At 58.8% G+C, this 56,765-nt stretch carries 52 protein-coding genes and 1 tRNA gene (2 of these 53 only partly in view); 28 read left to right on the top strand and 25 right to left on the bottom strand.

The window, feature by feature from the left end; genetic code table 11:
- Window positions 1–597, bottom strand: the 5' portion of a protein-coding gene (xth, locus tag ACTJK5_RS14060; protein WP_113180485.1) for an exodeoxyribonuclease III. 198 nt of this gene lie to the left of the window's left edge; 597 of the gene's 795 nt are visible here — the first part of the coding sequence; the start codon lies at window positions 595–597; its stop codon lies beyond the left edge, outside the window.
- Window positions 598–681: 84 nt separating this feature from the next.
- Window positions 682–1,011, bottom strand: coding sequence for an iron-sulfur cluster insertion protein ErpA (gene erpA / locus ACTJK5_RS14055; RefSeq protein WP_062424255.1), 330 nt, complete (start codon window positions 1,009–1,011; stop codon window positions 682–684).
- 175 nt (window positions 1,012–1,186) lie between these two features.
- Between erpA and ACTJK5_RS14050 the strand changes: the two genes are divergently transcribed.
- The 12 genes from ACTJK5_RS14050 to ACTJK5_RS13995 all read left to right on the top strand — a co-directional run bounded on the left by ACTJK5_RS14050 (window position 1,187) and on the right by ACTJK5_RS13995 (window position 15,165).
- Window positions 1,187–2,404 (top strand): deoxyguanosinetriphosphate triphosphohydrolase, encoded by a 1,218-nt coding sequence (locus ACTJK5_RS14050; RefSeq protein WP_440612727.1) that lies wholly within the window; start codon window positions 1,187–1,189, stop codon window positions 2,402–2,404.
- A 62-nt stretch (window positions 2,405–2,466) separates the two neighbouring features.
- Window positions 2,467–4,224: an arginine--tRNA ligase gene (gene argS, locus ACTJK5_RS14045; RefSeq protein ID WP_440612726.1), complete on the top strand. Its 1,758-nt coding sequence runs from the start codon at window positions 2,467–2,469 to the stop codon at window positions 4,222–4,224.
- Window positions 4,225–4,292: 68 nt separating this feature from the next.
- The gene (locus tag ACTJK5_RS14040) at window positions 4,293–7,388 is read left to right on the top strand and encodes an SPOR domain-containing protein (protein WP_440612725.1); all 3,096 of its coding nucleotides are present in this window, start codon (window positions 4,293–4,295) and stop codon (window positions 7,386–7,388) included.
- A 99-nt stretch (window positions 7,389–7,487) separates the two neighbouring features.
- A complete protein-coding gene (gene nagZ, locus ACTJK5_RS14035; RefSeq protein ID WP_440612724.1) occupies window positions 7,488–8,504 on the top strand; it encodes a beta-N-acetylhexosaminidase in 1,017 nt (338 codons plus the stop codon).
- Window positions 8,505–8,551: 47 nt separating this feature from the next.
- Entirely contained in the window at window positions 8,552–9,397 is an 846-nt protein-coding gene (locus ACTJK5_RS14030; protein ID WP_062424259.1) for a segregation and condensation protein A, read from the top strand.
- 7 nt (window positions 9,398–9,404) lie between these two features.
- A complete protein-coding gene (scpB, locus tag ACTJK5_RS14025) occupies window positions 9,405–10,118 on the top strand; it encodes an SMC-Scp complex subunit ScpB (protein WP_440612808.1) in 714 nt (237 codons plus the stop codon).
- A gap of 158 nt (window positions 10,119–10,276) precedes the next feature.
- Entirely contained in the window at window positions 10,277–10,489 is a 213-nt protein-coding gene (locus ACTJK5_RS14020; protein WP_062424260.1) for a twin-arginine translocase TatA/TatE family subunit, read from the top strand.
- Window positions 10,490–10,578: 89 nt separating this feature from the next.
- Entirely contained in the window at window positions 10,579–11,412 is an 834-nt protein-coding gene (gene tatB / locus ACTJK5_RS14015) for a Sec-independent protein translocase protein TatB (RefSeq protein ID WP_440612723.1), read from the top strand.
- Window positions 11,409–12,221 (top strand): twin-arginine translocase subunit TatC, encoded by an 813-nt coding sequence (gene tatC, locus ACTJK5_RS14010; protein ID WP_062424262.1) that lies wholly within the window; start codon window positions 11,409–11,411, stop codon window positions 12,219–12,221. The genes tatB and tatC overlap by 4 nt, the downstream gene beginning before the upstream one ends.
- A gap of 95 nt (window positions 12,222–12,316) precedes the next feature.
- Window positions 12,317–13,600 (top strand): serine--tRNA ligase, encoded by a 1,284-nt coding sequence (gene serS / locus ACTJK5_RS14005; protein ID WP_440612722.1) that lies wholly within the window; start codon window positions 12,317–12,319, stop codon window positions 13,598–13,600.
- 138 nt (window positions 13,601–13,738) lie between these two features.
- Window positions 13,739–14,515 (top strand): 5'/3'-nucleotidase SurE, encoded by a 777-nt coding sequence (surE, locus tag ACTJK5_RS14000; protein WP_440612721.1) that lies wholly within the window; start codon window positions 13,739–13,741, stop codon window positions 14,513–14,515.
- Window positions 14,512–15,165 carry a protein-L-isoaspartate(D-aspartate) O-methyltransferase gene (locus ACTJK5_RS13995; protein WP_062424265.1) on the top strand — a complete coding sequence of 218 codons (654 nt, stop codon included), beginning with the start codon at window positions 14,512–14,514 and terminating at the stop codon, window positions 15,163–15,165. The genes surE and ACTJK5_RS13995 overlap by 4 nt, the downstream gene beginning before the upstream one ends.
- Window positions 15,166–15,239: 74 nt before the next feature.
- On the opposite strand, the gene ACTJK5_RS13990 is transcribed toward ACTJK5_RS13995, so the two are convergent.
- The 7 genes from ACTJK5_RS13990 to ACTJK5_RS13960 form a co-directional block, all read right to left on the bottom strand.
- Window positions 15,240–16,892 (bottom strand): OFA family MFS transporter, encoded by a 1,653-nt coding sequence (locus ACTJK5_RS13990; protein WP_113272791.1) that lies wholly within the window; start codon window positions 16,890–16,892, stop codon window positions 15,240–15,242.
- Window positions 16,893–17,071: 179 nt separating this feature from the next.
- Window positions 17,072–17,416 carry a formate dehydrogenase subunit delta gene (locus tag ACTJK5_RS13985; protein ID WP_113326388.1) on the bottom strand — a complete coding sequence of 115 codons (345 nt, stop codon included), beginning with the start codon at window positions 17,414–17,416 and terminating at the stop codon, window positions 17,072–17,074.
- On the bottom strand, window positions 17,406–18,230 hold the full coding sequence (fdhD, locus tag ACTJK5_RS13980; protein ID WP_440612720.1) for a formate dehydrogenase accessory sulfurtransferase FdhD: 825 nt from the start codon (window positions 18,228–18,230) through the stop codon (window positions 17,406–17,408). The genes ACTJK5_RS13985 and fdhD overlap by 11 nt, the downstream gene beginning before the upstream one ends.
- 9 nt (window positions 18,231–18,239) lie before the next feature.
- The gene (fdhF, locus tag ACTJK5_RS13975) at window positions 18,240–21,122 is read right to left on the bottom strand and encodes a formate dehydrogenase subunit alpha (protein WP_440612719.1); all 2,883 of its coding nucleotides are present in this window, start codon (window positions 21,120–21,122) and stop codon (window positions 18,240–18,242) included.
- Between the two features lie 4 nt (window positions 21,123–21,126).
- Window positions 21,127–22,683, bottom strand: coding sequence for a formate dehydrogenase beta subunit (locus ACTJK5_RS13970; protein WP_440612718.1), 1,557 nt, complete (start codon window positions 22,681–22,683; stop codon window positions 21,127–21,129).
- The gene (locus ACTJK5_RS13965; protein WP_440612717.1) at window positions 22,680–23,159 is read right to left on the bottom strand and encodes a formate dehydrogenase subunit gamma; all 480 of its coding nucleotides are present in this window, start codon (window positions 23,157–23,159) and stop codon (window positions 22,680–22,682) included. The genes ACTJK5_RS13970 and ACTJK5_RS13965 overlap by 4 nt, the downstream gene beginning before the upstream one ends.
- Window positions 23,160–23,293: 134 nt before the next feature.
- Window positions 23,294–24,229 (bottom strand): LysR family transcriptional regulator, encoded by a 936-nt coding sequence (locus tag ACTJK5_RS13960; RefSeq protein WP_440612716.1) that lies wholly within the window; start codon window positions 24,227–24,229, stop codon window positions 23,294–23,296.
- A gap of 303 nt (window positions 24,230–24,532) precedes the next feature.
- Between ACTJK5_RS13960 and ACTJK5_RS13955 the strand changes: the two genes are divergently transcribed.
- The gene (locus ACTJK5_RS13955) at window positions 24,533–26,134 is read left to right on the top strand and encodes a peptidoglycan DD-metalloendopeptidase family protein (RefSeq protein ID WP_440612715.1); all 1,602 of its coding nucleotides are present in this window, start codon (window positions 24,533–24,535) and stop codon (window positions 26,132–26,134) included.
- Window positions 26,135–26,185: 51 nt separating this feature from the next.
- Here ACTJK5_RS13955 and mobB read toward each other — a convergent pair whose 3' ends face one another.
- The 7 genes from mobB to ACTJK5_RS13920 form a co-directional block, all read right to left on the bottom strand.
- Entirely contained in the window at window positions 26,186–26,707 is a 522-nt protein-coding gene (mobB, locus tag ACTJK5_RS13950) for a molybdopterin-guanine dinucleotide biosynthesis protein B (protein WP_113326393.1), read from the bottom strand.
- Entirely contained in the window at window positions 26,704–27,336 is a 633-nt protein-coding gene (mobA, locus tag ACTJK5_RS13945; protein WP_440612714.1) for a molybdenum cofactor guanylyltransferase MobA, read from the bottom strand. Before mobA ends, mobB begins: the two co-directional genes overlap by 4 nt.
- Window positions 27,333–28,559 (bottom strand): multidrug effflux MFS transporter, encoded by a 1,227-nt coding sequence (locus ACTJK5_RS13940; RefSeq protein ID WP_440612713.1) that lies wholly within the window; start codon window positions 28,557–28,559, stop codon window positions 27,333–27,335. Before ACTJK5_RS13940 ends, mobA begins: the two co-directional genes overlap by 4 nt.
- Entirely contained in the window at window positions 28,556–29,458 is a 903-nt protein-coding gene (locus ACTJK5_RS13935; RefSeq protein ID WP_062424276.1) for a DMT family transporter, read from the bottom strand. The genes ACTJK5_RS13940 and ACTJK5_RS13935 overlap by 4 nt, the downstream gene beginning before the upstream one ends.
- 148 nt (window positions 29,459–29,606) lie before the next feature.
- Window positions 29,607–30,656: a GTP 3',8-cyclase MoaA gene (gene moaA, locus ACTJK5_RS13930; RefSeq protein WP_440612712.1), complete on the bottom strand. Its 1,050-nt coding sequence runs from the start codon at window positions 30,654–30,656 to the stop codon at window positions 29,607–29,609.
- Window positions 30,657–30,930: 274 nt separating this feature from the next.
- Entirely contained in the window at window positions 30,931–31,920 is a 990-nt protein-coding gene (locus ACTJK5_RS13925) for a carbon-nitrogen hydrolase family protein (RefSeq protein ID WP_440612711.1), read from the bottom strand.
- Window positions 31,921–32,097: 177 nt separating this feature from the next.
- Window positions 32,098–32,778: an alpha/beta fold hydrolase gene (locus ACTJK5_RS13920; protein ID WP_440612710.1), complete on the bottom strand. Its 681-nt coding sequence runs from the start codon at window positions 32,776–32,778 to the stop codon at window positions 32,098–32,100.
- Between the two features lie 244 nt (window positions 32,779–33,022).
- Here ACTJK5_RS13920 and ACTJK5_RS13915 point away from each other — a divergent pair, with 244 nt between their 5' ends.
- The 3 genes from ACTJK5_RS13915 to ACTJK5_RS13905 are packed head-to-tail and all read left to right on the top strand — an operon-like array spanning window position 33,023 to window position 35,904.
- Window positions 33,023–33,403: a gamma-butyrobetaine hydroxylase-like domain-containing protein gene (locus tag ACTJK5_RS13915; RefSeq protein ID WP_111847146.1), complete on the top strand. Its 381-nt coding sequence runs from the start codon at window positions 33,023–33,025 to the stop codon at window positions 33,401–33,403.
- A gap of 35 nt (window positions 33,404–33,438) precedes the next feature.
- Window positions 33,439–35,256 carry a monovalent cation:proton antiporter-2 (CPA2) family protein gene (locus tag ACTJK5_RS13910; protein WP_440612709.1) on the top strand — a complete coding sequence of 606 codons (1,818 nt, stop codon included), beginning with the start codon at window positions 33,439–33,441 and terminating at the stop codon, window positions 35,254–35,256.
- A 39-nt stretch (window positions 35,257–35,295) separates the two neighbouring features.
- On the top strand, window positions 35,296–35,904 hold the full coding sequence (locus ACTJK5_RS13905; protein WP_062599965.1) for a pyridoxamine 5'-phosphate oxidase family protein: 609 nt from the start codon (window positions 35,296–35,298) through the stop codon (window positions 35,902–35,904).
- 47 nt (window positions 35,905–35,951) lie between these two features.
- Here the strand turns inward: ACTJK5_RS13905 and ACTJK5_RS13900 are convergent, their stop codons facing one another.
- Complete coding sequence (locus ACTJK5_RS13900) at window positions 35,952–37,022, bottom strand: GGDEF domain-containing protein (RefSeq protein WP_062424611.1); 1,071 nt, start codon at window positions 37,020–37,022, stop codon at window positions 35,952–35,954.
- Window positions 37,023–37,285: 263 nt separating this feature from the next.
- Window positions 37,286–38,677, bottom strand: coding sequence for a class II fumarate hydratase (gene fumC, locus ACTJK5_RS13895; RefSeq protein WP_062599964.1), 1,392 nt, complete (start codon window positions 38,675–38,677; stop codon window positions 37,286–37,288).
- Window positions 38,678–39,098: 421 nt separating this feature from the next.
- Here fumC and ACTJK5_RS13890 point away from each other — a divergent pair, with 421 nt between their 5' ends.
- The 5 genes from ACTJK5_RS13890 to ACTJK5_RS13870 all read left to right on the top strand — a co-directional run bounded on the left by ACTJK5_RS13890 (window position 39,099) and on the right by ACTJK5_RS13870 (window position 44,643).
- A complete protein-coding gene (locus ACTJK5_RS13890) occupies window positions 39,099–40,985 on the top strand; it encodes a L,D-transpeptidase family protein (RefSeq protein ID WP_440612708.1) in 1,887 nt (628 codons plus the stop codon).
- Window positions 40,986–41,045: 60 nt separating this feature from the next.
- On the top strand, window positions 41,046–41,975 hold the full coding sequence (locus ACTJK5_RS13885; protein ID WP_062424282.1) for a glutaminase: 930 nt from the start codon (window positions 41,046–41,048) through the stop codon (window positions 41,973–41,975).
- A gap of 68 nt (window positions 41,976–42,043) precedes the next feature.
- On the top strand, window positions 42,044–42,922 hold the full coding sequence (gene ttcA / locus ACTJK5_RS13880) for a tRNA 2-thiocytidine(32) synthetase TtcA (protein ID WP_440612707.1): 879 nt from the start codon (window positions 42,044–42,046) through the stop codon (window positions 42,920–42,922).
- 44 nt (window positions 42,923–42,966) lie between these two features.
- Window positions 42,967–43,794, top strand: coding sequence for an inositol monophosphatase family protein (locus ACTJK5_RS13875; RefSeq protein WP_113225853.1), 828 nt, complete (start codon window positions 42,967–42,969; stop codon window positions 43,792–43,794).
- A 24-nt stretch (window positions 43,795–43,818) separates the two neighbouring features.
- Entirely contained in the window at window positions 43,819–44,643 is an 825-nt protein-coding gene (locus ACTJK5_RS13870) for an inositol monophosphatase family protein (protein ID WP_112357961.1), read from the top strand.
- A 76-nt stretch (window positions 44,644–44,719) separates the two neighbouring features.
- Here ACTJK5_RS13870 and ACTJK5_RS13865 read toward each other — a convergent pair whose 3' ends face one another.
- Both ACTJK5_RS13865 and grxD read right to left on the bottom strand, forming a co-directional pair.
- Window positions 44,720–45,928, bottom strand: coding sequence for a multidrug effflux MFS transporter (locus tag ACTJK5_RS13865; protein WP_113265257.1), 1,209 nt, complete (start codon window positions 45,926–45,928; stop codon window positions 44,720–44,722).
- Window positions 45,929–46,065: 137 nt separating this feature from the next.
- Complete coding sequence (gene grxD, locus ACTJK5_RS13860; protein WP_062424286.1) at window positions 46,066–46,401, bottom strand: Grx4 family monothiol glutaredoxin; 336 nt, start codon at window positions 46,399–46,401, stop codon at window positions 46,066–46,068.
- A gap of 187 nt (window positions 46,402–46,588) precedes the next feature.
- Here grxD and ACTJK5_RS13855 point away from each other — a divergent pair, with 187 nt between their 5' ends.
- The gene (locus ACTJK5_RS13855) at window positions 46,589–47,305 is read left to right on the top strand and encodes a polysaccharide deacetylase family protein (protein ID WP_440612706.1); all 717 of its coding nucleotides are present in this window, start codon (window positions 46,589–46,591) and stop codon (window positions 47,303–47,305) included.
- Window positions 47,306–47,317: 12 nt separating this feature from the next.
- On the opposite strand, the gene ACTJK5_RS13850 is transcribed toward ACTJK5_RS13855, so the two are convergent.
- Window positions 47,318–47,581 carry a hypothetical protein gene (locus ACTJK5_RS13850; RefSeq protein WP_153310511.1) on the bottom strand — a complete coding sequence of 88 codons (264 nt, stop codon included), beginning with the start codon at window positions 47,579–47,581 and terminating at the stop codon, window positions 47,318–47,320.
- A gap of 153 nt (window positions 47,582–47,734) precedes the next feature.
- On the opposite strand from ACTJK5_RS13850, the gene ACTJK5_RS13845 reads away from it, so the two are divergent.
- Window positions 47,735–48,889, top strand: a complete 1,155-nt coding sequence (locus ACTJK5_RS13845; protein ID WP_440612807.1) for a hypothetical protein — start codon at window positions 47,735–47,737, stop codon at window positions 48,887–48,889.
- Between the two features lie 70 nt (window positions 48,890–48,959).
- Here ACTJK5_RS13845 and ACTJK5_RS13840 read toward each other — a convergent pair whose 3' ends face one another.
- The 3 genes from ACTJK5_RS13840 to ACTJK5_RS13830 form a co-directional block, all read right to left on the bottom strand.
- The gene (locus ACTJK5_RS13840) at window positions 48,960–49,193 is read right to left on the bottom strand and encodes a BolA family protein (RefSeq protein WP_003516012.1); all 234 of its coding nucleotides are present in this window, start codon (window positions 49,191–49,193) and stop codon (window positions 48,960–48,962) included.
- 19 nt (window positions 49,194–49,212) lie between these two features.
- A complete protein-coding gene (purL, locus tag ACTJK5_RS13835; protein WP_440612705.1) occupies window positions 49,213–51,447 on the bottom strand; it encodes a phosphoribosylformylglycinamidine synthase subunit PurL in 2,235 nt (744 codons plus the stop codon).
- Window positions 51,448–51,561: 114 nt separating this feature from the next.
- The gene (locus ACTJK5_RS13830) at window positions 51,562–52,974 is read right to left on the bottom strand and encodes a PLP-dependent aminotransferase family protein (RefSeq protein ID WP_440612704.1); all 1,413 of its coding nucleotides are present in this window, start codon (window positions 52,972–52,974) and stop codon (window positions 51,562–51,564) included.
- A gap of 94 nt (window positions 52,975–53,068) precedes the next feature.
- On the opposite strand from ACTJK5_RS13830, the gene ACTJK5_RS13825 reads away from it, so the two are divergent.
- The 5 genes from ACTJK5_RS13825 (at window position 53,069) to ACTJK5_RS13805 (ending at window position 55,460) form a co-directional block, all read left to right on the top strand.
- The gene (locus ACTJK5_RS13825) at window positions 53,069–53,362 is read left to right on the top strand and encodes a DUF1127 domain-containing protein (protein ID WP_112519653.1); all 294 of its coding nucleotides are present in this window, start codon (window positions 53,069–53,071) and stop codon (window positions 53,360–53,362) included.
- 225 nt (window positions 53,363–53,587) lie between these two features.
- A tRNA-Glu gene (locus ACTJK5_RS13820) sits at window positions 53,588–53,662 on the top strand.
- An 89-nt stretch (window positions 53,663–53,751) separates the two neighbouring features.
- A complete protein-coding gene (locus ACTJK5_RS13815) occupies window positions 53,752–54,333 on the top strand; it encodes a hypothetical protein (protein ID WP_440612703.1) in 582 nt (193 codons plus the stop codon).
- Window positions 54,334–54,398: 65 nt separating this feature from the next.
- A complete protein-coding gene (locus ACTJK5_RS13810; RefSeq protein WP_313558640.1) occupies window positions 54,399–54,842 on the top strand; it encodes a VOC family protein in 444 nt (147 codons plus the stop codon).
- 75 nt (window positions 54,843–54,917) lie between these two features.
- Window positions 54,918–55,460 (top strand): lipocalin family protein, encoded by a 543-nt coding sequence (locus ACTJK5_RS13805; RefSeq protein ID WP_416334219.1) that lies wholly within the window; start codon window positions 54,918–54,920, stop codon window positions 55,458–55,460.
- 85 nt (window positions 55,461–55,545) lie between these two features.
- On the opposite strand, the gene tyrS is transcribed toward ACTJK5_RS13805, so the two are convergent.
- Window positions 55,546–56,765 carry the 3' portion of a tyrosine--tRNA ligase gene (gene tyrS / locus ACTJK5_RS13800; protein WP_113225862.1) on the bottom strand. The gene runs 34 nt beyond the window's last position, so 1,220 of the gene's 1,254 nt are visible here — the last part of the coding sequence; its start codon lies beyond the right edge, outside the window — the gene reads right to left on this strand; it ends in the stop codon at window positions 55,546–55,548.

Raw genomic sequence — 56,765 nt, 5'->3', positions numbered from 1 at the left:
CTCGTCGGAGGTGGCGCGGGTGGCATCGGTGAGGCCGAGATTTTCGAACCTTCTGAAAGCCGCGCGTGTCTGCGGCAGGAACAGGGCGTCGCCGGCCCACACCCTTGGGTCATGGCAGTCGAAAGGCTCAGGAATGACGTTGTAGTCGCCGGCCAGAATCAACGGCTCTTCCAGTCGCATCCGCTCTTCGGCAAAGCGGCGCAGCCTCTCCATCCAGGCCAGCTTGTAAGGATACTTCACCGGATCATCCGGCGGGTTGCCGTTCGGCAGATAGAGCGAGCAGACGCGGATGACACCGCCCTGCACGGAAAACACACCTTCGATGAAGCGGGCCTGTTCATCAGCGTCATCACCCGGCAGGCCGCGATTGACCTCATCGGGGCGCATTTTGGAGAGAAGCGCGACCCCATTGAAGCCTTTCTGGCCGTGGGTTTCCACATGGTAGCCCAGCGCTTCGATCTCGAGGCGCGGGAAGTTTTCATCGACGGATTTGATTTCCTGAAGGCAGGCGATATCCGGGCTCGAATCCTTCAGCCATTCGCAAAGGTTTTCGATGCGCGCCTTGACGCCGTTGATGTTCCAGGTGGCAATCTTCATCGCAGGTTCCATTCCGTTTGGACCCTGTTTTACCCGATGAGGCAGCGAAAGCCACCGGTTTTCACTCTTTCAACAGGAAGCGCTCTAGATCGAAAAGCTGGTCCCGCAACCGCAGCTGGCAACCGCGTTGGGGTTCTTGATCTGGAAAGACTGGCCGAGCAGGTTATCGACAAAATCGATTTCGGAACCGGCCATGTAGACGATCGACATGCTGTCAATCAGCACCTTTGCCTCGCCGCGCGATATGACGATATCGTCGTCGGTCGGTGCGCCGTCGAGGTCGAACTTATAGGAAAAGCCGGAACAGCCGCCGCCTTCGACGGATACGCGGAGCGCCTGCTTGCCTGCCTCGGCGGAGACGATCTGGGCGATTCGTTTCGCAGCGGATTCAGAGAGTGTAACGTCTGTGGTCATGTCATTTCTCCAACCGGGGTCAAGAACCGGAGAGCAAAGTTCTGTGTAAGACCGATTATAAACCAGTCAAATTCACAGTCTATAGCGTTACCACCAGCAAACGCGCTTTGCGGCAACCTCCGCGATAGGTATGAAGGGCAGTGTAAAAGGTCAATGGGCCGATGGCAGGACAGAGATGATTATCGATCAGCGTGCGTTGGGTTTTGGTAGCGGAGAGAGAGCGGTCTATGCCGCCGATCCATGGACGACGCGCGGGCGTCTGTTTCCCGAGACCTCCAGCCTGACGCGCTCCGAGTTCCAGCGCGATCGAGACCGCATCGTTCACACGACGGCCTTTCGGCGCCTTAAGCACAAGACGCAGGTGTTCATCAGCCCGGATGGTGATCATTACCGCACGCGTTTGACCCACACGATCGAGGTCGCACAGATCGCCCGCGCCCTTGCCCGTGCCCTGAAGCTGGATGAAGATCTGGCGGAAGGCGTGGCGCTGGTGCATGACTTTGGCCACACGCCCTTCGGTCACACCGGTGAAGATGCGCTGGATGCGGTGTTGAAACCCTATGGCGGCTTCGATCACAACGCCCAGTCACTGCGCATCGTCACCAAGCTCGAGCGGCGCTACGCCGAATATGACGGCATCAACCTGACCTGGGAAACACTTGAAGGTCTGGTCAAGCATAATGGCCCGCTGTTGAATGCGGCGGGTGAGGGAACGCATGGTCCGGTACCACTGCCGATCCTCGAATATTGCCAGCTGCAGGATCTGGAGATCGGTACCTTCGCCAGCCTGGAGGCGCAAGTCGCCGCCATTGCCGATGACATTGCCTATAATACTCATGACATCGACGATGGTCTGCGTGCAGGTTATCTGACCTTCGACATGTTGGAGGAAGTTCCGTTTCTCTCAAGCCTGATGGCCGAAGTTCGGGCAAAATACCCGTCGCTCGACGACGATCGCTTCGCGCATGAGATCATGCGCCGTCAGATCACAAGGATGGTTGAAGATGTGATCGGCGTCGCGCAACAAAATCTTGGCCTCCTAAAGCCGAAAAGTGCGTCCGACATTCGCGCCGCCGACCGCACCATCGCGACCTTTTCGCCGCCGATGGCTGAGACCGACAAGCAGATCAAGAAGCTGCTCTTCGGACATATCTATCGCCACCCGGACATCATGCGCATACGCGCAGGCGCGACACAGATCGTCACCGATCTTTTCCATCGCTACATGGAAACGCCAGCGGAGATGCAAAGCCACTACTGGGTGGACAGCATTCCCGGCATGACCGAGGCTGCCAGAGCCCGCCATGTGGGCGATTATCTGGCCGGTATGACAGACAGTTATGCCCTGAGAACACACCAGCGGCTGTTTGACCATACACCCGATTTGCGATAGGCAGCGCGCAATTGCGAAGCCAATACTAAATGACTGAAAGCCCTTCGCGCAGGTAGATGACCATGAACCTTTTTGCCGATTTTGACGCACGAATCAAAAAAGCTCTCGAGACGATCGATCTCGTCAAAGCCCATCGCGATGCTGTCGATTTTGGCCGTGTCACCGTGGAATCGCCACGCGATCCAAGCCATGGCGACGTCGCGACCAACGCGGCCATGGTGCTGGCAAAGCCACTCGGCACCAATCCGCGCGCGCTGGCCGAGCTGATCGTTCCGGCCCTTGAGCAGGATGCCGATGTCGATAGCGTCAATGTTGCCGGTCCCGGTTTCATCAACATTCGCGTATCGGTCGGCTACTGGCAGCGGCTCCTGGCCGGCATGATTTCGCAAGGTCAGGATTTTGGCCGGTCCACGGTAGGAACGGGTAAGAAGATCAACGTCGAATATGTGTCCGCCAATCCGACAGGGCCTATGCATGTCGGTCACTGCCGCGGCGCTGTCGTCGGCGATACGCTGGCGAACGTGCTCTCCTTTGCCGGCTATGACGTGACCAAGGAATACTACATCAACGATGCTGGCTCGCAGATCGATGTGCTGGCGAAGTCGGTGTTCCTGCGTTACCGCGAAGCACTCGGTGAAGATGTAGGCACGATTCCGCCCGGTCTTTACCCCGGCGACTATCTCGTTCCCGTCGGAAAGGCACTGGCGGATGAGTACGGCATCAAGCTTCGGACCATGCCGGAAGAACAGTGGCTGCCGATCGTCAAGGACAAGGCAATCGATGCGATGATGGCGATGATCCGTGAGGATCTCGCGGCATTGAACGTCAAGCACGATGTGTTCTATTCCGAGCGGACTCTTCATGCTGGTAATGCCGGCCCGATTCTTTCTGCCATCAACGACCTGACCTTCAAGGGTCATGTCTATAAGGGCACGCTGCCGCCGCCGAAGGGCGAGGTTTCGGAAGATTGGGAAGACCGCGAACAGACGCTCTTCCGCTCGACGGAGGTGGGTGACGATATGGATCGCCCGCTGATGAAGTCGGACGGCACCTATACCTACTTTGCAGCCGACGTCGCCTACTTCAAGGACAAGTACGATCGTGGCTTCTCCGAGATGATTTATGTGCTCGGTGCCGATCATGGCGGTTACGTCAAGCGTCTGGAGGCGGTTGCGCGCGCCGTTTCCGAAGGCAAGTCGAAGCTCACCGTGCTGCTCTGCCAGCTCGTCAAACTTTTCCGTGATGGCGAGCCGGTCAAGATGTCGAAACGCTCTGGCGCTTTCGTCACATTGCGGGACGTCGTCGACGAAGTCGGACGCGATCCGGTGCGATTCATGATGCTCTACCGGAAGAATTCGGAGCCACTGGACTTCGATTTTGCCAAGGTGACCGAGCAATCTAAAGACAATCCGGTATTTTATGTGCAATATGCTCATGCTCGTTGCAAGTCGGTTTTCCGGCAGGCGAACGAGGCGTTTCCGGGGCTGGATCTGGACGTTTCCGCTCTGTCTTCCGGATCGGTTTTGATTAACGATGTCAATGAGTTGCAGTTGATCGCAAAGCTGGCGGAATATCCGCGTCTGATCGAGTCTGCGGCACAGAATCATGAGCCGCATCGCTTGGCATTTTACCTCTACGATCTGGCCAGTTCCTTCCATGGACACTGGAACAAAGGTAAAGATCAGCCGGAATTACGTTTTGTTAACGATAAAAACCGAGAATTGAGCGTTGCCAGACTAGGGCTGGTGAGTGCTGTCGCAAATGTGCTGAAGTCTGGATTGACGCTTTTGGGAGCGGATGCGCCTGACGAGATGCGATGACATCCCTCACCATTATTTGCTCACAATACGCTGGCAAGTGCTGTGATGCGTAGATGGTGGAACACGTAATGGTCGAAAAAAATGTCGCGTATAACCGAGACTCTCGGTCGCAGGAATTCGCTGACAACGATCCCCTGGCTCAATTGGCGCAACTTGTTGCGCAAGAGGATCGTCCTCCCCATGTCGCTCCCCTGGCTGCGCAGAACGCTGCGCCGCCTGCCACGCGCCGGGAGCCGGAATTCAACCTCGAGGATGAGCTGCTTCGCGAGTTCGCCGTCTATGACGCGCCGCGCCACGAGCCCATCGCGCTGGATCCCGCCAACGATGTGCGCGCGCCTGTTCCGGTCAACGAGTTCATGCAGCGGGTTGAATCGGTGTTCTCCCGCCGCGAGCCTGAGCTCGAGCCGGTTGCGCCACAAGTCCCTGCGGGCCATGAAGACTATCTGGTCGCGGAGCACGCTGCACCAGCACCCCGTTCCGATCTGAGAGACGATTTCAGCGATGACCCCGACTCGGTCGCTTCTGTGTTTGATGTCAATCATCGCGACCAAGCACCAGAACCCCGTGAACCGGACTATGCCGCTGCACCCGAGGCCGTCGTAGAAGCTCCGGTCCATGCTGCTCTTTCACCTGAGCCGCGCGCTTACGAACAGCCGGTCCAGATGCAGCAGCCGGTCGCTGCGCCGCAGCCAGCCACCCAGCACCAGCCAGCCCCTGTCCAGGAGCCGGATTGGGAGCGCATGGCGGAGACATCCGGAGAGACGGCGATCGATCTCGCCAGCGAACTGGAAATGTCGGTCGCCGATGACGCGCCCTCTCTCCAGCCGACCGCGCCATCGCTGCGCAAGTCCTCGCTCGATTTCTCCAGCCTGCGGTTGCCGCTTGCCAATTTCGGCACGACCCGGGCGACGCCTGTGGCTCCGAAGGCTCAGCCGCGGCCTGCTCCAGCGGCGATCCCAGCCGTTGAACCACGCGCGCCTGTCGCCGATGAATTGACCGCCGACGTGCTCGCTGGTCAGAAGATGTCCGCCATGGACGAGCTGATCTATGACGTTGCACGCTACGGGATCAGCAACAAGAGCGTCGATGCTGCTGCGCCTGTTGCCAGAATGGAGCCGGTCGTCACGGCTGCCCCGATCTTGCCAGCCGTCGAGCCGGTGATCAAAGCCCAGGCCGTCAAGCCAGTGCCTGCACCCGTCCGCGCAGAGCCTGTTTTCGGAACGCCTGCTGCGGCACCAAAGCCAGTCGCACCGCAACCGGTTGTCTCGGCACCTGCCGCGTCTGCGCCGGTCGCTGTCGCTCCAGCCCCGCGTGTCTCTGCACCGGTCGCGCCAGCGCCTCGCGCTGAAGCACCGGCGCCCGTCGCAGCCCCTTCTGCTGCCGATGACTTCGACGCTTTCAACGACTCTGATTTCGAGCTTGCGCTTGAGGATATCGATTTTGACATCGATTTGTCCGAGATCGCCAATATCGAAGTGGCACCTGCACCCGTAGCCCAGGCTGCGCCTGCCCCAAAGCCGGCGCCAGTCATGCAGCCGAAGCCAGCAGCAGCACCGATTGTTGCCGCTGCACCTGTCGCTTCCCGCTCGCAGCCTCAGCCGGTCGTTGAGCGTACGCGCTACGAGGAACGTCGTCCTGCAGCTCAGCAGCCAGTTGCGCCTGTCGCGTCGCTGGAAAGCCTGCCTTTCGATCCTAGCCAGATCGGTGAAACCGAGGACGCTCCTGAAACCATCACCGAGTTGGACGTTCCGGAACTGCCCGTTGGCGTTTTCGAGCCGAAGCCGGTTGCGCGCCGTCAGGAAGAAGATCTCGATCTCGACACCGAGCTTGCCTCGCTCTTTGCCTCGCCTGCTTCCGGTGGTCTTGATCGTCACAAGAATGCAGCGCCGCGTCAGGCACAGCTTCAGCCGACGCAGGAAGAGGTAGACGAGTTCGAGCGTGCGCTGGAGCAGGACTTCCGCCGCAGCATGCAGGAGGCGGCAAAAGGCCGCCTCGGTTCGCAGACACGCGAAGATGCCGCTCCAGAGCAGCAGGTTCGTTATGCCGAGGATGAGCGCGAAGGCGGTGCCCGTCGTTGGTTCGTCCCAATGGCAGCGGCTGTTGGTCTCCTTCTCATCGGTGGCGGCACCTATGCGCTGATCGGTGGCGGTTCCTCCCACATGGGTTCGAACGGCGCGCCGGTGATTATCTCCGCCGACAGCGAGCCAACGAAAGTCGTGCCGGAAAATCCGGGTGGTCGCGTTGTACCGAACCAGGACAAGGCGGTTTATGACCGCGTTGCCGGTGCGGCACCGTCCGACCCCAAGCAGCCATCGCTGATTTCGACCAATGAAGAGCCTGTGGATGTCGTGCAGCGCACGCTCATTCCTGAGCAGCTTCCGATGGAAGACGAAGCCGACCAGATGCAGGACGGTACGTCCACACCGGTTGGCGAAACGGAAGATCCGCGTCTGCTCTCCCGTGGCGAGAACACCCAGACCGCAGAACACAACGGTCAGTCCGGCGTGAATGTTTCGCCCCGCAAGGTGCGCACCATGATCGTCAAGCCGGACGGTACGCTTGTTGCACAGGAAGTGCCGGCACCTGCGGCTGAGACACCACAGCAGGATAAGGTCGAAGAACTGGCGGCTCCGGCAACCACGGAAAAGGCACCATCGGTACTCGCCACCTCTCGTGTTCCCGTGACGCCCGAGCAGCCTGCCCAGGCAGCGCAGACCTCGGCTCGTCCGGCACCTGCCGCGGCTCAGCCGGCCCAGACCCAAACGGCTGCACCGCTTCCAGCGGCCCGTCCGTCCAGCCAGCCTGCAAACGTGGTTGCCACCGTGACCAATCAGGGTAACGTCCGCCCGGCGGCACCGGCCCAGCCTGCTCAGCAGACGGCGTCCGCTACGCCTGCAGCGGCAACCAGCACGCCGTCTTCGGGTGGCTATTACATCCAGATCGCATCTCTGCCGAGCCAGGCAGAAGCGCAGAAGTCCTATCAGAACATGTCGGCGAAGTTCGGCTCTGTCATCGGTGGACGTGGTGTAGACATCAAGGCTGCCGAAATTGCCGGCAAGGGCACGTTCTACCGTGTTCGCATCCCCGCTGGTGACAAAAACGAAGCGGCGGCATTGTGCGAACGCTTCCGCTCTGCTGGCGGCAGCTGCCTCGTCGCCCGCTGATCGCGAAAAGTAATTTGAAAAGCCGGGATGGTCACGCCGTCCCGGCTTTTTTCGTAACAGATATCCATTGCACGTGCCCTCATCGACAGGACCCATACCATGACTGAATCGAAAGCTATGATCCTTGGCTGCAGCGGCTTGACGCTGACACAGGAGGAGATCGCCCTCTACAAGGCGGAGCAGCCTTGGGGTTTCATTCTCTTCGGTCGCAACATCGGTGACACGCAGCAGATTACCGATCTGGTGGCTTCCATGCGTGAGGCGGTCGGTCGCCCGGACGCGCCGGTTCTGATCGATCAGGAAGGTGGGAGGGTCCAACGCATCCGCCCACCGATCCTCCAGTCCTACCCGAACGCCCAGGCGTTGGGAGCGATCTATCTGCGCGACCGTGAGCAGGGTCTGCGGGCCGCCTGGCTGATGTCGCGCCTGCACGCCTTCGATCTCATGCGCTTTGGCATCAATGTGGATTGCCTGCCCGTTCTCGATGTTCCGGTGGAAGGTGCGAGCAATGTCATCGGCAACCGCGCTTACGGCTTCGATCCGAAGATGGTCTCGGAAATGGGGCAGGCGGCTGCTGACGGTCTGAAGGCCGGCGGGATGCTGCCGGTGATGAAGCACATTCCAGGCCATGGACGCGGAATGGTGGATTCGCATCATGAACTACCGGTGGTGGACGTGCCGCTGGATGATCTCGATGCGCATGACTTCGTCCCGTTCCGTGCCTTGAACAAGGAACTGATGGGCATGAGCGCGCATCTGGTTTTCAATGCCATCGATCCCGAGCGCCCCGCCACGACGTCCCGCAAGGTGATCGAGGAGATCATTCGCGGACGCATCGGTTTTGACGGACTGCTGATGTCGGATGATAGTTCGATGAATGCATTGAAGGGGACGCTTGGCGAGCGCGCTGCCAATATTGTTGCGGGCGGTTGCGATATAGTCTTGCATTGCAACGGCGTGATGAGTGAAATGCTCCAGGTCGTGAAGGAAGTTCCCCCTCTCACCGGCCGGTCACTGGAACGCGCCAAGGCCGTCGAAGCGGGTTTCCCCGCTGCAGACGATGCCGATGAGGCAAGCTTGAGAGACGAATTCAACGCCATGCTGGCGGTTGCCTGATCCGCTGAGCGGGCAGAGCGCCAGCGAAAGGCCCGACAGACGAGACAATGGCAGCAGAGAAATCGCGCGGCGGCACGCCGATGGACAAGCTCTGGCAGGATGTGACGCCAGAGCGTGCGACAGGCGAGGCGGCATTGATGATCGATGTGGCGGGCTTTGAGGGCCCGCTCGATCTGTTGCTGCACCTGGCTCGCGTTCAGAAGGTCGATCTCTCCCGCATTTCCGTTTTGGCGCTGGCGGAGCAATATCTACAATTCGTCGAAACCGCGCGCCGGGTCCGCATCGAACTTGCCGCCGACTATCTGGTCATGGCGGCTTGGCTCGCCTTTCTCAAATCCAAGCTGCTGATCCCGCAACAGAGCAAGGATGAGGGCCCGACCGGCGAGGAAATGGCGGCGACGTTGGCCTTCCGCCTCAAGCGTCTGGAAGCCATGCGCGACGCCGCCGAAAGGCTGGTGAACCGCAATCAACTCGGCCGCGATATCTTCGCCCGTGGTGCGCCGGAGCACATTCCCCATCGCAGTCGTTCCGCATTCGAGGCGAGCCTTTACGACCTGCTGAGCGCCTATGCGACGCTTCGCCAGCGCCAGGCGATCACGCAGGTAACGATCGAGAAACGCCAGGTCTGGTCGCTGGTGGAAGCGCGCGAGTTGCTGACCTCTATGCTCGGTGAAATCGGTGAATGGACGGAACTCGACCGGTATCTCCTGCAATATGTTCCCGATCCCTCAATGCGCGCCACCGCCATTGCCAGTGCCTTTGCAGCGTCGCTGGAACTTGTGCGGGAAGGATCGCTGGAGATCCGCCAGGATGGAGCGTTTCAACCGATCTTCATGCGTAAAGGCTCTGGTAGAGCGCGGGAACGTTCTGAAAGGGCCGATGATGTCGAATGATGTGGATATGAACGGCGGCGTTTCTGGCGAAGGTGCAGAGATAGGCGGCGGCACGGTTGCGGAGCGTCTTGAAAGAGAGGCGGAGCGCATCGCTGAAGCCTTGGTCTTCGCCTCAGCGCAGCCCGTGTCGGAAGCCTTCATCGCTGAGCGCATCCCGCGCGGTGTCGATGTGCCGCCTTTGATGAACCGGCTGAAGCAGGTCTACGCAACACGCGGCGTCAATCTTGTGCAGGTCGGCGGTAACTGGGCCTTCCGCACGGCGGGCGATCTTTCCTTCGTCATCCATGTCGATGAAAAGGAACCGAAGAAGCTTTCGCGTGCCGCACTCGAGGTACTGGCGATCATCGCCTATCATCAGCCTGTGACGCGCGCCGAGATCGAGGATATACGCGGTGTTCAGACCTCGCGCGGCACGCTGGATGTGCTGATGGAGGCTGGATGGGTGCGCTTTCGAGGGCGCCGCCGCACCCCTGGGCGTCCGGTGACCATGGGAACGACGGTGGAGTTTCTGGATCACTTCGGCCTTGAGGAGTTGCGCGACTTGCCGGGCCTCGATGAACTGAAGGGAGCGGGGCTGCTGTCCGGCCGCATTCCGCCGAATTTCGGCATTCCCGTGCCGTCGATGAGTAACGAATTGACCGAGGACGAGGACCCGATCACGCAGCTCGATCTCGAAGAACTGGGGCTGCTTGCCCCCCGCGGTGGCGACGTAGACGATTGATTTTGTTGCGGGTGCGCAGCGATCACGTAGATGTGTCGATATGCTGCTGCATCACAGCATTTCTCGCTGCCTTACTTTGTTGAATAGCCATTTTGTTGTTTGAAAAAGCCATTCAAACGGCTTACATCGTTCAAAGCAAAATTCAGGGAGTTTGCGTTATGGGTTCTTTTAGTGTTTGGCACTGGCTGATCGTTCTTGTGATCGTGCTGGTTCTGTTCGGCCGGGGCAAGATTCCAGAATTGATGGGTGATGTCGCAAAGGGCATCAAGAGCTTCAAGAAGGGCATGGCCGATGACGACGCTACGCCACCGCCTGCCGACACCAATGTCAATGCCAAGACGGTCGATCACAAGGCTGACGAGATCAAGTAATTGATCCGGGGTAGGGCGGTCACGTCTTTGCCCTGGTCGTCGGGACTTGAGGATCATGGCGCGTTGTTGCGCGTGTCGGGAGCTTTTTGATGTTTGATATCGGCTGGAGCGAGCTGCTGGTGATTGCGATCGTCCTGATCGTGGTTGTTGGCCCTAAAGACTTGCCGCCCATGATCCGTGCCTTCGGCAAGACGATGGCCGGCTTCCGCAAGATGGCGGGTGATTTTCGCGCGCAGTTCGATGAGGCCATGAAAGAAGCCGACATGGACGATGTGCGCCAGACGATCGCCGATGTCCGCAATCTCAACCCGACAAATTCCCTGCGCGATGCGATGAACCCTTTGCGTCAGCTCGGTAATGACATCCGCTCCGATCTGCAGAAGGCGGCAACGCCGTCCGGGCCGGCAACCAGCGCCCCGGTCGATGCCCCGGATGTCACCCTGTCCGGTCCGGAGATGACGTTGCCCGACGCGCCGCCGCCCGCTTTGACGCCTGCGCCGATCGCCGCCGCACCGATGGCTCCAGCGCCCGTTGTTGCGCAAGCAACGCCCGTCGTCGAACCGGTTGCCGAAAAGCCGAAGCGGAGCCGAAAGACTGCCGCGAAAACCACGCAGGAAGTCGAAGCCGAGGCGGTCGCTGCCAAGCCCAAGCGTGCACCGCGCACGATTTCGGCCAAGGCCGATGCGAAGAAGCCGAAGGTCTCGTCCGTCGCGGAAATGCAGGCGGAGCCCGCAAGTTCTCCTGCGCTGACGGACGTTGCGGCCAAAGCTGCGAAACAGACGTCAGCAAAGGCGGCGGATAAGAAGGTCGCATTGGCTACCGCGCCCAAGTCGAAGGCGGCCCGCACCAAGTTCGACGCCACCATGGCTGCCGAGCCAGCCAAGAAAGCACGAACGGCCAAGGCCAAGAAGGATGAAGCATGAGTGAGGATATCGAGGATAAGCCGCAGCCGCTTATCGAACACCTCATGGAATTGCGCACGCGGCTCATCTGGTCGCTGGGGGCATTTTTCGTGGCCTTTCTGGCCTGCTTCGCCATGGCCAAGCACCTGTTCAACCTCCTCGTTATTCCTTACAAGTGGGCGGTGATCTGGGCAGGGCTGGACGTCGCCAAGTCCTCCCTGATCTATACGGCCCCCCAGGAATTCTTCTTCACCCAGATCAAGGTTGCCATGTTCGGCGCCATGGTGATCTCCTTTCCTGTGGTTGCGTCGCAGCTTTACAAATTCGTCGCGCCCGGTCTCTACAAGAACGAGCGCGCCGCCTTCCTGCCGTTCCTGATCGCATCGCCCCTGCTGTTTCTGCTTGGCGGCGCGCTGGTCTACTTCTTCTTCACGCCCATGGTCATGTGGTTCTTCCTCGCCATGCAGCAGCTGCCGGAAGACGGCGAGGTCGCAATTTCGCTGATGCCGAAGGTGTCGGAGTATCTCAGCCTCATCATGACGCTGGTTCTATCCTTCGGTCTCGTGTTCCAGTTGCCGGTCGTCACCACGCTTCTGGCGCGTGTCGGATTGCTGACCAGCGACTGGCTGAGAGAGAAGCGCAAATTCGCGATTGTCGCCGCCTTCGTCGTGGCTGCCGTTCTGACGCCACCCGATCCGATGTCCCAGATCGGTCTTGCCTTGCCAGCGATCCTTCTCTACGAGGTTTCCATCTATATGGCTCGACTCGTGGAGAAGAAACGCGCTGCCGAAAACGCTGGCCGGGAGCTTGACGGTCCCGAAGAGGCGTGACGGCTTCTTGAGTTCTTTCTTCAGACGCCGGGTCATTTGTCCCGGCGTTTTGTTTTTCAACAAGCAAAGACGTAAAACCACGGTCTGGAACCACGATGCACGATATTAAATGGATACGCGATAACCCTGAAGCTTTCGATGCGGCGCTTGCCAAGCGCGGAGCCGAACCTCAGTCCGCGAGCCTGATTGCGCTCGACGAGAAGCGCCGCTCCGTTATCCAGACCCTGCAGGACATGCAATCACGCCGCAACACCGCCTCCAAGGAAATCGGTGCGGCGATGGCGCAGAAGAATGCTGAGCTTGCAGAGAAACTGAAGGCAGAAGTTGCCGACATCAAGGACAGCATGCCGAAGCTGGAAGAGGAGGACCGTCAGGTTACCAGCCAGTTGAACGATGCCCTGTCGCGCATTCCCAATATCCCGCTGGACGATGTGCCGGTCGGCAAGGATGAGAACGACAACGTCGTGACCCGCGTCGTTGGCCAGAAACCCGGCTGGAATCACGAAGCCAAGGAGCATTTCGAGATCGGCGAAGCGCTCGGCTATATGGATTTCGACCGTGCGGCAAAGCTCTCCGGCTCGCGCTTCACGGTTCTCACGAGCCAGATTGCCAGACTGGAGCGCGCGCTTGGCCAGTTCATGATCGATCTGCACACCCGCGAGCATGGCTACACGGAAGTGTCGTCGCCGCTGATGGTGCGTGCCGAGACGCTGTATGGAACGGGCAATCTTCCGAAGTTCGAAGAAGACCTCTTCAAGACGACAGATGGACGGTACCTGATCCCGACCGCTGAAGTGACGCTGACAAATCTGGTCGCTGGCGAAATCCTCGATCAGGAGAAACTGCCACTTCGTTTTACGGCGCTCACCCCATCGTTCCGTTCGGAAGCGGGCTCTGCGGGTCGCGATACGCGCGGCATGCTGCGCCAGCACCAGTTCTGGAAGTGCGAACTCGTCTCGATCACGGATACGGAAAGCTCGATCGCCGAGCATGAGCGCATGACGGCCTGCGCCGAAGAGGTGCTGAAGCGCCTTGGCCTGCATTTCCGCACCATGACGCTGTGCACCGGCGATATGGGCTTTGGCGCGCGCAAGACCTATGACCTCGAAGTCTGGCTTCCAGGCCAGAACACCTATCGCGAAATCTCCTCCTGCTCCGTCTGTGGTGACTTCCAGGCACGGCGTATGGATGCGCGCTATCGCGGCAAGGGCGACAAGGCTACGAAGTTTGTTCACACGCTGAACGGTTCGGGCACGGCCGTCGGACGTTGCCTGATCGCGGTTCTGGAAAACTATCTCAACGACGATGGTTCGGTGACCATTCCGGACGTGTTGTTGCCTTACATGGGTGGCCTGACTCGGATCGAGAAGGCAGCCTGAGCTTCGATACCGGCTCCTGCGTCGACGGCGCAGGAGTACTTCATCTCTGCCCGGAGGAGAGCGTCTGTCCAGCAAGACATTTAGTTGAGCGGAGACGGGCGCTGTGTGTTGTAGAACGAACCGATGAGGGAGAAGACCATGCGGATTTTGCTGACCAATGATGATGGCATCCATGCCGAGGGGCTGGCAGCGCTAGAGCGCATTGCCCGCACGCTGTCGGACGATGTCTGGATCGTCGCGCCGGAAACCGACCAGAGCGGTCTTGCACATTCCCTGACGCTTTCCGAGCCGCTTCGGCTACGCAAGATCTCCGACAAGCACTACGCGCTTCGCGGCACGCCGACAGACTGCGTGATCATGGGCATTCGTGAAGTGCTGCCGGGCAAGCCCGATCTCGTTCTCTCCGGCGTCAATTCCGGCGCCAACATGGCCGATGATGTGACCTATTCGGGTACGATTGCCGGCGCTATTGAAGGTACGCTGCAGGGCGTGCGTTCCTTTGCGCTTAGCCAGGCCTATGCCTATACGGGCAATGCCGAGCGGATCGTTCCCTGGGAGGTCGCCGAGACCTATGCGCCGGATCTCATCCGCAAGCTCAGCGAGATCGATTTGCCAGATGGGACATTCCTCAACCTCAACTTCCCCAATTGCGCACCGAAAGATGTGAAGGGCGTCAGCGTCACAGGGCAGGGCAAGCTCGATTTCGGGCTGACGGTAGAGCAGCGCCAGGACGGCCGCGGCCTTCCTTACTACTGGCTGCGCTTCGGGGAGCGGCTCGGAAACTTCATGGAGGGCACGGATATCCATGCCGTCAAGAACAACAAGATTTCCGTAACACCTCTCAAGCTTGACCTTACCGACTACACAGTCAAGGATCGGATCGCCAAGGCACTTGGATTCGGAGTGAACGATTGAAATCCCCCATGGTGGAGAAAGAAGGCTTTGCCGCTCTCGTCCTGAGGCTGCGGGCCGAAGGCATTTCCGATCTCGATCTCCTGACAGCTGTCGAGCAAACGCCCCGCTCTCTCTTCGTGCCGGCGCCGCTTGCAGCGGACGCCTATTCCAGCCGCACCATCCCGATCGACTGCGGAGCCTTCATGGAAGGTGCCGATATGGCGGTGAAGATCATCTCCCGGCTTCAGGTCAAGCCAGGCCAGCGCGTGCTTGAAATCGGCACCGGCAGCGGCTTCATGACGGCGGTGCTTGGGCGCAGAGTCGAGCGCGTGCTCTCGGTTGAGCGCTACAAGACGCTGGTTCAAGCGGCACAGAACCGGATGGATGATCTCAGCATTCGTAACGTTGTGATCCGTCAGGCCGACGGCTCCAACGGTCTCGTCGGCGAGGGCACCTTCGACCGTATCGTCTCAACCGCAGCCTTTTCCGCCATGCCACGCTTCTTCACCGAGCAGATCGTCTCCGGCGGCATGATGATTGCACCGATCATTCTAGAAGACGGTCGCTGCGTGATGACCCGTTTCTCCAAGACTGGCAGCCGTTTCGAGCGCGAGGAGTTGTTCGAGACGCCTTATTTGCCGATCGAATCCCATATCGCGACCTACCTGTAGAACGCCGGGGCAAACTGACAAAAAAAGAGCCGACTTTCGCCGGCTCTTGATGGTTTTCGAGGTCCTTCGGCAACTTACCCGAAGAGTGCGAAGCTGCTCTTCAGCGTCACCCACACGCCCCACAGGAGCGGAAGGCCGACAGCGGCCCAGGCGAGAGCTGCCTTGCCGTCGAAACCGCCTTTGCCGATGCCGAAGGAACCGGTCGGGCCGGCATTTGCGGCTGCGGTCTTGGCCTGGAGCGAGGCGACTTCCTCATCCGACATGAACCACTTGTCGGAAAGCGGCTTGACGAATGCGTTTGCGATGAGGCCAAGCGCCAGCATACCGGCAAGAATATACATGGTGCTGGTATAGAGGGCCGGCCCCGGCGCTACACCGGCAGCGATCTGCGCCTCACGGATATAGTTGACCACGACCGGACCGACGATGCCGGCCGTTGCCCAGGCTGTCAGCAGACGACCGTGGATAGCACCAACGAATTGCGTGCCGAAGATGTCTGCCAGATAGGCTGGAATGGTGGCAAAACCGCCGCCATACATCGACAGGATGATGCCGAAGGCGAGGACGAAGAGAGCCTTGGAGCCCATCAGAGCAAGCGTGGGTGCCAGCGCATAGAGGACGATGCCGAGGATGAAGAAGCAGAAATAGGTGTTCTTTCTGCCAATCTTATCGGACATCGATGCCCAGAAGAAGCGGCCACCAATGTTGAAGAGCGACAAAAGGCCAGTGAAGCCTGCGGCGATTGCCGCGATCTGTGCCTTCTGCGCGGCGTCAAGATCGGCAAAGGCAACGCCTGGCTGGCCGATCAAGGAACCAGCGAAGATTTCCTGCAGCATGGGCGAGGCCATGCCGATGACGCCGATACCGGCAGAGACGTTGAGGCAGAGAACTGCCCAGATCAACCAGAACTGTTTGGTCTTGTGAGCATCACGCAGATGCACATGACGCGTCGTGATCATCGCGCTTTTGGCAGCGGGCGGAGTCCAGCCTTCGGGGCGCCAGCCGGCCGGTGGTATGCGATAGCCGAAAGCACCTGCCATCATGAAGACGAAATAGATCAATGCCATCACGACGAAGGTCTGCCACACGCCGACCGTCGTGTCGGTCTTGAAATAGCCCATCAGCAGGTTGGCAAGTGGAGCGCCGATCATTGCGCCGCCACCGAAACCCATGATGGCCATGCCGGTTGCCATGCCGCGGCGATCCGGGAACCACTTGATCAGGGTCGAGACGGGAGAGATGTAACCAAGACCAAGACCCACGCCGCCAATCACGCCAGCACCAAGCCACATCAGCCACAACTGATGGGTCATAACGCCGAGCGCTGCCACCAGAATACCGCCGCACCAGCAGCAGGCGGAAACGAAGCCGGCCTTGCGTGGACCGACACGCTCCAGCCAGCCGCCCCAGATGGCAGCCGAGCAGCCGAGCAGAACGAAGAAGAGCGTGTAGATCCATCCAAGGTCCGCCACGCGCCAGTTGCAGGCGGTGGTGAAGAGAGCGCCGACGAGCGTCAGGCTTGAGCAGCTCGGATCGGTCGCCGGAAGCGCTCGCGACAAAGGCAGCCAGAACACGCTGAAGCCATAGGCCATGCCGATGCACAGATGGATCGCCAGTGCGGCTGGTGGGACCAGCCAGCGATTGAAACCGGGTTTGGCGATAATTCGCTCTCGATCAAGAAGACCGGTCCCCGCCATGCCTCCTCCGCTTACGCCTGCAACTGCCATCGACAATACCTCCCTCTTTGGAATGTCAGGACAACGTCAAATGCTCTCGCTCATACGTGATGAGCGGGCATCGATGAAAAAGGGGAAGCCGGGCTGATCAGAGACCCGTCTTCCAGGATGTCGGTTTCGACCTCGTCATATTGGCGTGCGTGAGAGACCGTGCGTTTTCGGTGCACCCTTCACGCCGCGCCGGAAGGAACGCTGGGTTCCGAAAGAGATTCTCCAGCAATCGGACCTTTGCCGCCCGGCGCACCCTTTGCTGCGTCTTCCCCCAGGCCGACCGCCTGCGTGGTTGGGTCTCCCGGACGCTTGATCTTTGCCGATGCCGTCACGACGAGCGGCAGAAAGCCGTCTGCACCACTGTCGATCATTTCGAAGAACCGCCGCCGCATGCGCGGCTCCCAGAACTTGTTGATGTGTGTCGCCACCCCATCCACCTGCACGTCCTGCGGCTGTGATGTGAAGAATGTGGCGATCTGGTTTGCCATGCGGATCAGCTTCTCATCTGTGTGGCTAAGCGACATGACTGTTCCCCCCGGAAGCCAGACGGTCGGGTCTGGTAAACACTTCGAATTCATCGCCACGCGCGATACCGATCAGGCTGATACCGGCCTCTTCCGCTGTCTCGATGGCGAGTGCGGTCGGTGCCGAAATCGCTACGAGGACCGGGCATCCGAGAAGGGCCGTTTTCTGCACCATTTCGACGGAAAGACGGCTGGTGACGACCACGATCCCATCGGCTGCCGGACGTCCGGAGCGAAGGATCGCACCGGAGAGCTTGTCCAGAGCATTGTGCCGCCCGACATCCTCTCGCACCGCGACGATGCCGTTCTCTGGCCGGTAGAAACCCGCGCCGTGTACCGCACGTGTTTCGCGATTGAGGCTTTGCCCATCGCCAAGCAGGCGAATGGCTTCGCTGATCTGCCTCGGCATGAGGCGGGCCGCCGGATCTTTGACCGTTGCGACCTTGCGGGTTGCCTGCTCGATCGACTCGATACCGCAGAGACCACAGCCAACCGGTCCTGCCATGCGCCGGCGGCGCGCCACCAGCGCGTCGGCTGTCGTATCCTTCAGCGTAATCTGCACGTCGATCCCTCGACCCGCTTCAACCAGATCGACCTCGATGATATCCTCCGCTGACGTCACGATCTCCTCCGCCAGCGAAAAACCATAGGCGAAGTCGATGAGGTCTGCCGGCGTTGCCATCATCACCGCATGGGTGGAGCCTCCATAGGAGAAGGCGACCGGTACTTCCTCCGGGACGATGCGGTGGCCCGCCTCCATTCGCCCCTGTCTGAAGCGCCATTCGTCGATCGTTCGGCTCGGTTTCTGCTGCATTCTCCGATCCTATTCCGCCGCGTCGAGTTTCGCCACGATTCGTCGCGACTGGCGGGAGAATTCTTCATAATCTTCCTGCCACTCCGTCGGACCGTTGGATGGCGAGACCTGAACCGCCGTCACCTTGTATTCCGGACAGTTGGTTGCCCAGTCGGAGAAATCCGTGGTGATGACATTGGCCTGCGTGTCCGGATGGTGGAAGGTCGTATAGACGACTCCGGGTGCGACACGGTCGGTGATCAGCGCGCGTAGCGTTGTGTCGCCTGAACGGCTTGCGAGCTTGATCCAGTCACCGTCCTTGATGCCGCGCTGTTCGGCGTCGTGAGGATGAATTTCCAGCCGGTCCTCCTCGTGCCAGACGACGTTTTCCGTCCGTCGCGTCTGCGCGCCAACATTGTACTGAGACAGGATACGACCTGTCGTCAGCAGTAATGGGAAGCGAGGGCCAGTGCGTTCGTCGGTCGCCACATATTCGGTGCGAATGAACTTGCCCTTGCCGCGGACGAAACCGTCGACATGCATGATGGGTGAGCCGAGCGGGAATTTCTCGTTGCAAGGCCATTGGACCGAGCCGTGCTTCTCCAGATAGTCGTAGGAGACGCTGGCAAAGCTTGGGGTTGTCGCTGCGATCTCGTCCATGATCTGCGATGGATGGGTATAGTTCCAATCGAGCCCCATCGCCTTTGCGAGCTTCTGCGTTACCTCCCAATCGGCATAGCCATTTTTCGGGCTCATGACCTTACGCACGCGATTGATGCGGCGTTCTGCATTGGTGAAGGTGCCGTCCTTTTCGAGGAACGTCGATCCTGGCAAGAAGACATGGGCGTAGTTTGCCGTCTCGTTGAGGAAGAGATCGTGTACGACGACGCATTCCATGGCAGCGAGTCCTGCAGACACATGCTTGGTATCCGGATCGGATTGCAGAATGTCTTCGCCCTGGATGTAGATGCCCTTGAACGACCCTTCGACAGCGGCATCCAGCATGTTGGGAATACGCAAGCCCGGCTCATTGTTCAGCGTCACGCCCCATAGCTTCTCGAAAGTCTCGCGCGTGGCGTCGTCCGAGATGTGACGATAGCCGGGCAGTTCGTGGGGGAAAGAGCCCATGTCGCAGGAGCCCTGGACGTTGTTTTGACCGCGCAGCGGGTTCACGCCAACGCCCGGACGACCGATATTGCCGGTCGCCATGGCAAGATTGGCAATTGCCATGACGGTCGTCGAGCCTTGGCTGTGTTCGGTGACGCCAAGACCATAATAGATGGCGCCATTGCCGCCGCGGGCATAAAGACGCGCAGCCCCGCGAAGCTCTGCTGCCGGAACGCCGGTGAACTTTTCCGTCTCTTCCGGGCTATGCTCCTCTTCCGATACAAAGGCTGCCCAATCCTCGAATTCGGACCAATCGCAACGGTCGCGAATGAAGGCTTCGTTGAAGAGACCTTCGGTGACGATGACATGGGCAAGTGCGGTCAGCACCGCAACGTTGGTGCCGGGCTTCAGCGGCAGGTGGAAGGCAGCCTCCACATGCGGTGTACGCACAAGGTCGATGCGGCGTGGATCGATGACGATCAGCTTGGCGCCCTGGCGCAGCCGCTTCTTCAGCCGAGAGCCGAAGACCGGGTGGCCGTCCGTGGGGTTCGCGCCAATGACAAGCACGACGTCAGACTGTTCGACACTGTCGAAGTTCTGCGTGCCGGCAGATGTGCCGAAGGCCTGGCCGAGGCCGTAGCCGGTTGGGGAATGGCAGACGCGAGCGCAGGTATCGACATTGTTGTTGCCGAAGCCAGCGCGGATCAGCTTCTGCACCAGATAGGTCTCTTCATTGGTGCAGCGCGAGGAAGTGATGCCGCCAATCGAGTCCTTCCCGTACTGGTTCTGGATGCGACGGAATTCGGACGCCACATGGGAGTATGCCTCTTCCCACGTCACCTCCCTCCAGGGATCGGTGATCTTTTCGCGGATCATCGGATTGAGGATGCGGTCCTTGTGGCTTGCATAGCCATAGGCAAAGCGGCCCTTGACGCAGGAATGGCCACGGTTGGCCTGTCCATCCTTCCACGGCACCATACGGACCAGCTCTTCGCCGCGCATTTCCGCCTTGAAGGAACAGCCCACGCCACAATAGGCGCAGGTGGTAACCAGTGAATGTTCTGGCTGACCGATGGCGATCACGGATTTTTCCGTCAGTGTCGCCGTCGGACAGGCCTGAACACAGGCGCCACAGGAGACGCATTCGGAATCGAGGAAGGCTTCATGCGCACCGGCTGACACGCGGCTATCAAAGCCACGGCCCTCGATGGTCAGTGCAAAAGTACCTTGCACGTCTTCGCAGGCGCGGACACAGCGTGAGCAGACGATGCACTTTGACGGATCGTAGGTGAAGTAGGGGTTCGACTCGTCCTTCGGCATCCACTGCGCATTGACGCCGCCATCGGTCGAACGCGCCTTGACGTGGTTGTCGCCCTCATAGCCGTAGCGCACATCGCGCAGGCCAACGGCACCTGCCATGTCCTGCAACTCGCAGTCGCCATTGGCCGCACAAGTCAGGCAGTCGAGCGGGTGGTCGGAGATGTAGAGCTCCATCACACCCTTGCGGATTTGCTTCAACCGTTCCGTCTGTGTGTGGACCACGAGGCCTGGGGCAACCGGCGTGGTGCAGGAGGCGGGGGTGCCGTTTCGACCCTCCACCTCCACCAGACAGAGGCGGCAGGAGCCGAACGCGTCGACCATATCGGTGGCGCAGAGCTTCGGAACCTGGATACCCGCTTCCATGGAGGCGCGCATGATGGAGGTGCCCGCAGGCACGGTGATCTCGCGACCATCGATGGTCAGCGTTACCACGTCCGTGGATTTGGAGGCCGGGGTGCCGTAATCGATTTCGTGAACAAGGGTCATGGTATCACTCCGCCGCTTCAACAAGTGGGGTGGGTGCGAAATCCTCCGGGAAGTGCGTCATCGCGCTCATCACCGGATAGGGGGTGAAGCCGCCCAGCGCGCAGAGCGAGCCGAACTTCATGGTGTTGCAGAGATCGGCCAGAAGCTGGCGGTTTTTCTCGGGTTCGATACCGCGCGCGATCTTGTCGGCGGTTTCGACGCCGCGTGTCGAGCCGATGCGGCAGGGCGTGCATTTGCCACAGCTTTCGACCGCACAGAATTCCATCGCAAAACGTGCCTGATTCAGCATGTCGACGGTGTCGTCGAAGACGACAATGCCCGCGTGACCGATCAGACCGCCGGCGGCGGTGAAGGCTTCATAGTCGAAGACCGTGTCGAAGAGCGATGGAGGGAAATAGGCACCGAGTGGACCGCCCACCTGCACCGCCTTGACCGGGCGACCGGAAATGGTGCCGCCGCCAATCTCATTGACGAGTTGACCGAGCGTCATGCCGAACGCAGCTTCGTAAAGACCGCCATGTTTCAGGTTGCCGGCGAGCTGAATCGGGATCGTGCCATTGGAGCGGCCGACGCCGTAATCGCGATAGAACTGCGCACCGCGATCCATGATCACTGGAATGGAGGCGAGTGACATGACGTTGTTGACGACGGTCGGTTTGCCGAACAGGCCCTGGAGCGCTGGGAGCGGCGGCTTAGCGCGAACGATACCGCGCTTGCCTTCCAGACTGTTGAGAAGGGAGGTTTCCTCGCCGCAGACATAGGCACCGGCGCCAACGCGCACTTCCATATCGAAAGCGTGAGCCGAGCCCATCACGGAAGGGCCGAGGATGCCAGCAGAGCGGGCAATCTTTATCGCCTCGTCCATAATGCCAATCGCATGCGGATACTCGGAGCGAGTGTAGATGTAGCCCTTGGTCGCACCGACTGCGATTGCGGCGATCGCCATGCCCTCGATCAGGACGAAGGGATCGCCTTCCATGATCATGCGGTCTGCGAAGGTACCGCTGTCACCCTCATCGGCATTGCAGACGATGTATTTCTGGTCAGCGGAAGCGTCTGCGACGGTCTTCCATTTGATGCCTGTCGGGAAGCCGGCACCACCGCGTCCGCGAAGGCCACTGTCGGTGACCTGTCGGACGATGTCCGCAGGATGCATCCCTATCGCCTTCTCCAGACCCGTTAGGCCCTGGTACTGGCGGTAGTCATCGAGCGACAGCGGATCGGTGACGCCACAGCGGGAAAAGGTGAGGCGTGTCTGGCCTTTGAGGAACGGGATATCCTCTGTCAGGCCATGGCCGAGCGGGTGCTCGCCGCCATTGAGAAAACCCGCTTCGAAAAGAGACGGGACATCCGATGCCTTGACCGGCCCGTAGGCGACACGACCCGCGTCGGTGCTGACCTCGACCAGCACTTCCAGCCAGAGCATCCCGCGCGAACCGTTGCGGACAATGTGGACATCATGGCCGCGGGAAACGGCTTCTCGCTCGATGGCCGCTGCCACCTTGTCGGCACCCACGGCAAGTGCTGCCGCATCACGGGGAACGAAGACGGTGACGGTCATTTGCTGACCTCCGCCACGATGTCGTTCAGACAGTGCTCATCGATGCGACCATAAAGCTCACCGTCCAACATAGCGGCCGGGGCAGAAGCGCAGAGGCCAAGACAGAAAACGGGCTCAAGCGTGACCGAGCCATCGGGTGCGGTTTCGTGCCAGTCGAGGCCGAGCCTTGCTTTCGCGCGTTCGGCGAGCCTGTCGCCGCCTATCGACTGACAGGCTTCGGCGCGACAGAGCTTCAGGGTGTGGCGCCCGGCGGGGTGATCGCGAAAATCGTGGTAGAAGGTGATGACACCATGCACTTCGGCGCGCGAAACATTGAGCGCGGAGGCGATCAACTGCTTGGCACTTTCCGGAATATAGCCGAACTCCTCCTGCACCTGATGCAGGATAGGCAGCATCGGCCCTTCCAAGTGGCGACAGTGATCGATGATTTCGGATATCCGGCTTACCTCGGTACTGGCAACCGCTCGAATGTTCATGGTCAGTCCTCCCAAACCGACGCCAGACAGACAGAGACTTATCTCCGTGAAACCCGCGATACCGAGGAGCCGAGTGCTCGTAGGTTGCGCGTATCCCAATCTGGCTTTCGGGAAGGATGGCGAGAATGCATCCGTCAGGTCAATAAAGACGTCCCGTTGTGCGATAGAAAATTTCTATCAAAAGCCGATGCCGCCGCGCGGGATCTGGCTTCATGGAGAAGCGCCGAAACGAGAGGTGTGTGAGGCTCACGATGGGTTGCGACCAATCCTACCAAGTGTTCCGCATCTGGCTCCGAGATCGGTATCATCCGGATCTGCTCCGGAAAACCGAATGATTCCGCAACGTTACGTGGCATGATGGAGGCCCATTGACCGGTTCTTATGTGGGAAAACAGCACGATCATCGAATTGGATTCAAGCGTGGGCTTGGCCTGCACGCCAGCTTCTGCCATGTGCGTATTGATGATGCGACGGTTTTGCATGTCCGCTGTTAATAGACAAAGCCGAAGACCGGAAACTTCCTTCCACGTCACAACTTCGCGATCGGCAAGCGGCGTTCCGGCTGCTGTAATGAGGTGGTAGCGTTCCGAATAAAGAGGAACGGTCGTGACCCGGCCCAGCGGTTCATTGTCGAGGTAGGTGATTCCCGCGTCGATCTCGAGATTTTCCAACTGACTGAGAACCTGCAGAGAGGTGCGCGAGGTGACCGAGAAAGTAACATCCGGGTGGCGTGCCTGAAAAGGCTCGGTCAACTTTGGCACCATGGCGAGTGCAGTGGGGATAACGGCGATCCTGATATGCCCCACGAGACCCTTTCGGGCTGCGCGCATCTCTTCGCGCATCGTGCGAGCATCGCCGACGATCCGCCTTGCCCATTCGAGAACGCGTTGGCCCTCCGGGGTCAGCCCCTGATAGCGCGACCCGCGCACGACCAGCACGACACCCAACTGATCCTCAAGCTGGCGGATTGCTGCCGAAAGTGTCGGCTGCGAGATGCGGCATTCTTCGGCTGCCCGACCGAAATGTTCCGCGCGGGCCAGAGCAATAAAAAATTCCAGCTTGTCGATCATCGTGGTTCCTCCCCTCTATCGAGATTTGGCGCGGATGAGGGGTCGCGGTCAACTGGTGGGAATCAAGCAGGGCCATGCATTGGCGACGGATGAGACCCCATGCTGGATATCGCTGAGGCCGGCATGGTTATCGAATTATCAAAAAATATGCGAAGAGCTTAACGTTTTAACGGCGTGGTAACACTAACGCGCTTTAATCATCTCATCGACGCATGGTTTTTCCGTTTCGGAAGAGGGGCCTTGCAAGTGTTTGTTCAGCCGGATCGATTCCGATGCGGCGTTTGCGTCAGTGTAGATCGAGTCATGCGTATGAGTCATTCGCCTAAAACCGGAAAATCAATCGCAAAGATGTTCGCAGCGGCATTGCTGGCAAGCGTCGCAACGGGTTGCAGCTCGGACGCGACACGCTTTAGCGGACTCTTTTCCAGCAACAATACGGATCAGATGACGACCGCGTCCATTCCTCAGCGCAACGGTGCCGGTGCCTATGGTCAGGCCCCCGTTCCCCAGGCTGATATGAATGGTGGCGGTTATGCTGCCGCCCCGCAGGGCGGTTATGGCAACCAGAACGCGGCCATGAACCAGCGTTATCCGGCTTCGAATGGCGGCTATGGTTCGGTCCAGCCATCAACGGCCCGTTCGGCATCCTCTGCCGCACCTGTTCAGCGCGCCGAGCTCTCCGCTCCATCGCCGGTAGCAAGCCGCGATCCTGCGACAAGACGCGAAGCCATGGCACAGCCATTCCCATCTGCGACCGCAAACGGCGCGCCCTCCATGGCGTCGGCGCGGCTGCCGGCGAACAACAGCGCCGATACGCTGTCGACCGGGTCTGTCAAGCGCGACAATAATGGCTGGCACACGGAAGGCGCGTCTTCGGTCACGCTGAATTCCGGCGAGACCGTCGCAACGCTCTCCAGACGCTACGGCGTGCCGGAAAAGGCAATCCTGCAGGCAAATGGCCTGAAGAGTGCATCGGCTGCGCGTCCTGGTCAGTCGATCGTCATTCCGCGCTTTGGTCAGACACCCAATGCTGCCCGTGCTGCGTCCAACAATATCGATTTGAGCAAGAACAACGCCCCGGCTCCAACCCGTGGCCAGGAACAGAATCTTGCTGTTCTGCCGGCACAGGGCGCTGCTCGCGACAAGGTTTCGGCTGACAATGGCAAGCTGACCCCTCCAGGCGGCAAGCCGCTGCCGCCAACCGGTGGCTACAAGGTCAAGCCGGGCGACAGCCTTGCCAAGATTGCTCGTGAAAACGGCGTCTCCGTTGCCGAGCTGAAATCTGCCAACAACATTGCAGATGGCAATATTCGCATCGGTCAGACGCTCACCATTCCAGCCGCTGGAACAGACGGCATCAAGACCGCCTCGGTCAAGCCGCATGAGACTGCTGCGCCCGCGGCTGCTGCAAAGGCTGTCGAGACACCTGTTGCCAAGACAGAAGTGCCGAAGGCGCCGGCTGCCGAAGCAAGTGTGAGCGATGTCGAGAAGAAGTCCGATGTCGCGTCGATCGCGCCGGAATCCACCGGCATCGGCAAGTATCGCTGGCCGGTTCGCGGTGCCGTGATTTCCGGCTTCGGCGAGAATGTCGATGGCAACCGCAATGACGGCATCAATATCTCCGTTCCGGAAGGCACGCCGATCAAGGCTGCCGAAAACGGTGTGGTCATCTATGCCGGCAACGGTCTGAAGCAGCTCGGCAACACCGTTCTGGTGCGTCACGACGACGGCAAGGTCACTGTTTACGGCAACGCTGCCAACCTCGATGTTCAGCGCGGCCAGAAGGTTCAGCGCGGCCAGACGATTGCCACCTCCGGCATGACTGGCAGTGCCAAGCGTCCTCAGGTTCACTTCGAAGTCCGTAAGGACGCAACGCCGGTGAACCCATCCTCTTTCCTTGAATAGTGTTTTGCGTATCAAGGTAAAGGAAAAGCCGGGTCGGAAGGCCCGGCTTTTTCATTTTGATGGACGCTCAAGTCCGACCGTCGCCTCGATGAAGTCGGCGATACGGCCTGTGTCATCGAGATCGAAAACGGGGAGAGTACTTTCCGGGATCAAGTGATCGGCAGCGATTGCAATGATATGCGGATCGCTCGGCGCCAGCGGGTCCGTCTTTGCGGCGTCCTTCCGGCGGGCCTCTATTTTCGGCACGGGCTCGTATTTATAGCCTTCGATCAGAACCAGATCGCAGGGCGCGATGCGCGCGAGGATCTCCTCGAAAGACGGTTCAGCCGCGCCGCGCAACTCATGCATGATGGCAAAGCGCGTGCCGGATACGATCGTCACCTCATGCGCGCCGGCCTGTCTGTGCCGCCAGCTATCCGCACCCACCTTGTCGATATCGAAATCATGATGGGCGTGCTTGATCGTGGAGACCCGGTAGCCGCGCGCGGTGAGCTCCGTGACGATGCGGACTGCCAGCCCAGTCTTGCCCGAGTTTTTCCAGCCGGAAATGCCAAACACTTTTTGACGCGTCATGGAGTAAGACTCTTCAGGAAGGTTTGCGCTTGCGACAGCTCTTCCGGGGTGTTGATGTTGAAAAACGGATCGATGGAACTGGTGGCGCTTTCCACTGGTGGAAAGGACACGCCGATTGTGGGGTGTCGCGCCAGAAAGCTGCGGATGCGACGGTTGTCGTCCTCGGCGAGCCAGTTTTCCAGATCCTCGACGAGGGCAAACGGCCAGAGAGCAAAGACGGGATGAACCTGTCCCTTGGATGCGGCGATGACAATGGTGTTCTCGTCCGGCAGGTGATCCAAAAGCTTCGAAGCAAGATCGTCCGGAAAAAACGGGCTGTCTGAAGGTGCCGTCAACATGTGGCTCGCGCCAGATGGGTGGTCTCTAAAGTGCTGCAAGCCTGCGAGAACGCCGGCAAGAGGTCCTGCGTGCCCCATCTTGGTATCTGGCACGAGCGGCAGGTCAAAGGCCTTGCCCCACTCGCCGGTGGCATTGAGCGCCAGCGTCGAAATCTGTGGCGCCAGTCTATCAATGACATGGTGCAGAAGGTGTCGCTCGCCAAAGGGGCAGAGAGCCTTGTTGGAGCCCATACGTCGCGAAAGACCGCCGGCCAGAATCAGTCCGGGGAGGGCGCGTGCGGTTTTCATCATGCCTCACCTCTTAGCAGACGCTGCGCATGGCGGCGTTCCTGTCTGCCCGCATAAGCGCTCGTCGCCACAGCAAGCACGCCATTGACCAGCATGACGAGGAGCAGATGCGTCGTTCCAGCTTCCTCCGATAGCAGAGACGAGGCGATAACGGAAAGCATCGCTCCACCGCCAATCGTCAGCGCGCCGCCAAGTCCGGAGGCGGAGCCTGCCAGATGCGGCTGGACGCTGACCATGCCGGCATTGGCGCTCGGCAGTGTCACGCCATTGCCGACGCCGATCAGCGCGAGCGGAATGAAGAACTCATAGTGGCTGCCGAGATCAAGTTGAAGGAGCAGGTAGGCAATGACGATGCCGGCAAGCGCGATTACATTGCCGGCCAGCATCATCACCGGGATGCCGATGCGGCTGGCGTAGCGGCCGGAAACGAAGTTGCCCAGCATATATCCTGTCGCCATGAAGAAGAACTGCATGCCCAGCACCGCTGGCGTCAGCCCGTAGAGCACGCTGCCGACGAAAGGCGCGCCGCCGAGAAAGGAGAAAAACAGGCCGGAGGAGAGCGTGCAGGTCAGCGCATAGCCCCAGAAACGGGTGGAGCGAAGAAGCTGCGGCCAGGCCTGGAACTGGGCTGCGAAACTTGCCGACTTCTGCCGGTTGGTTTCGCCCATGTCGAAAAAAACAAGCAGCAGAACCGCCACCGCCGACAGGCCGACGAAAGCGAAGCTTGCCTGCCAGCCCGCGAGATCGTTGAGAAAGCCGCCAACGGTGGGCCCGACCATAGGCACCACCGACATGCCCATGGTGACGTAGCCGATCATCGAGGCTGCCTGCTCGGCAGGCACCATGTCACGAACGATCGCTCTCGCGAGCACGAAACCCGAGGCGATAGCCGCCTGCAGAACGCGGCCAATCATGAAGACGGTGATGTTGGGCGCGAATGTGCAGATCAGCGTGGCGACGATCATCAGCACGATGCTGACGAGCATAACCGGTCTGCGACCGAAGAGATCGGACAGCGGTCCGATCACGAGTTGAAGCACGGCAGTGGCGGCGAGATAGCCTGAGACGGCAAACTGCATGACGGCATAATCAGTGCCGAAATAGACCGACATTGCCGCAAGCGATGGCAGGAAGACATTCATGCTGAGTGCTGCGACACCGGCCACCAGAACGAGTGTCATCACATGCGGTGGGGTCGAGCGATCAAGAAAGCGCGCCTTGTTCATTCGATACCTATCGCTTGCTTGGCGATCGGCGCACGGTGACGCCTGCTTTCGCGGTAGAATGTGTAGAGACCGGAGGCGACGATGATGGCCGTGCCCGACAGCGTCCAGACATCAAGATGATCGCCGAAGAAGAAAAAGCCGATCGAGAAGGCCCAGATCATGCTGGTGTAGCGGAAGGGTGCGACGAAGGAGATGTCACCGCTGCGCATTGCCGTGATGACCGCCTGATAACCGATGACGACAAGCAAGGCGGCTGCCACCAGATGCGACCAGACATAGGTGTCCATTGGCTGCCAGCCACCAAATGGCATGATCAGCGCCGCACCGAACAAGGTGTTGACGACGGTGGTTGTCATGGTGACGGCCATTGAGGGAACATCTGCATACATGCGCCGGGTCAAAAGGTCGCGTCCGGCGGTGACGAACATCGCACCCAGCACCAGTAATGCGCCGGAGGTAAAACCTTCCGGGCCGGGTCTGAGAATAACAAGGACTCCAAGAAAGCCGACCAAAATCGCAGTCCAGCGTCGCCAGCCCACAGGCTCCTTCAAGAAAAGTGCTGCACCGAGCGTCACCGCAAGGGGGAGGGACTGCATGATGGCCGCCACATTGGCGAATTGCATCATGCTAAGCGCCTTGAGGTATAGGATGGAGGCCGAAATCTCGCAGAGACAACGCATCAGGATGACGGGGCGCAACATGGTCTTGAGTGGGCGTAGCGCCCCCATATGGCGCGCAATCACGTAGACCAGAACGCAGGTCATAACGCCGCGAACGAAGAGGATCTGTCCGATATTGATGTAGGGCGTGACGGACTTGGTGAAGGCGTCGTTGACCGTAAAGCTTGCCATCGCCAGAGCCATGAGCAGCGCTCCGCGCGTATTGTCCGTCAATGCCATGATGCCATCCCAAGAACGAGGTCGCGATGCGGGCCTTCCGCAGCGAGGCGACTCCGTTCACTCCTCCTGTCCCAAAGTCGTGGCATGGTGAGCGGACGAATTCAATCCATTTAATGTAAGGGTATCAAATAATAAGCTAGCGGAAGAATCAGCCGCCGGTGACGCTCATGTGGCGGGCGACAGCGGGTCGCTTGCGATTCCGATCGATGATGAAGTCGTGACCCTTGGGTTTGCGAAGGATCGCGTCGTCGATCGCCTGAGATAGAAGCGCGTCGCTGTCGGAGGCGCGAAGCGGCGTTCTCAAATCCGCCGCATCGTCCTGACCGAGGCACATATAGAGCGTGCCAGTGCAGGTAATGCGGACGCGGTTGCAGCTCTCGCAGAAATTATGCGTCATCGGCGTGATGAAGCCGAGCCGTCCACCAGTTTCCTTGACCTCCACGTAGCGTGCGGGTCCGCCCGTCTTGAAGGGAATATCGGTGAGCGTGAAACGCTCTTCGAGCGAGGCACGGAGGTCCGACAGCGGTAAATAGCGATCGGTGCGGTCCTCCTCGATCTCGCCCATCGGCATGGTTTCAATGACCGTGAGATCCATGCCCCGCGCGTGGGCAAAACGCATGAGTTCGGGAATTTCGTGCTCGTTGAAGTCTTTCAGCGCTACTGCGTTGAGCTTGATCTTGATGCCTGCTGCAAGAGCCGCGTCAATACCGGACATCACCTTGGAGAAATCACCCCAGCGGGTGATCTGACGGAACTTCTCCGCATCGAGCGTGTCGAGCGACACGTTGATTCGGCGCACGCCGCAATCGTAAAGTTCGGCAGCATGAGCGGCAAGCTGCGAGCCATTGGTGGTGAGCGTCAACTCATCCAGCCGGCCCGCTTCAACATGGCGGCCGAGATTGCGGATGAGATGCATGATGTTCTTGCGCACCAGGGGTTCGCCGCCTGTCAGGCGCAGCTTGCGCACGCCCTTGGCGATGAAGGCGGAACAGAGCCGGTCGAGTTCTTCGAGCGTCAGCAGATCCTTCTTCGGCAGGAAGGTCATGTGCTCCGACATGCAATAGGTGCAGCGAAAATCACAGCGATCCGTCACCGAGACGCGCAAATAGGTGACCGCCCGACCGAAGGGGTCGATCATGGGAGCCCTGACTTCAGAGAGCGGACTTGCCGTTGTGGGAAAACCGGTGACGCTGTTCATGTCCAGAGTCTGGGGATGCGACTGGCTAACGTCAAGTCGAAACTCCGTAATTGCGCTTGGATTGACCGTTGTTGGATCACAATCAATTGCTGTCCTGCCACGCTCAATTAGAAAAGTCCGAGCGCGGAGCGTGACTAGGGGCACCATCACGCTCCGGCCATCCACTCGAAAGTCTGTGATCATCCAACACATAGAGCCCGGGTGCGGTGTCCGTGAACGAATCTGCCCGATTTGAAAGCAATCGCTGACCGACCGGCCCCGAGTCAATGTTCAATCAAAACAAGCTTCGCTCATCGCTCCTTAGATCACCTTCGATCTGGTGCGGCCCGTAGAGATTGTTGCGAACCTGTCTCCGCCATGACCGCGCAAGACCTTCAGGATTCGTCTGGATTTCTGCGACCGCAATGGCAGGTTGACCATCGATGGGGCATTGAACCGCCCATTGCCCGTCCGGCGAAGCGATACCAGAGGGAGCACCGGGACTTTGAGGCACGAGCGTGGAGAAGCTGATCCAGTAGCTGTTGCTCGCAGCATGGCCTAGAGCCTCTGCCGCGAATGCGGGAGCTCCGGACGGTGTTCCTCCTGCGGTGGAGAACAGGACGCAATCGACCCCAAGGGTTTCGTACTCAACGAAGATTTCCGGGTAATGCACCTCCATGCCCAGTGCGCACCCGATGCGCACGCCATCGATTTCAAACGTTACGGGGTTCCTGCCGGGTGAGTACATGAAGGAGATTTTCGTGTTCGAGAGAAGGCGCTCGTCATAGCGCGTCACCAACTCTCCATGATCGGAAACGACATATAGGCTGTTGTGTGGTCGATGCGGCGAAGTCAGGCGATGAACGGACCCAAACACGATCCAAAGCTTGAGTGCGCCGGCCAGTCTCCTGGTTTCCTCCAGTTCCTCGCTCAGCACGTCCCATTGGAAGCGTGTCCAATCGGAAGGCCCAATGGAGCGCGGCCCCGTTTCGGACATGATGCGCTTGCCTGGCCAGCAGGTTGTGCCCTCCGGAAAATGGAGCAGGCGAGACCCTGCTTGATGGGCATCACGCATGAGGCGACGCATCTCCGCTCCACTGGCGCGAAGTGCCGAAACATCGCGAGGATCGTCGAAGAGAGACGTTTGCGCCACAGCCAACCGCAGCGACCGGAGTTCGGGACGGCCTGGCTGCTGGCGGATATTACGAAGTGCGGCGGTGTAGGATTCGCCGGTTTTTGCGGCACGGGCACGCACGCGGCGTTTGAGATTTCCATTCTGGGTCATGATCTAGCCTTTCACGTCCCGGACAGGGTTCCCCAGCAACCATCCGGCACGATCGGACCAAGATGAGCGACCCGAGACGAAAGTCCCTTTGCCTCGGTTGAAGACCATGCTGGGGAAGGTCTGAGAGGTTGGGCGCAGGCCACGCCGAGATCAAGATGTCCAGTGACCCTCGATTCGTCAAGCTGTCTCAAGGGTCCGCCGGATAATGGAGTTGAGCACTTCCGGCTGCTCGATCGGCACATAATGCCCGCACTCGGATACTACATACAAAAGACCATTTCGAGCCATGACAGCTTGCTTCCGGCTGATCTCAATCCCTGGTGCAGTGTCCTCTGATCCAGTGATAATAGCGACCGGTCCGGAGAAATTTGAGAGAACATCATCGCGGCTTGGACGGGTGTGAAACACCCTTACGCCTCGTGCCACGTCTTCCAAGGACTGACGCAGGGCGATCTTTTTTGTCCTCTCGATCGTCTCCGGCGAAGCTACGCGGGAAAGCAAAGGACTCCAGGATTTCTGCCATGCGAATTCCAGCCCTTCCTCGTTCAGCATCTTGAGAACGGAAGAATGATAGGCAAGGTCTCGCCTTCGCCACGCCTCGGTTCCTATGAGTATAAGGGCGCGGACCCGCTCAGGCGCCAGAGCGGTAACCTCAAGTGCGCATGATCCACCGACTGAGCAACCAACAACGACGAGCCGTTTGGCCGTTGTGAGCGACAGTGCGTTTTCTGCCCATGATCCGATATTGTCTCCAAAGTCATAGAGCGTTGGAGCATGGGTCGCTCCGGGTAGTGGGTCCATTTGCTTAGCCCACATTGTCCCGTCCAAAGGCAGCGCATGTAACAGCAGCAGTTCCATTCCAATGCCTATCTTGACCCCACCATGGCCGTAAAAAATTGTGGCACATTGTGAGCAGGGGTGTGAGTAGGTTTTGCAATCTTCTCGAACTATAGGCCTGCAAGCAAGATCGCGTGGACCTGCACTTCAAACCGATGGCCTCTCGCGCGATAGCCATTGTTGCCACAGGCTGCTATGACGAACCAACGGTCGGTTAACGTGCCGGGCGTCAAATCTTCACACCTCGATAGAACGATCAGAAATCATGAGCAGCAGCGACAATCAGGCATGGCCCACCGAATTGCGGGTTTCCAAAGATCGCAAACACCTGACTGTGGTGTTCGATAATGGTGTCTCTCACACGCTCCCCGCCGAAATGCTGCGCGTCCTATCCCCTTCGGCGGAAGTTCAGGGACATGGTCCCGGGCAGAAGGTGACGGTGCCGGGCAAGCGCGATGTGGCGATCCGCAACGTGGTCGCCACCGGCAACTATGCTGTGCGCATCGCATTCGATGACGGGCATGACAGCGGCATCTTTACCTGGCGCTATCTCCAGGAGTTGGGTGAAAAGGGAGACGCACTGTTCCAGACTTACGAACAGGAACTTACGGAAAAAGGCTTGAGCAGGGAGCCGCGGTTCCGTTAGGGAAGTTGCATGTGATTTCAATATGGAGGTGACACTTGGCCGTCGAGGGAAATGCGAATGATCTGGCCCAAGTGGTCGTCCTGCTGGCCGCCGGTGTGGTGGCAGCGCCCATTTTCAAGCGCATTGGTCTCGGCTCGGTTCTTGGTTATCTCGCGGCCGGTCTTGTCATCGGCCCTTTTGGCCTAGGCGCCTTTTCCGATCCGCAGGCCATCATCCATATCGCCGAACTCGGCGTGGTGATGTTCCTCTTCATCATCGGTCTCGAAATGCAGCCCTCTAGGCTGTGGTCCATGCGCAAGGACATTTTCGGTCTCGGCGCGCTTCAGGTGATGGTCTGTATCGGTGGCCTGACGATGATCGGCGTGGCTTTCGGCTACGCAATCATTCCGTCCTTCGTCGCGGGAACGGGTTTCGTTCTGACATCCACCGCCATTGTCATGCAGATGCTTCAGGAGCGCAACAGCCTCTCGACGTTAAAAGGGCAGCGTATCATCGCCATCCTTCTCTTCGAGGATCTGGCAATCGTGCCACTTCTGGTGCTGGTCACATTCCTCGGCAGTGGCGGCGAAGAAGTCACGATGGCGGAGCGGCTCTCCTCGATCGGTATCGCTTTGGCTGCCACCGTTGCCCTGATCTTTGCCGGTCGCTATCTGCTCAACCCTCTCTTCCGGTTGCTTGCGTCTTCTGGTGCGCGAGAAGTCATGACGGCTGCGGCTCTGCTCGTCGTTCTCGGATCGGCTCTGCTGATGCAGGTCAGCGGCCTGTCCATGGCGATGGGCGCCTTTCTTGCTGGCGTGCTTCTTTCCGAGTCTGCTTTTCGCCATCAATTAGAAGCCGATATCGAGCCGTTTCGCGGCATCCTGCTTGGGCTCTTCTTCCTTGGCGTCGGCATGGCGATCGATCTTTCGGTGATTGCTGCCAACTGGAAGATCGTGGTCGTCGGCGTCATTGCCTACATGTTCGTCAAGGCGCTGTTGATCTACAGCGTGGCGCGGCTCGTCGGTACCTGCCAGCGCGAGGCGATCGAGCGTGCGGTGCTGATGGCGCAGGGTGGCGAATTTGCCTTCGTCCTCTATTCCGCCGCGTCCGCTGCCGGTATTCTCGATGCCGAAACCAACGCGGTACTCACCGCGATGATCATCATCTCAATGATACTGACGCCCTTGATGGTCATTGCCCATGACCGGATCATGCCGGCGGTAAAGCCCAATACGGATGGTCTGGAGCTTCCCGAAAATGTCGAGGGCAGCATTCTGATCATTGGCTTCGGCCGCTTCGGTCAGATCGTCAGCCAGCCGCTGCTTGCGCGGGGTTATACGCTGTCGCTGATCGACAAGGACGCGGATTTCGTCCGAGATGCGGCCGATTTCGGCTTCAAGGTTTATTATGGCGATGGCGCACGTTCGGAGATCTTGCATGCAGCTGGCGCCGCAACCGCACGCGCGGTGCTGATCTGCATCGATGACAAGGAGGCTGCGATCCGCATTGCCGAAATCGTCAAGCACGAGTTTCCCCTCGTACCGGTTCTGGCCCGCGCTTTCGATCGCGGTCACGCAATCGATCTGGTCAAGGCCGGCGTCGATTATCAGATCCGCGAAACCTATGAATCGGCGCTGGATTTCTCGCAGAAGGCCCTGACCTCCGTTGGCGAAGAACGGGATACCGCCGAGCGCCTGGTGGAAGAGTTTCGAGATGTGGATGTCGAGCGCTTTGCGATCGAGGTCGTGGGCGGTATTTATGCGGGCCGGTCGCTGATACGCGGCAATGCTTCGCCCGCCGATCTCGTGGCTGCCAGGACAGCACGCGAGCGCGCGCAACGCGAAGCACGTGAAGAGGCAGAGGCCAGCGGCTGACGCTTTGTGGAAAGACAGCTTAATCGGGAGTGAGGGTTTATGGGAATTATTCGTTCTGTTGAGGAGTTGAAGGCAATCTATGAAGGTTGCTCCGAGGCTTCCCTGGTCAAAGTCACGTCAACTCTCACGCCCGAATACCGCAAGATGATCGAGGCGGCACCCTTTCTGGCGCTGGCAACCGTCGGGCCGGAGGGAATGGACTGTTCGCCGCGCGGCGACAAGGGCGGTGTCGTTCGGGTTCAGGATGAGAAAACCGTTCTGCTGCCAGACTGGCGCGGCAACAATCGCGTCGATTCTCTCATGAACATCGTGCGCGACCCTCGCGTAGCGCTGATGTTCCTCGTCCCCGGTTCGACAACTACGATGCGCATCAACGGCAAGGCGGTGGTGTCGGCAGAACCCGCGCTGCTCGCGAGCTTCGTGATGGATGGGAAGAACCCGCGCACGGTGACGGTGGTCACCATTGACGAAGTCTACTTCCAATGTGCCCGTGCGCTGATCCGCTCTGAGCTGTGGAATCCTGAAAACTTCGTCGATCCGACGTCGCTGCCGACACCCGGCACATTGTTGAAAGCGGCCGAAGCGGATTTCGACAAGGAGACCTACGACAAGGAGTGGCCGGAGCGCGCGGCGAAAACTATGTGGTGAAAAGTGCGATTCCCATGAGATCAGCGGCGCGCCGCTGAGCCCGATCCTTACGTCCGGTAGATCAGCCAGCTTTTGCCGGAGTAGTTTTTCTGCATCCCGTCTTCGAACATGATGGTGCGGTTGCGCCCGGAGGTCTTGGCATTGTAGAGCGCGACGTCCGAGCGGGCATAGAGTTCGACAGGATTTTGCGCCTGAGAGGCCATTGCGTAACCGATGGAAACGGTAATCTGCCCGTAATCCACGCCGGTCTTCGAGTTTCGGAACGGGGTCTTCTCGAGCGAGAGGCGAATGCGCTCGCACATCTCCCGTACTTCGTCGGCATTCATGTTGTCGACGATGATCGCAAATTCCTCGCCGCCATTTCTGGCCACAAAGATATCCTTACGGACCGACTTGCGGATGACCGATGCAACGCTTGCAAGAATCTTGTCTCCGACGGGGTGGCCGTAAGTATCGTTGACGCGCTTGAAGTTATCGATGTCCAGCAGGATCAGGGACGACAGATGGAGCCCGAAGCTCGTATCGTAGGTCGATGCGAGCCTTTCATCGAAGGCCCGGCGGTTCGACAGACGCGTGAGCGAGTCGGTATTGGCGATGCGCTTGTATTCATCCAGTTCAAGACGAACCTGCTGCATCTCCTCAGCATGTCTGTCCAAGTCCTTGGAACTGCTCTCGCCTTGGGCGATCTTGGTGCCGGTTGCCTCTGAAAGGATCGCGATGGCCGCGCCGACGAGCGAGGTGCTTGTCGCGCTTTTGACCGTGATCCGCTCGCGCGTTTCATCCAACAGCCGATTGTATTTCTCAAGGCTTGACTGCTCGTGCTTCAGGACAGTGAGCAAGGCGTCCAGCTCGAGATGCAGCTTCTCGTGAACCGTCTCGATGATCTTGCTATGGCTATGGTTGAAGTAGCGGGTGCCCAGTTCGTCCAATTCTTCCTGGGTCGCCTTGCTGCCAAGCTGCAGCAGTTCCTTGGACAGAGCGGGGTTGGAGCCGATGAAGGCTTCGTAGAAAAGATTGTAATTGCGGGGGATGGGCGAGATACCCATGCTGCGCATGGCGTGCAAGATTTGGCTCGCCACGTCTGCTCCGGGAAAATTTTGTGTCGGCCCCGTATTCATGATGTGTCCCCAGATCGTCCCGTTTTTGTTCTGACCGACACGCCTCAACGACGGTTCCCCAACCGATTGTTGATGCTGCATGGAAAGTCGGCGTGTTCTTAGGCGTAGCCTTCTCCGAGAATCGCACGTGAACACGGAATCCAGTTACAGTCTCGCAAAGATTTTATCTACGAAAATTAATGGCTGTAAATAGTATTTCAGAAAAGCCTGAGATGGGAAGGGTGGTCAGACAACGAGTGCGACCCGTTGCCTGACCTTTGTCATTACTTGGGGCCGATCATGTTTTCCGGACGGACATACTGATCGAATTCCTCGTTCGACAGATATCCGCCACCGACAGCCTCTTCGCGCAGCGTCGTGCCGTTCTTGTGCGCGGTCTTGGCAATCTTGGCGCAGGCGTCATAGCCGAGCTTGGTGTTCAGCGCAGTCACGAGCATGAGCGAGTTCTCCACGCCCTTGCGGATGTTGTCTTCGCGCGCTTCGATGCCGACCACGCAATTGTCGGTGAAGGAAACGGCTGCATCGCCCAGAAGCTGGACGGACTGCAGGAAGTTGTAGGCCATCATCGGGTTATAGACGTTGAGCTCGAAGTGGCCCTGCGATCCTGCGAAGGTGATGGCGGCCTGGTTGCCGAAAATGTGGGCGCAGACCTGGGTCAGCGCCTCGGACTGGGTCGGGTTGACCTTGCCTGGCATGATCGAGGAACCGGGTTCGTTTTCCGGCAATGCAAGTTCGCCAAGACCGGCGCGTGGGCCGGAACCCAGGAAACGGATGTCGTTGGCGATCTTGAAGAGCGCTGCTGCCGCTGCGTTGATCGCGCCATGGGCGAAAACCATCGAGTCATGTGCGGCCAGTGCTTCGAACTTGTTCGGAGCGGTGACGAAGGGCAGGCCGGTGATGGTGGCAATCTCTTCGGCAACCTTTTCGGCAAAGCCGACAGGCGCGTTGAGGCCGGTGCCGACGGCAGTGCCGCCCTGTGCCAGTTCGCAAAGGCCGGGCAGCGTCAGTTCGATGCGCTTGATCGATGATGCAACCTGCGCCGCATAGCCGGAAAACTCCTGACCGAGCGTCAGGGGCGTTGCATCCTGAGTATGGGTGCGGCCGATCTTGATGATGTGGGCGAAGTCCTTCGCCTTCTTGTCGAGCGCGGCATGCAGGTGCTTGAGGCTCGGCAGCAGGTGATGAACGATCTGCTCGGCGCAGGCGATATGCATGGCCGTCGGATAGGTGTCGTTGGACGACTGGCTCATGTTGACGTGATCGTTCGGGTGAACCGGCTTCTTCGAGCCCATCACGCCGCCGAGCATTTCGATGGCCCGGTTGGAGATCACTTCATTGGCATTCATGTTGGACTGGGTGCCAGAACCCGTCTGCCAGACAACGAGCGGAAAATGATCGTTCAGCTTGCCGTCGATGACTTCCTGAGCGGCCTTGACGATCGTCTCGGCGAGTTGAGCGTCGAGGCCACCGAGCGCCATGTTGGCGCGTGCGGCTGCCTGCTTGACGATGCCGAGCGCACGGATGACGGATGTGGGCTGCTTTTCCCAGCCGATCTTGAAGTTACCGAGCGAGCGCTGGGCCTGCGCGCCCCAGTAGCGATCGCTGGCGACTTCGATCGGGCCAAAAGTATCAGTTTCCGTGCGTGTGGCTGTCATCGTTGGTGCCTCTCCATTGTGTTCCGGTGGCAAGGCGGCGTTTCAAGCCCGTCTTGCGCGCGGGCCGACATATAGAGCCATCCCGCAACTCTGGAAAGCCTCACGCGCCGCAGGGCGTCAGATTTTGCCGCAGATTCAAAAGTCAATTGACGTGACTTTTGGGTAACGTTCGCAAAAGAGACAATTCCATGGCGCTTCAGGCTTAACAGATGAAAAAACATCTTTCTGCAATGCTTCGAAATTAAAGAGAAATTTAACTATTCCTGCCAAAAATTAAGGAGATTGCCAGAGGTTTTTTGACGAACGGCAGGACAATTCTGGCACGAGATCGGGCTTTGCGCGTTTCCTTTTCAAGCGAAGACCAATCAGCTAGACAGACAATGTTTTATTCGCGCTTCGATGGATGATGGCGCTGGACGCAATGAGGACCAAATTGCAGATCACTTCAGGAAAAAAATCGGCGGCGTTCATACTGGCTCTCGGTGTTTCCGTCTCAGCGGGCATTCCAGCTCCTGCCAGCGCCATCACCCTTATGGATCTGCTTCGTGGCGGTCCTGGTAAGATCGAGCGCGAACGCCAAGACCGTGGCCTTCCGGGCGTCGTCCAGCAGAACGCTCCGGTCGGTGGCGATATCGATCCCGAGCCGACACCGCGCATTTCCGGTCCTCGATATTACACCTACAAGGCAGATGGCACCCGTGCGGTTGATACGTCGAAGTTCGGCCCGGATTATGCCGGGGTGAAAGTCTCGGCTACGCCTGAGATCGCCAAGGCGCTCGAAGCTTACTATGCTGGCGGCGCAAAACCGATCTGGGTTTCCAATGGTGATATCAACGAGCGCGCGTCTGCCGTTCTCGCCTTCTTCGAAACCGTAGGCGACAGCGGCCTGGACCCGGCCGATTACAGCATCTCAGCTCCCTCTTCCGACGTCACGGCCAGCATCGCCGGTGAGCCTCAGGCCGAAGTCCAGACGGTGAGTGCCACGGAAAACGAGGCCAAGCCGGTCAACCGCGCGATGATGCAGTTCGAGCTTGCCCTCTCCGCAAAGGTTCTTGGCTATGTCCAGGACACCACCCGCGGCCGCATCGATCCAAACAAGCTTTCCGGCTATCACGATTTCAAGCGCAAGACGGTCAATCTTTCCCCGGTTCTGAAGCTTGCAGCATTGAGCCCGGATGTGACGGCCTATCTGAAGTCGCGCGAGCCTTCCAACCCGGAATATCAGGCGCTGAAGGCCGAACTGGTCAAGCTTCTTGATGAGGACAAGTCCGGTGAAAACAAGATCGCTGTCCGCTCCGATCTGGTACTGAAGCCTGGCGAAGATAACCCTGAACTCGCCAATGTGGTGAAGGCGATCGAGCATCGCTCGTCCGAGGCGCTGAAGTCGCAGCATGCACCGGCGCTGACAGGCTATCAGCAAACGACGCAGTACACGCCGGAACTGGTCGATCTGGTCAAGGCTTTCCAGAGCGAAAACGGTTTGAAGGCTGATGGCGTGATCGGTCGCGCCACCGTTCGTGCCATGACGGGCGATAGCAACGAGGCGAAGATCGCCAAGCTTGAAGTTGCGATGGAACAGGTTCGCTGGCTGCCGGCAGATCTCGGCGACCGCTTTGTGTTCATCAATCAGCCTGCCTTCATGGCCTATTACCATGACCAGGGCAAAGAGCAGTTCGGCATGAAGGTGGTCATCGGTTCGAAGACCAACCAGACCTATTTCTTCCAGGATGAAATCGAGACTGTCGAGTTCAACCCCTATTGGGGCGTTCCGCAGTCCATCATCGTCAACGAAATGCTGCCGAAGCTGCGCAATGACCCATCCTATCTCGATCGCCTCGGCTATGAGGTTTCGGTCAATGGCCGGGCCGTTTCGTCGTCGAGCGTCAATTGGTATGGTTCGACCAACGCGATCTCGGTTCGACAGCCGCCAAGCAGCGACAATGCGTTGGGCGATCTGAAAATCCTCTTCCCGAACAGCCATGCAATCTACATGCATGACACGCCATCGAAGAGTTTCTTCAACCGCGATATGCGCGCTCTGAGCCACGGCTGTATCCGTCTTGTCGATCCGCGTCGCATGGCAGCGGCCGTTCTCGGCACGACGATGGATAACGTCAACAAGCAGATCGCATCCGGTGAAAATCGCGCAGTGTCCGTGCCGGTGAAAATTCCGGTCTATGTCGCCTACTTTACCGCATGGCCGGACAAGGACGGCAAGGTGCAGTATTTCGACGACGTTTATGATCGCGACAGCTATGTGATGAAGGCATTCGCCACCACCACCAAGGCGCGCTCAACCTCCATCTGAGGCGGCTGAAACATCTGACAAAAGCGCCCTACGGGCGCTTTTGTTGTATCGGGGCAGGGCATGCAGAACATTCAGACGGTCATCGACTCCATCTATGACGAGATGAAGAACCACCTCGGCGAGGGGAAGGTCGCGGATTATATTCCCGAGCTTGCCAAGATCGATCCGAAACAGTTCGGCATTGCGGTCACCACCGTCGAAGGCGAGACTTTCGTTGCGGGCGATGCCGCCGTTCCTTTTTCGATTCAAAGTATTTCGAAGGTCTTCATGCTGACGCTTGCGCTCGGCAAAGCCGGTGAGTCCGTCTGGAAGCGTGTCGGACGCGAGCCTTCCGGCTCATCGTTCAATTCCATCGTTCAGCTCGAACATGAACACGGCATCCCCCGCAACCCCTTCGTCAATGCGGGTGCGATCGTTGTGACCGATATGGTGCTCGCGGGACACCAGCCGCGAGAGGCCATCGGCGAGTTGCTGCGTTTCGTCCGGTACCTCTCCAACGATGATACGGTCTCGATCGACAACACCGTCGCCAAATCCGAACAGGCCACCGGTTTTCGCAATTTCGCGCTCGCAAATTTCATGCGTAGCTTCGGCAATATTCACCATCCTGTCGATCATACGCTTGGTGTCTACTTCCACCAGTGCGCGCTCTCGATGAACTGCGTTCAGTTGGCACGGGCAGGGCTTTTTCTCGCCAATCGCGGACGAAATCCGCTGACGGGGCACACGGTGGTGTCTGATCGTCGGGCACGCCGTATCAATGCTCTGATGTTGACCTGCGGCCATTATGATGGGTCGGGCGACTTCGCCTATCACGTCGGTCTTCCCGGCAAGAGCGGCGTCGGCGGGGGCATTCTGGCGGTGGCGCCTGGCAAGGCGTCGATTGCCGTCTGGTCGCCGGGCCTCAACAAGGTCGGTAACTCCGCGCTCGGGTCTGACGCGCTTGAAATGCTGGCGAACCGCATGGGCTGGTCCGTATTCGGGGCTTGATCTTGCGCCTATATGAGGGCATTGCCTGTCATTAACCGCTTTCAAGCGGATCAGACAGCGAGATGAAGATGACCATTGCCGCACAGATCGATGACATTCAGGACACCGGCGAGGTCGAAGAGGCTGGCGGCTCGCATCCGCTCTTTGCCGATGCGCCTCGGTCCGTCTCCTTCAACAAGCTGCGCAAGCGGCTGTTGCGAAACGTGCGACAGGCCTTCGACGATTTCGGCATGTTGAAGGGACAGAAGCGCTGGCTGGTGGGTCTTTCCGGCGGCAAGGACAGCTATGGTCTTCTGGCGCTGCTGCTCGATCTGAAATGGCGCGGCCTTCTGCCGGTTGAACTGATTGCGTGCAATCTCGACCAGGGCCAGCCGAACTTTCCCAAGCACATCCTGCCGGACTATCTGACGAAGATCGGCATGCCGCACCGCATCGAATACCGCGACACCTATTCGATCGTGAAAGAGAAAGTACCTGAGGGTGCGACCTATTGCTCTCTCTGTTCGCGTCTTCGCCGTGGAAATCTCTATCGCATCGCGCGTGAAGAGGGCTGCGACGCGCTGCTTCTGGGTCATCACCGCGAGGACATTCTGGAAACCTTCTTCATGAATTTCTTCCATGGCGGCCGGCTTGCTGGCATGCCGGCGAAGCTGATGAATGACGAAGGCGACCTGATGGTGCTGCGCCCGCTTGCCTACTGCGCAGAGGACGACCTGGCGAAATTCGCAGCGGCAATGGAGTTCCCCATCATTCCCTGCGATCTTTGCGGCTCCCAGGATGGTTTGCAAAGAAATGCCATGAAGGACATGCTTGCCGATATCGAACGGCGTATGCCTGGCCGGAAGGACGTGATGTTGCGGGCACTCGCGCACGTCAATCCCTCGCATCTTCTCGATACAAAGCTGTTCGATTTTTCCGGCCTGACTGTCACGGATCCGTCATCCTAGAGGAATAGGTGAGGCGCATTCCTCACCTGTTCAGATTGTTTTCAATGACCCTTTCCGATTCAGATATCGACTTTCTCGTTGCAACCGTAGGCCATGCCGGTACCAGCGAAATCATGCCGCGCTTTCGCAATCTCAGCGCTTCGGCCATTTCCGAGAAGACATCGGCTGTCGACCTCGTGACGGAAGCGGATGTCCTTGCTGAAAAGCAGATCACTGCAGCCTTGCTGCAGCGTTTTCCGACCGCGCATATCGTTGGCGAAGAAGCCTATGATGCCGACCGCTCCGTCATTCCGGCACTTCGCGATGCGCCACTTGCCTTCGTGATCGATCCCGTAGACGGCACATTCAACTTCGCGTCCGGTTTTCCGGCCTTTGGAACACTGCTCGCCGTGACCGTCAAAGGTGAAACGGTCGCTGGAATCATTCATGATCCGGTGATGGGCGACAGCATCATCTCAGTCAAAGGCGCAGGCGCCGTCCTGAAACGCGCAAACGGCAGCGAAGCGAAACTGCGCGTCGCCGAGCCCGTCGGTCTTTCGGACATGGTGGGTATCTTTTCTTGGGGTCATAGCCATCCCGACCGCCGACCGGTGATCGCTGCGAATATGGCCAAGACGAAGATGGCGCTGTCCCTGAATTGCTCGGCGCACGAATATTGGCTGGTGGCGACAGGCAAGCTGCATTTCATCGGTCATGAGAAGCTTATGCCTTGGGACCATCTTGCAGGCGTGCTAACCCATCAGGAAGCGGGCGGCTACACGGTGAAGCTCGATGGCACGCCCTACCGCCCGGGAGATACCGAGGGTGGCATCCTTTCTGCACCAGACAAGGAAAGCTGGAAGATGCTGCGCCGGGACATTCTTGGTCTTTGATCTGAACATGTAAAGGAACCTCCCATGTCCGTCGAACTCGACATCGCCTCGCTTGCCAATGCCCTACAGGAAGCGGCGGCGGTGGAAATCCTCCCGCGGTTCCGAAATCTCGGCGAGGGTGACGTGCGGGTGAAAACCGAGGCGATCGACCTTGTGACGGAGGCAGACGAGGCGGCAGAGCGCTTGATCCGCGCGCGTGTCGCAGAGTTTATGCCCGACGCCCTGTTTGTCGGCGAGGAAGCCGTCGCTGCAGATCCGTCGCTCTTGGAGAAGCTCGGCGACGCTGACCTTGCGGTGGTTGTGGATCCAATCGACGGCACCTATAACTTCGCTGCCGGATTGCCGCTGTTCGGGGTGATGCTGAGCGTCGTCTCCAAGGGTGAGACGGTCGCAGGCATCATCTTTGATCCGATGGGCAATGACTGGGTGATCGCGGAGAAGGGCTCAGGTGCCTGGCTTTGCAGCGCCGATGGCTCCCAGACGCAGTTGCAGGTGGTTCCGGCGCCTGAACTCTCGCAGATGGTCGGCATCGCCAATACCGGCTACTTTGAGGTCGAGACGCGCCGTCGCCTCTTGAACAATCTTGCTGATGTCAGGCTCTTCACCAGTTATCGTTGTGCAGCGCATGAGTACCGCATCTTCTGCGGCGGCCACATGCACTTTCTGATGTATAACAAGCTGATGCCTTGGGATCACCTGGCGGGCACGCTGATTTCACAGGAGGCGGGCGCCTACGCGGCCCGCTTCGACGGATCTCCCTATCTGCCAAACCATGTCAGCGGCGGCTTGCTGCTGGCCCCGGACAAAGAGACATGGACCGTGTTGCGCGAGAAGATCTTCACGGTTTGATCGACTGAACGACGGCAAAAAAAAAGGCGCGGTTGTCATGGCAGCCGCGCCTTTGCTTTATGTTCGGAGGCTTCTGTCAGTGCGTCGGCTTGTTGTGAGCCTGGAACAGTGTGCCCTTTTCGCCGATCAAAACGAACACGAGACCAATGATCGAGACGATGAAGAAGCCGCTGACCATGGGCAGCGCCGTGCCATTGAAAGCCTGACCGATGCCGGCGCCGATCAGTGAGCCACCCACCGTTCCGAGAAAGCCGATCACGGACGAGGCTGTCCCGGCCACGTGACCAAGCGGCTCCATGGCAAGGGAGTTGAAGTTCGAGCCAATCAGGCCAAACTGGAACATCGACAGACCAAACATCACGATGAAGAGTGCAAACGGCATTGGCTGGGGACCGAGGATCATCATCAGCAGCCAGATGAAGTTGATGCCGATGAAGCCCAGCAGGGAGCCGTGTGACAGCTTGCGCATACCGTAACGCCCGACCAGCTTGGAGTTCAGGAAGGACGACAGCGACATGAACAGCGCGACAGCGGCGAAGGCGGCAGCAAACCAGGCGCCGAGATCGTAGATGCCCTTATAGACTTGTTCGGCGGAGTTGATGAAGCCGAACAGTGCACCGAAGATGATCATGCTGGCGATCGTGTAACAGAGCGCGACACGGTTGGTGAGAACGATCTTGAAGCCGGTGAGGACGGACGAGACGGTCAGCGGACGCACGTCCTCGGGCCGTAGCGTTTCGGGAAGCCGAATGTACATCCAGACCGTCACGACGGCAGCGATCGCGGCCATGAAGCCGAAGATCAGGTGCCAGTCACCAAAGAACAGCACGATCTGACCTGTGCCAGGTGCGATGACCGGGACCACCATGAACACCATCATGATCAGTGACATGACTTCGGCCATCTGACGCCCGCCATAAATATCGCGAACGATGGAAACGGTGATGACGCGCGTGGCCGCAGATCCGATACCCTGGATAAACCGAAGGGCCAGAAGGCCGGCAAAGCTCGGCACAAAGATCACGGCGATGGACGACAGGATGTAGATGCCAAGGCCGAACAGCATCGGCTTGCGGCGCCCGAAGCGATCCGCGAGCGGGCCGTAGAAAAGCTGGGCGATACCGAAGCCGAGCAGGTAGGCAGAGACGACGTACTGTCGATGGTTCTCGTTATCGACGCCAAGCGATGCGCCGATTTCCTGCAGGCCAGGAAGCATGATGTCGATGGCAAGAGCATTGAGCGCCATCAGCATGGCAGCCAGCCCGATGAATTCCGCGCGCCCCATGGTCCCTGCGGGCGAAGCGGTCGTTTGTGGTGGATGTGTCACAGGATTGCCTCAAAAAGAACGGCAAAGGCGTTGCATGACGCAACGCCTGGCATAGTTTTCTGACAATCAGGGTGGGCCGGATGAACCGGCCGAAATCAGGCCGCGCCGCGGACGCTGATACCCTGCTCTTGGAATTGGCTTTGAAGTTCGCCGGACTGGAACATTTCTCTTACGATATCGCAGCCGCCGAGGAATTCACCCTTGACGTAGAGCTGAGGGATCGTCGGCCAGTTGGAATAGTCCTTGATGCCCTGACGGATGTCGGCATCGGCAAGGACGTTGACGCCCTTATAGTCCACGCCGAGATAATCGAGAATCTGGACCACCTGTCCGGAGAAACCGCACTGCGGAAACTGGGGCGTGCCCTTCATGAAAAGAACGATGTCGTTGCTCTTCACTTCGTTGTCGATCAGGTCGTGAATGCCGCTCATGGCTGTATTCCTTTCACATGCGGGTCAAGGCCGCTGCTTCGTTCGCTCTTAAATAACATGGAATATCGTTATTTCCAGTCGCAAAGGCGAAAAAACCAAGGGCGGTCGGAATTGGAACAGACAGTCATGATGCTGCCCCGAAGGTGTGGTGCCCTGATGCTCCATTCAACCAACGCCGAGGCCGGACATGCGCAAATTTGGTGTTTGGATCATCGCGCTGGTGGTGATCCTGCTCTTAGTGTTTGGGCTGCTCCAACTGAGCAAAGCGCGTGGCTATCAGCTGTTTGGAACGATCGTGCCGCGGGTAGAGACGAGCGAGCCCGTCGTGGCGCTCACTCTCGATGACGGCCCCACACTTCGCTATACGCGCGACGTCTTGAACCTGCTGGATGGAAAGAACGTCAAGGCGACATTCTTTCTCACAGGTCGGGAAATGGAGGAAACGCCAGCGCTCGCCGCCGATATTGTCCGGCGCGGTCACGAGATCGGCAATCATTCCTTCTCCCATTCCAATATGAGTCTGATGGGGTTCGATAAGGTGCGCGACGAGATCGAGCGAACGGATCGCGCCATTCGTGCGGCGGGCTATCAGGGCGAAATCTATTTTCGGCCACCCTACGGCAAGAAGCTGCTGACCCTGCCGTGGTACTTATCGCAGACCGGGCGGACGTCGATCACCTGGGATGTCGAGCCTGAATCCTACCCAGACATCGCCGAGGATGCAGATGCGATCGCGGAGTATGTGATCCAGAACGCTAAGAACGGCTCGATCATTCTGCTGCATGTCATGTATCGAAGCCGAGAAGCGTCCCGCCAGGCTCTGCCCAAGATCATCGATGGTTTGCGGGAGCGTGGCTTCCAGTTTGTCACCGTGTCGGAACTGATGAGGCACCAACAGAAGTGACATGATTTGCGGCTATCTCGCGCGTTGCTTGCTGCGCGCGGCAGCGGTCCGGCGTTTGCTGACCTGCCTCTTGGCGGGCGTCCGCTTTTTCGTTGGCGCGGGTTTTTCGCCGAGGGCCGCCTCCAGAATGCCGCCAAGGATACCGCCGCCAAGCGATGTGCCGGCTTTCGCCTTTCCTCTTGCCCGTCGTGTCTTCCGAACGCCTGTCTTCGACAGGATCTCCGACATGGCGCCTTTCACGACACTCCCGATGATCTGATCAACGATTTTCGACAAGATCTTCTCCGCTCCGCAATAAAATCCTCTGGGCCGCTTATGATATAAAACATAATTAAGCCACGGTGTTTACTATATGGGCGACACCCATTGTATCAAGCGATCCTTTTGGGCTCTTCGCAACCTTCAGGTTTTGAACCCTTGGCTCGTTTTATGGCGTCTGTCTCCTCACGTCTCGTTTTCTATTTCCCCGGCTTTGATCCTTTGGATGCTGCCGCCCATCACCGTCGCTATGAGCGGAGTGCCGCTCAATCCGGCAAGACCTTTGGTCTCGACTATGCCGTCGGTCCGGTTCGAGAGGTTGAGGCTGGTAGTCGTGTGGAGGCGGTCTCGATCTCCGACGGCCAGGAGACGAAAAGCACCATCTATATTCATGACCATAACAGCATCATCTCGGACTTAAGAGCGCCTCCCATCTGGAAGCAGATCCTGCTCGGCTTCAAGGCCGGGGCCGAGATCATCACCAGCGGTGCGGCATTCCGATACTTTCGTCACGCCTGGCGTTTCGGCCTGTTTTTCCTTTTTCCCTATCTACTCATCTTCACGGGCCTTCTGCTCGCGGCGTTGATCGCCATCTTGCCGCTGCTGCTGCATGTTTCGCCGTTCCTCTGTCTTTTGAGTGTGCCAGTAGCATGGCTGTTCTTCGACAAGGGCGTCATCCCGTTCTCGGGGCGATTCCACACCTTGCATCTCTTTGCCGACTGGCGGTTCGCGCTGATGGTGGGCCGCAACGAGCCGGTCGCGCGTGCCTGGATCGAGGACAAGGCGCAGAAGGTCCTGCTCGCTCTCCAAACATCCTCAGATGAGGTGCTGTTTGTATCGCATAGCATGGGCGCGAGCCTGGCGCTGGCAGTGGCGGGGCGTGTGCTCGAATTGAAACCGGATGCGTTTGATGGACGCAATGTCTCTTTCGTCACTTTGGGCGGTGCAGCACTTCAATGCGCTTTCATTGCCAAAGCCGCGCGCCTTCGCGAGAGCATCGGGACGCTTGCGCGCCACGGGGAGGTGACATGGTTCGATATCCAGTGTCTGTCCGATCCGATCCATCTCTACAAATGCAATACGGCGCATCTGACGGGGCACGGCGATGCTGGCCAGCCCAAGATCGTGCGAATCAAGTTCAAGCATTCGCTTTCGGACGAGCGCTATCGCAAGAACAAGCTGAACTTCCTGCGCATGCATCGCCAATATGTGCTTGGATCGGACCGAAAGTCCGGCTTCGACTTTACGCTGCTGACAGCCGGTCCGCTGCCTGCTGCGTCCTTTGGCGGCCTGAAGTCCGACGTGCCGCCGCCGGCGTTCCAGTAAACACAATGCCGTAACAAAAGGCCCGCGTGACGAGCATCACGCGGGCCTTTTGTTGCTGAACGAAAGCGGCTTACTCGGGCGCGGAGGTCTGCAGCGCCAAAGCGTGCAGGACGCCACCCATATTGCCCTTCAATGCGTCATAGACCATCTGGTGCTGCTGCACGCGCGTCTTGCCCTTGAAGGCGTCTGCCACGACTTCAGCGGCGTAGTGATCGCCGTCACCGGCCAGATCGCGGATGGTGACCTTTGCTCCGGGAATTCCAGCCTTAATCATGTCTTCAATGTCGCCGGGCTTCATGGGCATGGTGTCTACTCCTCAATTCTTATTCTGCTGCGACGAGTGTCTCGCCGTCCATGAACTGAGGGAACCACGATTCATGGGCATTGCGCAATTCTTTAATCTCGACCGCGCGCGCCGTACCCAGCTTTACCGAAGAGCCGCCGGTCTTGCCGATAACGGCGAGCGAAACGCCTGCCGAAGCAGCCTGCGCCTTGACGGTTTCGAGATCGGACTGCTTGACGGTCAGGACATAACGGCCCTGATCTTCGCCATAGAAAGCCAGGATCGGGTTGTTGCCGGATAGCGTTTCGATCGTCGCGCCAATGTCAGATGCCATCGCCATTTCGGCAACGGCTAGAGCGAGTCCGCCGGAGGAGCAATCGTGAACCGCGCTCGTCAGGCCTTCTGTGATGACGGTGCGAACAAAGTCACCGGTCTTCTTTTCGCTGTCCAGATCGACATGCGGGGCAGGGCCGTCGATGCGGCCATGAATGTCGCGCATGTAAACCGACTGGGCAATGTGGGTACCAAGTCCCTCAGGCGCGCCAGCGAGCAGAATGACCTCGTCAGCTGCAGCAAAGCGAATACGCGCCATTTTCGACCAGTCCTTCAGAAGGCCCACGCCGCCGATGGTCGGGGTCGGCAGGATAGCCTGACCGTTGGTCTCGTTATAGAGCGAGACGTTGCCCGATACGATCGGGAATTCCAGCACCTTGCAGGCTTCGCCAATACCCTTGATGGCATGGACGAGCTGGCTCATGATCTCCGGCTTTTCGGGATTGCCGAAGTTCAGGTTATCGGTTGCCGCCAGTGGCAGTGCGCCGGTGGCGGTGATGTTACGCCAGCATTCGGCCACAGCCTGCTTGCCGCCTTCGAAGGCGTCGGCTTCCACGTAGCGCGGGGTGACGTCGGAGGAGAAGGCAAGCGCCTTCGTCTCATGGCCCTCGACGCGCACAACGCCCGCGTCGCCGCCCGGCAGCTGCAGCGAGTTGCCCTGGATCAGCGTGTCATACTGTTCGTAAACCCAGCGGCGCGATGAATTGTTGGCAGAGCCGACAAGCCTGATGAGCGCATCTGCAATATCGGTTTCCGGAATGTCGTTTTCGGAAAGCGGCGCGGAGACCTTTGCTGGTGTCCACGGACGGTCATATTCCGGCGCCTGATCGCCCAGTTCCTTGATCGGCAGATTGGCGACTTCCTCGCCATTGTGCAGAACGCGGAAGCGCAGATCGTCGGTGGTCTTGCCGACGATGGCGAAGTCCAAGCCCCACTTGACGAAGATCGCCTTGGCGACCTCTTCCTTGGAGGGCTCGAGAACCATGAGCATGCGCTCCTGGCTTTCGGACAGCATCATTTCGTAGGCGGTCATACGCTCTTCGCGAACCGGAACCTGATCGAGGTTCAGCTCGATGCCGAGATCACCCTTTGCGCCCATTTCGACTGCCGAGCAGGTGAGACCGGCAGCACCCATGTCCTGAATGGCGATGACGGCGCCCGTCTTCATTAGTTCCAGGCAGGCTTCCAGCAGGCACTTCTCGGTGAAGGGATCGCCAACCTGAACGGTCGGACGCTTCTCTTCGATAGACTCGTCGAACTCCGCAGAGGCCATCGTCGCACCACCGACGCCGTCACGACCGGTCTTGGCGCCAAGATAGACGACAGGAAGACCAACGCCCTTGGCTTCCGACAGGAAGATGGCATCGGACTTTGCTAGACCGGCTGCGAAGGCGTTGACGAGAATGTTGCCGTTGTAACGCGGATCGAACTCCACTTCGCCGCCCACCGTCGGAACGCCGAAGGAATTACCATAGCCACCGACGCCGGCAACGACGCCTGCCACGAGGTGGCGGGTCTTTGGGTGGTCGGGAGCGCCGAAACGCAGCGCGTTCATGGCAGCGATCGGGCGCGCACCCATGGTAAAGACGTCACGCAAAATACCGCCGACGCCGGTTGCCGCACCCTGATAGGGCTCGATATAGGAAGGGTGGTTGTGGCTCTCCATCTTGAAGACGACGCAGTCGCCATCGTCAATGTCCACCACGCCGGCATTCTCGCCAGGCCCTTGGATGACGCGCGGACCTTTGGTCGGCAGCGTCTTCAGCCACTTCTTCGACGACTTGTAGGAGCAGTGCTCGTTCCACATGGCGGAGAAGATGCCAAGTTCGGTAAAGGTCGGCTCGCGTCCGATCAGGTCGAGAATGCGCTGATATTCATCGGGCTTCAGCCCGTGGGATGCAACGAGTTCCGGGGTGATCTGAATATGATTTGGAAGTGTCATAGGTCTCACGGGGTTCGAGCCGGTACGGGAATTTCCGGTTCTTTACCCTAAGACATGCATTCTTGCGATAGGAAAATGGCTCAGCAGGCCTTCAATTCAGCGTCTTCGTCGCCTCTACTCAATGCTGTCGTAGCCCGCAGAACCGTTGTCGAGCAGCCTTCTGAGGACGCCGAGCCCGCGTTTTAATTCGTCATGGGTCTTGGGCAGCGAAAAGCTGATCCGCACCCGATGGAAGATCCGGTCGGTTCTGGCTGGCTTGAACTCATCTTCATCGTCGATCAGGACATTCTCGTTCATCGCCGCATTACGAAAAGTGCCGGACAGCCAGGGTTCGGGAAGTTTCACCCAGACGAAAGCGATGCCCGGTGCGCTATTAAAATCCACCCCCTTCAAGGTTTCGCTGACGATGGCTTTTCGCGCCTCGATCTCGTCTATGCACCCCTTTCGGATACCCTCCGCATCGCCGCTGATCACCAGTCGCGCAGAAAGCTCCGCCATCAGGAAGGGAATGCCACCAGTCAGCATCTTGTGAGCCACGCGAATGCGCGTGACGAATGGAGGTGGGCAAGCCACCCAGCCGCCACGCAAGCCCGCGCTGACCGATTTTGAAAGGCCGTTCACCAGGAACGTTCTTTCCGGCGCAAGTTCGGCGATCAGCGGCAGGGGGTTGCCGGTCATGGCGCCGTAGAGATTGTCTTCGACGATCCAGACATTGTGGCGATGGGCGATCTCGACGATTGCCTTGCGGCGCTCAAGCGGGAGTGTTGAGCAGGTTGGATTTTGACCGGCAGGCATCAGAAAAACGATCTTCGGGTGCTGCTGTGCGCAGATCCGTTCGAACTCGTCCGGGATGATGCCATTGGCATCAATATCTACGATCGATATCCGCCGGCCGGAAAGCGATGCGGCGCGGCTGATTTGCGAATAGGTGACGGGTTCGAAGACGATACGGTCCCCGGGCGCGGTCATGGCGGTAATGATGCTCATCACGCCCGCATGGGCGCCAAGCGTTGTGACGACATGTTCCGGCTTGGGAGACCAGCCTTGATGGGAAAGCCACCTTGCCCCCGCTTCCGCCCAGAAGGATGGGAAGGAGCGGGTGTAGTCCATGATCTCGGACGGCTTCTCCCTGACAATCTCGGTCACATGCGATGCGATGATCTCCTGCTGGCCATTATCCGGCGCTGCGGTGCCATTGAAGGCGATCTGGCCGGGCGCCGCCAATGACACCCTTGTGCCGCCGAAGGGGCTCTCGACCGCCTTCTGCGCCGCCTCCGCAGGCTTGCGGTCATTCACATAGGTTCCGCGACCAACTTCGCCGCTGACGAGGCCACGCTCGTGAATCAGCGAGTAGGCTCGGCTAATGGTGCCGATCGTAACCCCCAGGTCATAGGCGAGATTTCGCTGCGGCGGCAATTTTGTCCCCGGAGCCAGAACGCCATCTTCGATGGCAGATTCGATATGGTCGGCAAGGCGGACATAGATTGGGCCGGAGCCCTCGGCAAGGTTTGGGAGCCAATTTGTCATGGTGACAATATATGCATTGTACCCCTATAGATGTCAATTGTATTGATTGTCTCGAAGATCAAGCAGAAGGGCAGAACGCCAGGCAGGTACAATCATGCGCAGGATGGAAGAATATCTAGCAGTAGCGGAACAGGAGAGCGTTGAGCCGACACCGGCAAGGTTTGTCCGCGATCAGATGACACCCGCCAGGCTTTTTGTGCCGACGGAAACGCAAAGCGTTCTTGCCCGCGTGTTGCAGCGCCTCGCATTCTGGTATGTCAAACGGCAAAGCCGGCTGAGCCTCTATGATCTTTCCCCTGAACAACTCGCAGATATCGGGCTGTCCCGAACGGAAGCCTATGAGGAGACCCGAAAGGCGTTCACATTGAGCTGGACGCGTTTTCTCTGAGGACCTGCTTCTCGATGCGGATACGCATCGAGATGAGAAGCCCGCAGCACCTGTCCCAACCGGTGCAGCGGGCTTTTTGCTATCGAACAAGCTTTTGTTTTGAATAGGTAATCCTTGTTATTCAGGGCGTTGCGACTGCGATGTCATTTTTTTGTCAAATCCTGCATTTTACCGCTTGCGGTATCGAAAACCTCTGACTATAAGGGCGCCACAAACCAAGCGCACGCGCCCTTCGTCTATCGGTTAGGACGTCAGATTTTCATTCTGAAAAGAGGGGTTCGACTCCCCTAGGGCGTGCCACTTGGCTTTGTACTCCCCCTCAAAATTGCCTTTCCCAACATCTATTCGCCGCGTTTCTTGTTGCCTGCACAAATTGCACGAGGACGCTCATGACCACCCGCTTGTTTCTCATCGGCGGATCTTCCCATGCCGGGAAATCGACGCTGGGCGAGGCCGTCGCCAACCATTTCGGTTGTCGTTGCATTTCGACCGACAGTCTGGCGAAGCATCCTGGACGGCCCTGGCGCGATCCGCCTGAGCAATTGCCGCCGCATGTCGTTGAACACTATCGCGATCTGGCGCTGGATCAGATGATGCAATCCGTGCTCGCCCATTATCGCTCCATGTGGAGCCCACTCGTGCTGCCACTGATCGAGAGCGGAGAGCGTCTTGTTTTAGAGGGCTCGGCGCTCTTGCCGGAACTCGTTTCACAGTTGGATATGCAGCATGTGCAGGCAATTTGGCTCGTTGCTGCCGAGGGCGTGCTGGAGCGCCGGATCACAGCAGAGAGCGATTATGAGTCGCGCGATCCCGATGCACGGTTTCTGATCGACAAGTTTGCTCAACGGGCGGTCGCGTTCAATCGCTTCGTCGGCGAGGAGGCATCACGTCTCTCCCTGCAAAAGATTGAGGTGGGTCGCGAGACCTCGATCAACGAATTGCTCCAGCTTCGCCTGGAAAAACCCAGGTAAGGTTTGCAGTTGACCCGATCCGCCATTGCATGATGTTTGTGAGCGTCATTCTGGGAGGATTTTTCGTGACATCGAATGTACCGTTTTCGCTTGTGGGAATAGATCACGTCGTGCTGCTGGTCGACGACATGGAAAAGGCACTCACCTTTTACCATGAGGTGCTGGGATGCCGGCCGGGCTATTCCTATCCGGCACTCGGCATGGAGCAGGTCTGGTGCGGCGCGTCGCTGATCGTTTTGTGGGATATCACTCACCCAGGCGGCCAGAAAGCTGCGCCACCGGTGGCCGGTGGACGAAATGTCGATCATATCTGCATCGCGACGGGACCGTTCGAGCACGATGACTTGCGAGTGCATCTTGAACATCATGGCGTGATCATCGAGCGTGAGGCGATGCATGGCGGGGCGCGTGGAATGGGGCATTCCTTTTATATCCGCGATCCTTTCGGTAATTTGTTGGAGGTGAAGGGACCGGCAGAATATCCGGATGGGCGCGCTGTGACCGCCTGATCCTCATCACCATCTTGTTGATGCAACCGCTCCGCAAGCCAAGCGTTTCCGGCAACACCTTTGCGGAGAACCAGCATGAACACACTGCTTCGATGGGCCAGCGCAGGCCTCGTCTCGTGCGCCTTGGGCATCAGCTTCTTTTCCCCGGCGCAGGCCGAGATGGCGAAAGCGCCAGCGGTTGCGCAGACCGACATGTCGCACTACCGCGGGAAGTGGCTTGAAATTGGCAGAACACCCATGTGGCTGACCGATGGCTGCGTTGCCGGTTATTCGATCTATAAGCCTGGTTCCTCGCCCGGTCAGGTGCTGGTCGAAGATGGATGCCGCGAAGGATCGCCGACCGGAAAGCTCAAGACCGTCGAGGGTATTGGAACGATAACGGACGCGAAAACGACCAAGGCGAAGATGCGGGTTCGCTATCCGCTCTTCATCACCTTCAATTACTGGGTGCTCTACAACTCGCCGGACAAGACGTGGTTTATCAGCGCAACGCCTGACATGGAGAATCTGTGGATTTATTCTCGCTCCGTTCCGTCTAAAGCCAAGCTGGCTGTGATGGTCAGGAAAGCAAAGGAACTCGGCTATGATACCTCGAAGCTCGAGTTTCCTGAGTTTTGATGTCGCCAATTGTTGGGCGGCGTTGCATTGCAGTTTGGGATGATCCGAGGGCCGCTTTCGCGGCCCTGAGACTTTGGCAAATGGTTTAGGCCGGGCGCACCAGAATGTGCTTCTTCTTGCCAAGCGAAAGCTTGATGACGCCATCTGCCGTCACTTCGCCCGCGCCGATAAGTTTGCGTTCATCCGAAACGCTCTCGTCGTTGATGCGCACCGCACCACCCTGAACGTGACGACGGGCTTCGCCGTTGGACGCGGCAAGACCTGCACGCACGATCAGCGAGAGAAGACCGATGCCTGCTTCCAAGTCAGTCTTCGGCACTTCGATCGACGGCAAGTTGTCGGAAAGCGCACCTTCCTCAAAAGTCTTGCGAGCGGTTTCGGCAGCCTGTTCTGCGTTTTCCCGACCATGAAGCATCGCGGTGATCTCGGTCGCCAAGATCTTCTTGACCTCATTGATCTCCGAACCGCCGAGAGCTGAAAGCCGAGCGATCTCGTCCATTGGCAGTGTGGTGTAGAGCTTGAGGAAGCGGGAAACATCCGCATCTTCCGTGTTGCGCCAGTACTGCCAGAAGTCGTAGGCCGACAGCATGTCGGGGTTAAGCCAGACAGCGCCGTTGGCCGACTTGCCCATCTTCGCACCTGAGGATGTGGTCAGAAGTGGCGAGGTCAGCGCGTAAAGCTGCGGCGTTCCCATGCGATGGCCGAGATCGATCCCGTTGATGATGTTGCCCCACTGATCCGAACCGCCCATCTGCAGCCGGCAACCGGTGCGCTTGTTCAGCTCTACATAGTCGTAGGCCTGGAGGATCATGTAGTTGAACTCAAGGAACGACAACGACTGCTCGCGGTCTAGGCGTGTCTTGACGCTTTCGAAGGACAACATGCGGTTGACTGAGAAATGCCGACCGACATCGCGCAGGAACTCGAGATAGTTGATGTCACGCAGCCAGTCGGCGTTGTTGATCATCAAGGCTGGCGTATCCGCGCGATCGTAGTCGAGGTAGTTCGAAAACACCCGCTTGATCGAGGCGATGTTGCTCTCGATCGTATCGATGGTCATCAACTGACGCGCTTCGTCCTTGAAAGACGGATCGCCCACCATACCGGTGCCGCCGCCCATCAGCGAAATTGGCTGATGGCCTGTCTTCTGCATCCAGTGCAGCATCATGATCTGAATGAGGCTACCCGCGTGGAGGCTGGGCGCCGTCGGGTCATAGCCGATATAGGCAGTCACGGTTTCCTTGGCGAACAGTTCGTCGAGACCTGCCTCATCGGAGATCTGGTGAATGAAGCCGCGCTCATCGA

The sequence above is a fragment of the Agrobacterium sp. 22094 genome (assembly GCF_052046015.1).
Lineage (GTDB): Bacteria > Pseudomonadota > Alphaproteobacteria > Rhizobiales > Rhizobiaceae > Agrobacterium > Agrobacterium cavarae.
This window is presented reverse-complemented; position numbering and strand designations above follow the sequence as displayed.

Coding starts and splice junctions, on each gene's coding strand:
- erpA (WP_062424255.1), bottom strand. CDS start 1,011: ATGACCACAGACGTTACACTCTCTGAATCCGCTGCGAAACGAATCGCC.
- ACTJK5_RS14050 (WP_440612727.1), top strand. CDS start 1,187: ATGATTATCGATCAGCGTGCGTTGGGTTTTGGTAGCGGAGAGAGAGCG.
- argS (WP_440612726.1), top strand. CDS start 2,467: ATGAACCTTTTTGCCGATTTTGACGCACGAATCAAAAAAGCTCTCGAG.
- ACTJK5_RS14040 (WP_440612725.1), top strand. CDS start 4,293: ATGGTCGAAAAAAATGTCGCGTATAACCGAGACTCTCGGTCGCAGGAA.
- nagZ (WP_440612724.1), top strand. CDS start 7,488: ATGACTGAATCGAAAGCTATGATCCTTGGCTGCAGCGGCTTGACGCTG.
- ACTJK5_RS14030 (WP_062424259.1), top strand. CDS start 8,552: ATGGCAGCAGAGAAATCGCGCGGCGGCACGCCGATGGACAAGCTCTGG.
- scpB (WP_440612808.1), top strand. CDS start 9,405: ATGAACGGCGGCGTTTCTGGCGAAGGTGCAGAGATAGGCGGCGGCACG.
- ACTJK5_RS14020 (WP_062424260.1), top strand. CDS start 10,277: ATGGGTTCTTTTAGTGTTTGGCACTGGCTGATCGTTCTTGTGATCGTG.
- tatB (WP_440612723.1), top strand. CDS start 10,579: ATGTTTGATATCGGCTGGAGCGAGCTGCTGGTGATTGCGATCGTCCTG.
- tatC (WP_062424262.1), top strand. CDS start 11,409: ATGAGTGAGGATATCGAGGATAAGCCGCAGCCGCTTATCGAACACCTC.
- serS (WP_440612722.1), top strand. CDS start 12,317: ATGCACGATATTAAATGGATACGCGATAACCCTGAAGCTTTCGATGCG.
- surE (WP_440612721.1), top strand. CDS start 13,739: ATGCGGATTTTGCTGACCAATGATGATGGCATCCATGCCGAGGGGCTG.
- ACTJK5_RS13990 (WP_113272791.1), bottom strand. CDS start 16,892: ATGGCAGTTGCAGGCGTAAGCGGAGGAGGCATGGCGGGGACCGGTCTT.
- ACTJK5_RS13985 (WP_113326388.1), bottom strand. CDS start 17,416: ATGTCGCTTAGCCACACAGATGAGAAGCTGATCCGCATGGCAAACCAG.
- fdhD (WP_440612720.1), bottom strand. CDS start 18,230: ATGCAGCAGAAACCGAGCCGAACGATCGACGAATGGCGCTTCAGACAG.
- fdhF (WP_440612719.1), bottom strand. CDS start 21,122: ATGACCCTTGTTCACGAAATCGATTACGGCACCCCGGCCTCCAAATCC.
- ACTJK5_RS13970 (WP_440612718.1), bottom strand. CDS start 22,683: ATGACCGTCACCGTCTTCGTTCCCCGTGATGCGGCAGCACTTGCCGTG.
- ACTJK5_RS13965 (WP_440612717.1), bottom strand. CDS start 23,159: ATGAACATTCGAGCGGTTGCCAGTACCGAGGTAAGCCGGATATCCGAA.
- ACTJK5_RS13960 (WP_440612716.1), bottom strand. CDS start 24,229: ATGATCGACAAGCTGGAATTTTTTATTGCTCTGGCCCGCGCGGAACAT.
- ACTJK5_RS13955 (WP_440612715.1), top strand. CDS start 24,533: ATGCGTATGAGTCATTCGCCTAAAACCGGAAAATCAATCGCAAAGATG.
- mobB (WP_113326393.1), bottom strand. CDS start 26,707: ATGACGCGTCAAAAAGTGTTTGGCATTTCCGGCTGGAAAAACTCGGGC.
- mobA (WP_440612714.1), bottom strand. CDS start 27,336: ATGATGAAAACCGCACGCGCCCTCCCCGGACTGATTCTGGCCGGCGGT.
- ACTJK5_RS13940 (WP_440612713.1), bottom strand. CDS start 28,559: ATGAACAAGGCGCGCTTTCTTGATCGCTCGACCCCACCGCATGTGATG.
- ACTJK5_RS13935 (WP_062424276.1), bottom strand. CDS start 29,458: ATGGCATTGACGGACAATACGCGCGGAGCGCTGCTCATGGCTCTGGCG.
- moaA (WP_440612712.1), bottom strand. CDS start 30,656: ATGAACAGCGTCACCGGTTTTCCCACAACGGCAAGTCCGCTCTCTGAA.
- ACTJK5_RS13925 (WP_440612711.1), bottom strand. CDS start 31,920: ATGACCCAGAATGGAAATCTCAAACGCCGCGTGCGTGCCCGTGCCGCA.
- ACTJK5_RS13920 (WP_440612710.1), bottom strand. CDS start 32,778: ATGGAACTGCTGCTGTTACATGCGCTGCCTTTGGACGGGACAATGTGG.
- ACTJK5_RS13915 (WP_111847146.1), top strand. CDS start 33,023: ATGAGCAGCAGCGACAATCAGGCATGGCCCACCGAATTGCGGGTTTCC.
- ACTJK5_RS13905 (WP_062599965.1), top strand. CDS start 35,296: ATGGGAATTATTCGTTCTGTTGAGGAGTTGAAGGCAATCTATGAAGGT.
- ACTJK5_RS13900 (WP_062424611.1), bottom strand. CDS start 37,022: ATGAATACGGGGCCGACACAAAATTTTCCCGGAGCAGACGTGGCGAGC.
- fumC (WP_062599964.1), bottom strand. CDS start 38,677: ATGACAGCCACACGCACGGAAACTGATACTTTTGGCCCGATCGAAGTC.
- ACTJK5_RS13890 (WP_440612708.1), top strand. CDS start 39,099: ATGAGGACCAAATTGCAGATCACTTCAGGAAAAAAATCGGCGGCGTTC.
- ACTJK5_RS13885 (WP_062424282.1), top strand. CDS start 41,046: ATGCAGAACATTCAGACGGTCATCGACTCCATCTATGACGAGATGAAG.
- ttcA (WP_440612707.1), top strand. CDS start 42,044: ATGACCATTGCCGCACAGATCGATGACATTCAGGACACCGGCGAGGTC.
- ACTJK5_RS13875 (WP_113225853.1), top strand. CDS start 42,967: ATGACCCTTTCCGATTCAGATATCGACTTTCTCGTTGCAACCGTAGGC.
- ACTJK5_RS13870 (WP_112357961.1), top strand. CDS start 43,819: ATGTCCGTCGAACTCGACATCGCCTCGCTTGCCAATGCCCTACAGGAA.
- ACTJK5_RS13865 (WP_113265257.1), bottom strand. CDS start 45,928: ATGGGGCGCGCGGAATTCATCGGGCTGGCTGCCATGCTGATGGCGCTC.
- grxD (WP_062424286.1), bottom strand. CDS start 46,401: ATGAGCGGCATTCACGACCTGATCGACAACGAAGTGAAGAGCAACGAC.
- ACTJK5_RS13855 (WP_440612706.1), top strand. CDS start 46,589: ATGCGCAAATTTGGTGTTTGGATCATCGCGCTGGTGGTGATCCTGCTC.
- ACTJK5_RS13845 (WP_440612807.1), top strand. CDS start 47,735: ATGGCGTCTGTCTCCTCACGTCTCGTTTTCTATTTCCCCGGCTTTGAT.
- ACTJK5_RS13840 (WP_003516012.1), bottom strand. CDS start 49,193: ATGCCCATGAAGCCCGGCGACATTGAAGACATGATTAAGGCTGGAATT.
- purL (WP_440612705.1), bottom strand. CDS start 51,447: ATGACACTTCCAAATCATATTCAGATCACCCCGGAACTCGTTGCATCC.
- ACTJK5_RS13830 (WP_440612704.1), bottom strand. CDS start 52,974: ATGACAAATTGGCTCCCAAACCTTGCCGAGGGCTCCGGCCCAATCTAT.
- ACTJK5_RS13825 (WP_112519653.1), top strand. CDS start 53,069: ATGCGCAGGATGGAAGAATATCTAGCAGTAGCGGAACAGGAGAGCGTT.
- ACTJK5_RS13815 (WP_440612703.1), top strand. CDS start 53,752: ATGACCACCCGCTTGTTTCTCATCGGCGGATCTTCCCATGCCGGGAAA.
- ACTJK5_RS13805 (WP_416334219.1), top strand. CDS start 54,918: ATGAACACACTGCTTCGATGGGCCAGCGCAGGCCTCGTCTCGTGCGCC.